Origin of the sequence: Bartonella sp. AP88HLJMH, from assembly GCF_042195605.1 — a bacterium.
Taxonomy (GTDB): domain Bacteria; phylum Pseudomonadota; class Alphaproteobacteria; order Rhizobiales; family Rhizobiaceae; genus Bartonella.
In genome coordinates this window covers 1-48,708 of the sequence record NZ_JBHIOR010000014.1, presented here as the reverse complement: position 1 = coordinate 48,708, position 48,708 = coordinate 1, and the positions used below count along the sequence as shown (strand labels likewise).

Genomic DNA, 48,708 nt, shown 5'->3' with positions numbered 1-48,708 from the left:
GCAAGAAACTTAATTTTGCTATTGGTTTTTTCCTCTCCATGCTGTGCTACAAATGCCTGCTCATCATTGCTCCACAACAAAGCATCCCCTTTGACTTCTTGTGTAATATCATTGATTTGTTGTGTAAAATTATTGACCACATTCGTGAGATGACTATTCACACTCTTCACATTTGCATCGAGACCACTCAAAGCTGAGCCAACATCATGATAATTGGCTTTTGCCACCTGACCATCTTCAACAATAACAGATAAACTATAGTTTGGTCCTTTAAAAGCACCATTTTCGAACGAGGCACCACCACCAAAATAATTTGCTATATCTCCAGATATTTTATTAATTTGGTTCCCATTGATCGCATCATGCGAATCTTCAGCAATTTTCCCATCTTTAACATTATGGAGGGAAACGGGTGCTGTAATCTTATCACCACCCAAAGTTATGCTATTATAATTAACGGTGCCATCTGCATTTTTATCATAAAGAACCGCAAAGTTATTTGCTTCTTTAATGACCTTAATACTGTCCGTGATATCTGCAATTTCACCATCAAGTTGTTTTTTATTAACGGCTTCATCATCCTTAACTGCTTCTTTCACACCGGAAATTGCACGAGCATCACCTGATTTGTTTGCAATATTAATCTCTGTGCCTTCTATTTCCTTACCGATGATGATACGATTTGTCTCTTCTTCTCGCTTAACAAGGCTATTGCTTTTTATAGTGTCAACAACATCTGCAATCTGACCATCGAGCTGTTGTTTATTAACAGCGTCGTTATTGTTTACAGCAGCCTTCACACCGGAAATTATCCTATCTTCACCCGATTTGTTTGCAACATTGATTTCAGAACCACCTGTTTCTATACCAATGGTGATACGACCTTCTTCTCCACCATCTTGCTTAACAAGACTATTTGCTGCTATTTGATTTTTTATCTCTTGTAGCTGCGCAAAATTCACTGCATCATCAGGTTCTTCCCCAGCTGCCACTCCTGTAATCTGCTTATTGCCAGCATCAATACCATCCACAGTTATTTTAGCCCCATCAGCAAACAAAATGCCATCATCACTGATAGAGCTTCTCCCAGCGGTAACTCGTTCCACTGTAATATTATTAGCTAGATCAAATGTTACATTATTGTTTTCCTCACCTTTTGTAATCTTAAGGTTGTCACTTGCAGCCGACAAATCTACAGTATCTTGTACACCAACAGCTTTAGCATTTTTACCTCCAACAGATAGTGTCCAACCTTGGTCTACGTATTTTTGTAATGATTTTAACTGTGCAACATTAACGGCATCAGTGTCGCCACTACCAGCTGCCACTCCTACAATCTGGCGCGTTTTTTTTGATTTAGCATCACCAACACTCACTGCACCTAGCGTACTCGCCCATATCATGTCGTCAGAATCTGAAGGGCCTTTAGTTAAAGAATTATACCCGATAGCGCCAGCAGCAACATCAGCCACAGACTCGCTCCCAAGAGCAACACCCTTATGCTCAGTCGCTCTTGCATCTGAACCAATCGCTATCGAAAGATCTGTTTGAGCTTGAGCACCATAACCTATAGCAATTGCTTGTTGTCCACCTGCAAGTGATTTGTTACCGAATGCAATACTATCAACGCCTTTTGCTTTTGCACGCCCACCAATAGCAATCGTATTGCTTGCTACTGCTTCAGACGCAACCCCTATAGCAATACTTGCTTGTCCACCTGCAAGTGCAGCAATACCAAAAGCTTGTGATCCCCCAAACTTTGCAGTTGCAGCCGCTCCAAATGCTGTTGAATAATGCCCCGTTGCGGAAGATCCACACCCAGTTGCAAAAGAATACACACCATAAGCTTCAGGCAGAACATTTGAAAGACCACCGGTTGCTTTTCCCATATATCCCCCCTTACCGGTCAGACCATCATCAACCCAATTAAGCTGAACCTTCGCCCAGTTAAAAGGACGCTTGCCATTAATCTCTTTATTCATAGAAACTCTTTCATATAGTTCCTCTGCAGTGATTTGGTTATCAGTACCTTGATTGCTTCCACCACGATCAACAACATTAAACACACCACAGTAATCCTTATCGCCAGCTAATACAATACTGCCATGGCTAGCGTATTGATAAGACACGCTAGGACCACTTGTACTTTGAACTTTATCACTTGTTATCGCAAGATTTGCAGCAACCACAGGAGAAACACTCGACAAGAGCGTCGCTATAACTGTTCCCAATGAAACAGCTTTAATCAAATTTGGTGTTGAATATTTTTTCATAATACCCCCTCATAACAATAGATTAAAAACACAAAAAAGGTGTGTTCTAGAGCTTTCTTATTTCCCTTGCGTGTTCCTGCTTTTACAGCGTGTTTTAGGACATAAATAAAATTAAGACGTAAGCTGTTGTTTCTGCAACGCCTTTAGAGGGTAATTAGGGGTAGGTTCGTGAAAGTCAATTTGAGGAAGGTAAAAAAATACTTAATATTAGAATGGATTTCGTTTTTCTATCAAAGGTTGTGTGTCGTTTTTAGCTTTGATCTCTTTGAAAAAGGTATAATTTTTGTGCCTATTGATCATCCGCTTAGGCATCAGTTTATTTTTCGTGAATAAGATTTTTTATTTCATTAGAGGATTTATGAAAGCTTTTTACTAAAATGCCCCATCTATATCCTTACTAATGGTAATGTGTCTCGTTGCTGTATCCTATTTTACAAAAATACTCACTGCTACTTGTTCTTTTATTCCCTTCAGTTGTGAAAAATTCACTGCATCAGTATTGCTAGTTCCTTCTGCAACATTTGTTACTTTTTTACTTGCCGCATTAATATTACCGGTGGTTATTTGCGGGACATCAGTAATTACTAAGCCTGTTGCATCGACTTTTCTTTTCTCTCCTAATGTTATGCTTTTCAATGCTATATCATTAGCCAAACCAAATATGAGCTTATTTTCATCGTCCTTATCTCTTTTAACCCTGAAGTTACTTCCTCCCGATGAAAAATTCATTGTACTATCTAGCACCCATATCTTTAGCTGCCTCACCAGAAATAGACTGTTTCCACTCTTTTTTTCTTACGACTTCTCCTAAATCTTGCAACTGTCTCAGGTTCACCGCATCGGCAGATTTGCTATCAGCTGCTACGCCTATAATTTGTCGCGTTATGTTCTTACTAGGAACACCAATATTTACTGAAACTTTCGTACTTTTCCATTGAGATTAGGTGTTTTTAGCCAGTCCTTGCAGAACAGACGTATCCCCAAAAACGCCAGCAGTCCTACCAGACACAGAGCTGTTCCCGATAGCCCCCCATCAACCATCACTTTAGAATAGGAACCTAAAGCGATACTTCCAACCCCTTTTGCTTTTGAATAGAAGCCCATAGAAATAGCTTCTTGAGCAAATGCTTATGTACGGAGTGACCAAGAGCAATCGAACCATATTCTAAAGCTTTAGAAACAGCTGCTACTACTGTTGAATAATCACTCTTCGAAAGAGTATAATCATTTTCCCCGTGTTCGCTCTTCTTATTATATTCACCACCTACTGCGACACTGCTTTTCTCTAAAACATGAGCCATATTGCCTACAGCAACGCTCCATTCTTTTTCCGTTTGCGCTCCACTACCCTAAAGCAATACTTGTGTTTGGAGTACGTTGCATATCTGTAGAGCGTTGCATTATAAAGCATACGTTTAAAACTATACGAAAATAAAAGCTAAAACTGTCTTCTTTTAATAAAGGGTATATTCGTATTTACATTGCGTGAAGCATTTTAACAAATAAAAATAATAGCAATCAATTTTTTGAATCTTTACCACTAAGCTCTTTTATTCTCAACAAAAGTTGTAATAAGCTTTTTATATTCGGATTTTATATAATTACGGGAGTTTTATACATTTAGAATAGCTTTAGAGAGTTCTGGAAGAAAGTAAAAAATTTGCCCTTTTCTTAAATAAGAAAAAGGCAAATCAATTTTATGGATTTAGTCGTTTATTAGTTGAGTATCACATTAACCCCTGTACTTATACCCCAGTGACCTCCAGAAGTGGTAATTGACAAGTTGGAACCAATATCACCGTTCTCTGAAGTATAACCTGCACCAAAAGCAAAAGCAGATTGACTACGCCATAAACCACTACCAAATGCGATTGTTAATTTTCCAGGAATATCACTATAGCGTAAACCAGCTACTGCTAAACCAACAGCTGCAGCTTGTCTTGCCTCTTTTCGAACATCCTCAACAGCATAACTTAATGTCGAAAACTTCATATCCGTATACGAATTAGCCTCATTAACTCCATCTTTTACAAGATGAGAAATTTTCTCATCCGTATACTTATTGGCACTTTCAAGCACAAAATCTATCTTATCTTTTAATTGACCGCCATTAATCGCTTCTTTCGAATCCTTTTCAATCTTTCCATCGGCTACATTGGCTATTAATACTGGAGAACTTTCATCTCCACCAACTAAGCTAACTTTATTGGTCTTTTTGCCCGTTTTTTTATCTTTATCGTATTGTACAGATCCCTCCGTAACTTTATTTTCAATATCCTTGACCTGATCTGTAATCATTTGCTGAGTTTCCCAAAGCTGTCCTCCATTCACAGCTTCTTTTGAATCTCTGTCTACCTTGCCATCCTCTACATTGATAATCTTACTTGGACTCTTAACACCCTGAGCATCAACATGAGATGCATCATAGCTTCCTTTTTCTTCATTCCAATTCAGACTATTCGAAGAGGTACCTTTTTCAACTTCTTTTATACGATCGTTGATAGTGCTCATGCTGTCATTAACAACATCAAATGCTTCAGAGACATTATTACGCTCCTCTTTATCACCTTTCGTACCATCCTTATTAAAGACCTGAACGGTGAATTTTGGTCCTTGCCAGTTTCCTTCCTTATCATAACCAGCTCCTCCACCAAAATATGAGGCAAATGTCTGTTGAAGAGTATAAATCTGACCACCATTAATCGCATCAGTCGAATCTTCTGATATCTTTCCTTTCGCAAGGAACGTGATCTTGCTGTTTTCCTTTTTACCTTCTTCCCCATGCTGTGCTACAAACGCACCTGCATCATCACTCCACAACAACGCATTTTGCTCAATGTTGTCTGAAATCTCATTATGAAGATTCTTGAAAACCTTATTTACACCGGCAAACGCGGCTGCAATGCTATCATAATCCTCCTCTACAAAGCTTCCATCTTCTTGGAAAGTCATTATCTTGAAACCTGGAAGGACCCAGCCATCACCATCATACTTAGCATCACCACCAAAATACTTTGCTAGCGACTGATTCAGATCATAAATCTGTCCACCATTAACCGCATCACTCGAGCCTGATACTATAGAGCCAGCCGCAAGTGATGTGATCTTGCTTGCTTTTCTGTCTTCACCTTCCCCATGCAGAGCGACAAAAGCTTTGTCACCATCGCTCCAAGATAAAGAATCTTGTGCAACTCCCTCTGAGACCTCCTTAATGCGAGCGTTCACATTCTTGATATTCTCATCAAGCCCTTTAAAGGCAGAACCAACATCGGTATGCGGTTTATCTGTTACTTCACCACCTTTATCAATACTGGATAAATTATAAGTTGGCCCTTTAAAAGCACCATCCTTAAATTCAGCATCTCCACCCAACAATTTTGCTATATCCATTGAAAGAATGTGAACCTGTCCTCCATTGATAACATCCGTTGAGTTTTCCGCAATCGATCCGGCGGCTACATTATGGAGCGCAACAGGTGTAGCATCCTTCCCTTTCCCAAAAGTTACATTTGTATAATCAGTTTGATTATCTGTTGTTTTATCGTAAAGAACAACAGAAGAACTATCCGACAGAAGGGTATCAGAAAGATCCTTCAAACCTTTATCAAATTGTTCTTTGTTCACAGCTTCATTGGCTTTTTCTGCTGCCTTTACACCAGAAAGAGTTCGATCCTTACCACCCTTGTTTGCGATATTGATTTCACTACCTTCTACTCCTTTACCAATGTTGATAATACCTTCATTTTTCGTAACAAGCAAATTACTGATTACATCGCTGATCGCAGTTTGAACCTTTGTGAAAAGTTTACCCACACCTGAAAATGCATCTGATACATTCTTATAGCTTGATTCAGCTTCAGTGCCATCATCATTGATAATTTTTAGCTTAAAATCAGGAACTTTCAATTCCCCATCCTTATATTCAGCATCATCAGAAAAATATTTTGCAACCTTATCGCCCAGTGAATAAAGTTGAGAACCATTTACGGCATCCATCGATTCTTTCGTAATATCTCCTACAGCAAGCGATGTGATTTTACTTGCCTTTCTGTCATCACCTTCCCCATGCTGAGCGACAAAAGCTTTGTCAGCATCGCTCCAAGATAAAGAATCTTGTGCAACTCCTTCTGAGACTTTCTTAATGCGAGCATTCACATTCTTGATATTGTCATCAAGTCCTTTAAAGGCAGAACCAACATCGGTATGCGGTTTATCTGTTACAACACCTTTTTCATCAATATTCGATAATTTATACTCTGGTACTTTAAAGTTTTTTCCATCAAAGGATACATCTCCACCTAAAATTTTTGATAAATCCCCAGTGATTGTATGAAGCTGGCCACCATTAACGGCATCTGTCGAATTTGTGCTAAGATCTCCACCCGCAAGACCTGTTATTTTTTTACCTGCAGCATCAATACCATCCGCTATTACTTTGGGACCATTTTCAATAGTTAAGCCCGTTTTATCTAAAGTGATGTCTTTTAATTTTACACTGTTCAATGTGACATCTTGTGCCAAATCAAATGTTATTTTTTTGTCTTTATTGTCTGTTGTATCACTATTTTTAATCTCAAAGTTTTTGCTTCCAGAAACCAAATTTAATATATCACCCGGCTGAAAGTTTGAAACAGCCTTATCATTAAGAGAAAGTGTCCACCCTTGTGCTACAAATTCTCTTAATTTTTTCAGCTGTGCAATGTTGACGGCATCAGTGTCTGCATAACCCGCTGCCACACCTGTAAGCTGTCGTGTTATCTTATTCGGAGTATCACCAACACTAAAAGCTCCTTGAGTGCTCTTCCATATCACACCATCATCCGTTGACTGGCTCCCTATGGAAGGATCATAGCCAACTGCGGACACTGAGTTACGAGAAACAGATTTATAACCCACAGCAACACCACCCTCAGGAAGTACTTGTACATTTGAACCTAATGCCATACTATTTTTAGCTGTTGCAGCTGAAAGTCCACCTAATGCAATACTATTTTCACCAGATGCATTTGCAAAACCACCTAATGCAATACTATTTTCACCAGATACATTTGCAGAACCACCTAATGCAATACCATTGTTAGCAGTTGCACTTGAAAGCTTACCTATAGCAATACTTTCTTGCCCACCTTTTCCCTCACTGGCAGCAATTGTAATGCTCTCCGTTTCGGCATGCCATTTAAAGACACTATCATCGGCAGCTTTTTTAATCTCATTGTGAAGATTTACATAAGACTTACCCACACCCTCAAAGGCTTTGGCTACATTTGGAAAACTTTCTTCTTCAATCTCATTCGTCTCAGGATTTAAAGTTTTAATTTTGAACTCTGGATTATCCCATTGACCATTCGTAAATTTAACACCACCGCCTAAATATCCAGCTATATGGGTAGCTACAACATTCAACTGACTACCATTTACCGCCTCTTGTGAATCTGCACTAAGATCACCAAATGTAACACCCATTACCTTTTTATTTCCAGCATCAATACCACCGGTGGTTATTTTCGGACCATCAGTAATTACTAAGCCCGTGGCATCGAAGGTATTTGTACCTGCTTTTAAGCTTGTTAACATAATGTCTTGAGCCAGATCAAATTTTACTTTATTGTTATCTTCGCCCTTTGTAATATTTAGGTTGCTACTTCCTGCGGAAAAATCTACCGCGCTATCCATAAAAACGGTTGTAGCATTTTTATCTCCAACAGAGAATTTCCAACCGTTTTGTCTTACAACTTGTTCTAAGTCCTGCAACTGTCTAAGGTTCACTGCATCGGTAACATTAGAACCAGCTGCTACGCCTGTAATTTGTCTGGTTATACCCTTACTATAATCACCAAATGAAACTGTTCTCTCTTTTTCATCAGAACTATCGGTTAGAGAAGAGCCGATTGCAATGCTATTTTTAGTATTTCTACTACTACCAGCTAAAGCAGTTAAGCCGATAGCAATCCCTTGGTCAGCCTTCGTCTGCGCTACCTGCCCGGAAACAATAGCATCATGCGCTTCTCCCTGAGCTCGTTCACCATAAATAAGAGAATTACCCAAATCCTGACTGCTAGTTATCTGATCTCCCTTTACAACTCCTGGAGTTAAAGCTGCTCTTGTTATTTTTTTACTTCCAGCATTCATATCAATTGAACGTATCGAATCGCTGGTTTCTGCCAAAACATTCACTATAGGACTATAATCACTTACACCAGTAAGAGTTTTGGTTAAAAAATTTTCATAGTCATCAGCAGCACTTACCTTGGATGTCAAAGCAACATTCAGCGCTGTTAAATAATTTTCCTGTGATGAACTAGAAGAATCCAAATCATTCGAAAAAACAGGGGAAACACTGGCTAAAAGTGCCGCTATTGAAGTCAAGGATAGGACTTTAATAAAAGGAAAACGAGAAAATTTTAAACTGCTCCCTGCTAATTTTGTATATAATTTTTTCATAATGAACTCCCCAATGAAAGAAATAACTATAAACACAAAAAAGACACATTTAAACGCTATTAGGTCCCCTAAAATTGGTTTTTCTAAACGTATTCAAAAATTTAGTACCTGACTGAAAAGATAGAGAAGTTGTGTTTTAGGTTTTATGGTTAATGCGTTTTGCTCTTTTACATTTCCTAAGAAAGTAATTTTTTTGTGGTGATTGGTTTTTTTTAACCTTTAAACTTATTGGTTGTTTTTTGCAAGGGGTAGAGTTAATTTAGCATATTGTTTTATAGCTTCTTCCAGTAAAGTTGAAATACATTTGAATGGAGATTTTTGTCTTAAAAGCTTTTTAATAGATTTGTAGAGAGCAAAAGGTTTTTTATCTGTAGAGTGCTACAGATTTTTCAGATTTAAAAATTAAAGAAGAAAATAATAAACTTATAATTTATGAAAAAACTCATTATCTTATTTTGAAATAAGAAGTTCATTTTGTTGAAAGCGTCCGGTTTTTCTGTTTTTTAAACCTGTATTTATCGTTAGCGCTTATCAATTTATATATATTTTTTTTACATACGTAACAACAATTCACCCCTGCCTCATGAGACAGGGGTGAAAAGGAATTTTTATGTATTTTGTTTATTATCAATTCAATGTCATATTGAATCCCGCACCTACACCCCAGTGACCTCCAGAAGTTGTTGCGGATATGTTAGAGCGGTATTTTCCATTTTCTGAGGTGTAACCTGCACCAAAGGCAAATGCAGACTGACTACGCCATAAACCAGTACCAAATCCAACGCTTAATTTTCCAGGTGTATCATTGTAGCGTAAGTTAGACACTGCAAGACCAATAGCCGCTGCTTGTCTTGCCTCTTTTTTCACACTCTCAATACTATAGTTTAAAATATCAAACTTCATATCTGTATATTGCTTAGCCCGATCAACAGCATCATCAATCGCATCAATCACAATATTATTAACCCGTTGATCTGTATACTGCTTGGATTCATCAAGAATAATCTTCATCTGTTCTTTAGTATAATCATGAAGTTGACCACCATTTACAGCCTCTTTCGAGCCTTTTTCAATTTTACCATCAGCTACATTATCAATCAGAACAGGTTCACTGGCATCCCCCCCCGCTAATGTGATTTTATTGGTTTTTTTGCCGTTTTCATCTCTATCATAACGAACAGCATCCTCTTCAATGCCGTCAACTCTATTATTGATGTTATCAACTTTGGCATCAATATTGATAACTGTATCACCAATATCAGCAATCGTATTGGAAATGGTATCAACTCTGTTGGTAAGATGCTTCACATCTTTTTCGACACCAGTGACACGTTCATTGGTTTCCCAAAGTTGCCCACCATTGACGGCATCTTTCGAGCCTTTTTCAACTTTACCATCAGCTACATTGATAATTTTATTCGGCTTTCCATCGCGACCAGCATCATAGGCTTTTTCTTTATCATTCCACTTTAAAGCATCTGAATCGACCTTGTTGATGACATCATCAATACGGTTATTAATATTTGACATATTTTTATTGACGTCACCAAAAGCATCAGCGACATTATGATGCTCTGTCTCAACAGTCGTACCATCAGCATTGACTTGAACAATCTTAAAAGTAGGATCTGTCCATTTGCCATTCTCATATTTGGCACCGCCACCGAAATAATTCGCAAGTTGGTTATTCATGGAATAAAGTTGGTTGCCCGTAATGGCATCTGTTGAACCTTGAGCAATCTCACCATCTAAAAGATACTTCAATTTGCTGTTTGTTTTCTTGCCATCTTTTTCATGACGTGCTACAAATGCTTCTTCCTCATCATCCCACAGTAAAGCATCTTTAGAGAAATTTTCAATTTTCTGATTAAACTCATTGGATACATTCGTTAAGCGTTGATTCACATCTTGAACATTTTTATCAAGACCTGTTAAAGCATCACCAACATTGTAAAAATTAGCCTTCCCTACTTCACCACCTACAATAGCGGATAAAGTATATTTCAGCCCTTCAAAAGCACCGTTAATGAACTTTGCACCACCGCCAAAAAACTTTGCAATATCTGCTGATATTTTATTAATCTGACTACCATTGATTGCATCGTTGGAATTTTCAGAAATGCTACCATCTTTTACGTTATGAAGAGCAACTGTTCCGTTGTTCTTATCGCCGCCCAAAGTTACACTACCATAATTAACACTATTATCGTCATTCTTATCATAGAGAACCGCAGCAGCAGTTACTGTCTCAATATCTTTAGAAATCTTATCTATGCTTTTATCAAGTTGGTCTTTGTTAACAGCTTCATCACCATTTTCTGCCTCCCGCACGCCAGAAATTTTACGTCCTGAACCACCAACACCTGCAATATTGATCTCAGTACCAGCGGTATCCTTACCAATAGTAATAATACCTGATGCACCTCCATCTTGCTTAACAAGACTATTTTTTACCACATCGGAAATCTTATTATCAATATTTGTGATAGAAGTATTAACACCTGTAAACGCTTCCGTAACATTATGATAGGTCTTCCCCTGAATAAGGAAAGCTGGTTCTACACCATTCAGTACATCTGTACTACCCCCAAAATATTTCGATGTATTTTGAGCGACTGTTTTAAGATTGTCAGTAACAGTTGTAACCTTCTTATCCGTAGCAAAAAGCTGTGAACCATTTACCGCTTGCGTTGATGTTTGAGAAAGTTCTCCATCTTTCACACCGGAAAGTGTTCTTTCTTGATTATCTTTATTTACAAGGCTGATTTCAGTACCACCAGTTGCTTTACCCACAGTAATAAGACCATCTTCTCCCTCCTGCTTTACAAGGCTATTTTCTGTTACATTGTTAATCTGATTATAGATATCCGTAATAGAATTATTGACACCTTCAAAAGCATCAGCGACATTATGATGCTTTTTCTCAACAATAGTGCCATCCTCATTACGCTGAGAAACTTTGAAAGTAGGATCTATCCACTCTCCATTCTCATAGCGAGCACCACCGCCAAAATAATTCGCAATCTTATCGCCCATCTTATAAAGTTGAGAACCATTTATTGCATCTGTTGAATCTCCTGAAATATCACCATCCGCAAGGAATTTAATCTTACTATCTGTCTTCTGTCCATTTGGTCCACGCAGTGCGACAAACGCTTTTTCCTCTTCACTCCAAAGTAACGCGTCTTGAGAAAATTTATCAAATTTATCATCAAATTTCTTGTCTACATATTGTATATGTTTATTCACATTCTTGACATTTACATCAAGTCCTTCAAGAGCCTCACCAACATTGTCAAATGTTTTCTGTACTACTGTACCATCTGCAGAAACGGTAGATAAATTATACTGTGGTCCAACAAACACACCATTTTCAAATGAAGTACCACCACCAAAGAATTTTGCAATATCTCCAGAGATTGTATTAATTTGACTACCATTTACAGCTTCCATGGAGTCTTTGGAAATTTCACCATTTTTTACACCTGCAATGGTTCGCTCTCCCTCAGTACCTGTAATATCAATTTTCGTACCGCCTTTTTCAGCACCAATAGTGATAAGCTTCTGATCTTCTTTCCATTTAACAAGACTATTTTCTGTTACATTATTAATCTGACTATAAATATCTGTGATAGAAGTATCAACAGCAGCGAAAGCATCCGTTACATTGTCGTGTTTTGTATTCTGAACCATAAAAGTTGGTTTGATACCATTAAGTATATCTGTCTCCTCACCACCAAAAAAATCCACTATATTAGTAATATAATTAAACAGTTGATGGCCATTTATTGCTTCTGTTGAATCGGAACTGACTTTTCCAACTGCAACGCCAGAAATAATTCGATCCTTGCCTTCAGAGTTCGCAATATTGATTTCGATACCTTCTTTTTCAGCACCAATGGTAATATTTTTTTTACTTTTACTCCATTTAACAAGACTATTGTCTTCTATCTCAAACTTCATTTTATATAATTGTGAAAGATTAACAGCATCATGCTCATTGCTACCATCTGCGACTCCTGTAATTTTTGTATTGGCGGCATGAATACCACCCTTGGTCATTCTTGGGCCATCTTTGATCATGAAACCGGCATTACTCATTCTGCTGTCCCCTGTTTCTACACGACCAACTTTAATATATTCGCTTAAATCAAACTTCACTTCATTGTTATCACCTCTGGTAATTTTTATATTTGTGTTCTCACTCTCATTATTATCATCGTCCTTCTGCTTAACTGCAACAAACTTTACTGTACTTCCTGCCCCAACATCTGTAGCATTATCACCATCAACAGAAAGCTTCCAGCCCGTTTCCATCCCCGCTGTAAAGTCTTTCAGCTGTTTATAATTTACTGCATCAGTATCATCAGTACCAGCTTTCACTTTTGTAATCTTTTTGCCACCAGCATCAATACCATTCACAGTTATGCTTGGACCACCATCAACAAACTTAAAGCCATCGTTGCTCATAATGCTGTTGCCTGTCGTGACACTCGTGAGCTTAAGAGTATCATTCAGAGAAAATGTAACTTTATTACTGTCTTTTGCAATTTTTATATTTTTGCTTCCGTCCTCACCCGCATCCGCAACAAGATCTACTGTACTCCCAGCTTTAACATCTGTAGCATTGTTACCATCAACAGAAAGTTTCCAGCCATTTTCTGCAAGTGTCCTTACCTCTTTCAGCTGTTCATAATTTACAGCATCAGTATCGCCTTCTGCCTTAGCTACTCCTGTAATTTTTTTATCACCAGCATTAATACCATTCAAAGTTATGCTTGGTCCATTACCATCAATAAACTTAAAGCCCTCATCACTCATAATGCTGTTGCCTGTCGTGACACTCGTAAGCTTAAGGTTATCATTCAAAGAAAATGTAACTTTATTACTGTCTTTTGCAATTTTTATATTTTTGCTTCCGTCCTCACCCGCATCCGCAACAAGATCTACTGTACTCCCAGCTTTAACATCTGTAGCATTGTTCCCATCAACAGAAAGTTTCCAGCCTGCTTCAGCAAGTGTTCTTACCTCCGTCAACTGCTTATAATTTACAGCATCAGTATCTTCTTCCCCTGCCGCTACCCCTTTAATCGTTTTATTACCAGCATGAATGCCATTAACAGTTATGCTCGGCCCCTCATCACCGTCAAATCTAAAGCCAGCAGCATCCATAATGCTGTCTCCTGCTGTGACAGTCATTACCTGAATATCATCAGCTAGATCAAATGTGACATTGTGATCATTATCTTTTTCGATCTTGATATTTTTTGTACCTTTATTGTCAACTGACTGAAAATTTACTGTACCATTTGGACCAATAGCCGTAGCATTTCCACCGTTAACAGCAAGCTGCCAACTCGTTTTGTTCGCGTTTTTCACCTCTTGCAACTGTTTATAATTCACTGCATCGTTAGGTTCAGACCCATCTGCTACGTTTGTGATCTTTTGCTTGGCTGCATCAATACCATCAATAGTCATGCTTGGACCATCATTACCATTAATAAAAAAGCCGTCTACAGTCATGCGTGAACCGCTTTCACCGTTAACAAAAAAGCCATCATCACTCATCGTGCTTTGGCCTGTGGTGACTTGCGTCAATTTAAGATGATCATTTAAAGTAAATTCAATTTTATGCTTATTATCTGCAGTGTTTTTTGCAATCTTTAAGTTGTCTTTTCCCGCTTCTTTTTCACTTTTCACTGAAAAATCTACGGTATTGCCTGAATTCACATCTGTCGGATCGGTATCGTTAGCAGAAAGTTTCCACCCCCCTCCCCCTGCTATGATATCTTTCATAGCTTTTAGTTGCGCCACGTTTACCGCATCAGTATCTTCACTTCCAGCTGCAACCCCTGTAATTTGTCGTGTTAGCGTACCATTACCACGACCGCCAACTTCACCAACGCTAAAAGCGCCTGTGGTGCTCTTCCATGCTATACTGGTTTTTGTTGTCCCTTTACCTGTTACAGGATCATAACCAGCAACATTCTTGTCTCTATCAGAGATAGCCCCACCACCTACAGCAACACCATCTCTAACAAGCACTTGCGAATTTACACCAATGGCAACCGAATCTTCTTTTTCAGCATAAGCTTGCGTACCTATAGCAATCGCATTTTCAGCATTCGCGATTACTTTTCTGTTAGGATCATTTTCTTCGGTTCTGTCAGAGCGCCTGCCCCCTATTGCAATAGCACCTGAAGCTTTAGCTTCAGCATCTGTACCTATAGCAATCGTATAACTCTTTTCTGCCTTTACCTTTGTACCTAAAGCAATGCTATTTGTACCTAATGCAGTTGCAAGCCCTCCAATAGAAACTGAAGATTTGCCCGATGCTTCTGAGCCTACACCCATAGCAACACTTGCTATACCACTTGCAAGTGCGGAAACACCAAAAGCTTGTGCACCCCCTGCCTTTGCTGTCGCACCTGCACCAAATACGGTTGAATAATTACCCGTCGCTGCAGATCCACAACCCGTTGCAAAAGAATAAACACCATAAGCCTCAGGCATAGCATTAATGATACCACTAGTGTTTGTTCCCATATAAGTAGCATTGTTGGTTAGAATCCCAGCGCCTTGCCAAGTAACCTTTTCAGTGGTCGTGCCGTAAGGACTACGACCTCCAAAAACTTTCTCACCAATAAATCTCTCATATTGTTGCTCTGCGGTTATTCGTTGACTATCAGCAATTCCTTGTTGTTGTTTGCCGCCACGACCAATAACGTTGTCTACACCACAGAAATCATCATCACCAGCAAAAACAACACTCCCATGACTACCGTGTGGATATGCAACACCAGTACCAGGTGTACTTTGACTCGTCCCTCCTACTATCGCAAGATTCGCCGCAAAAACAGGAGAAACACTCGATAAGAGTGTGGCCATTACCGTACTAAGAGAGACAACTTTAATTAAATTTGGTGTGGAATATTTTTTTTTCATAAGAATCTCCTCCTACAGAGTTCAACATCATCACAACGCGCGAAAACACACATGGCAAAACCCTTAGTTTGCGCACTTCAAAAACCAATAAATCAAGACAAAACTCCCCCCTACGATACCGATACTTATCCGGCATCGACCTAAAATCTCTGCAACAACATCGAATCTAGAAAAGTCCCCAACCCTTTTAGCTAGAGGGATTCAAGCTAAAAAATAAATAAAAACACAAAACTTTGAAAATATACTGTTATCTCCATTCAAAAATACTGCGATTTATCTCTTAACAAAAATAGTTTCACTAAAGAGCAATTCTACTTTTCAAATAAAGCGCATCAGAAGAATGGCAAGAGTGTAAAAATTATTTTTTATAAATTTATAAAAATACTTCTCAATAAATTAGCTGTTCTTATAAGCACAAATTTATGATTTTTTAACTTATAGCATAATGTAATAATGACGATTATCATGATAATCTCACTTTTTGTTGCGAGGTAAACTGTTTCAATATATTATACATCTCTTTGAAAGAAATCTGTCTTAAATATAATGATGCACGCTCTGTAAAAAGTTTTAACGTGCTCATCTTATCATCTTCATAAAAAGACAAAAGCGCGCCTATAAATAGTCTTTCGTTCTTCTCTCTTATATATCTGTTACCCTTCTATAGGAACAAAACATCGTCATTGTATTTTCACTGTTGTCCGTATCTTTTCTTCAACCAACAAATATTTCAGGAATGGCACTATATTAGCTTCTTTTTGAAGAAATTTTGTTTGTATCACTACTCGTCATTCTTTTTATGAACCATTTTATCTTTAATCAGAGAAATATATTGATTTATAATGATAGTTTCTCGTTTTTCAGATCGAATAAGAGACTCGAAAATCGTGAGATTTTCACATTCCAAACTTGGTTATACAGCAGAAAATCAAAAAAGTTTTATTTTTTTAAAGGCTGTTCATTCGTATCTTATGAAATTCTAGATGTGCTTTTCAGTTTCGATTTTACGCTTTAAATGTAATTTTAAAAGTGGCAAAGTGGCTTCGACTTCTTCTATATCATTGAGGTTTTGAATAAGCTCTTGCAATCTTCCATAAAGCTCTGCTGCTAATTCCGCAACATCTTCAGGAGAAAGTGTTATTTTTGCATCATGATAGGTCGTATAAACTAAATGTCCCAGCTTTTTCATCAGCCCAGTAGGAATCGCCTGCGGTTTAAAACCAGCTGCTTTCGCCTTTGCCACATCTGAAAACATCTCGCCATTTCCCGTTACTAGCCAATCTAATGAAACACCACAAATTTCTTGATATTTGGAGAGCGCAGAGGCTGTAGGCTCACTTATACCAGTTTCATAAGTTCCTATAGAGCCAGCAGTGATACCAAGATGTTCAGCAAACTGCTTACGCTCTGTAAAACCAAGAGCGTGACGCACTTTACGAAAACGTTTTGCCAACTCAGTTTTAGGTTTTGCTTCCGGACGAGCCAAAAAAAACACTCCAAAATCAATATAATTGTTGACTAAATAATTATATTGATTTACATCTATCATTACTGCCCCTTAAGAAGAGCAGTTATCACATACATAACCCCACAAAAACGGATGTTACAGCATCCATTCAAGCAGGAGCGAAAATTATGACAATTACAAAAATGCAATCGCCGTGGTATTTCTCTGAGCTGCGCCCCTGTAATATAACCTTGGAAAAACTCAAGCCTATCAGAGGCTATTTTCCAGAGTCAAAAACATTTGGACACAGGCCAATGAAAAAACTAAATGCGCCACTGCCAACTCTATCAGTTTGCATGCCAAGCCAATTCTTGCCAACTGCTTTCTCAAAAGTTGCAGTCATATTCTTTCAAAAGCAAAAAGCCTAATACGATTCTCTTCATTTCATGCTGTGTAATATACCACTGAAATCTTATTACAAAAATATGCTAATGCATTTCCCATAGGTTTTTATAAGGTAAAAAGTTTATCAATGTCTAAAAATCAATATAAAATAGGCAAAATAATTGGTATTCTACAAAAAATGAGATTATCACTCGTTATTAAAAAGTTAGACGTTTACAAACCCTGTTTGCTTATTTTATATATTAATAGCACTGATTTAGCTGTAACTGGCAATAGAGATTTCAGGGTGTTTGGTTTATCGTCAGAATACTCTTCCTCTACGCATATTAAAAGCCTTTTGGCAATGTATTTTAAATGCTATAAATTCTATAGTAAACACATTGCCATCCATATTTACAATTGGGCGCTTCAAAATCTTGGAGTAATAAAATCTTTAATAGGCTTTGATTTAAAAGCGCGTATTTTGCAGAAAATTGACAAAACCATGAGGTTCGTATACATGGCAATTTTAAGCGATGATAGTGGAGTGATACTTAAAAAAGCTGCATGGAAACCCGCAACGTTGAGGAATTAAGCATGACCTCTTTATGCGATAAAGAATTATCTGATACACTGGTTGGTCTTTATGACGACTATCAACGCGGTTTCGACATTGGAGAAGAGCTTAAACTGTGCGTGGATTTGGCGTTATCTCTTGAATTGGAACTCAGTATTCACCGTTTAAGTGAAACAGATGCTGTTTTAAAAAAAGAGATTGTGCAAACCTTGCATCGTCGTAGAAATACTCATTCCAATGAAGATGAAATTGATACAATTTTTCATATGGATTTTGAAAAACAAAAATAATACAATACTCTCCCCATATGATACGATATTACCTCATCGCTTTACTTTCTGCTACGCTTAGACAAAAAACTTTCAAGAAGATTTAAAGTGTTACGTTTTCGTCTTCTTAACAACAGTGAGATGAATTAAAGAAACGCATCAATTCTTTTAGATCATTATCAAAAAATAGAGAGTATTCTCTAGCATACATCAATTTATGCTTTGTTCATTAAGCACCAACTTTTACATTTTCTCAACTCTCCTTTAAAAGCAAAATGTGAAATGTACTGCAGCGTAAATATTTATAAAATAGCGTATGTTGTCCACACTTAAATGTAATTTATTGTTTTTCATGTTTATAAAACAGCACTATGAGTATTCCAACAAACGCAACAATGCTTTGAAAAAAATATATCGATTGAGGTGATATTCTACTGTTATCGCTTGCCATAATGAGATAGACTCCGAGGATCAAGCATCCAGAGATACCATTAAAACTTGCCTGCAATCTTCCTTGGTATTCAGGATCACAAGAGAGTTGTGATAAAGAAATCGAAAGAGCCCAACTCGAAAGTCCAAATCCAATCATAAAGTAAACAGGAAAAACAACAAAATTGTGTGTATTAACAGATAGAATAGCAAGGCCAATAGCCATAAAAGCTAATAAAATGGCTAATGTTTTCCTTATGGATAAAACTTTACAAAGAAGTGGTGAAAAAAACGCACCTGTCAATACACCCATAGAATAAAGCACCTCAAATATTGCAAAGGTCCTGTTATCCGCATGTAAAACCTCTTGTATATAAGGAACGAGAATAACAGGAACGGTCATCAAAAGAGTCATAATAATCATCTGGCTTATATAAGGTACAACAAGAGCTGGATTCTGTTTAAAATAATGAAGGGATGCTGTATAATTTTCCCACCAATTTTGCTGGTTTTGTTTTTTAGATCTTCGGTTTTTAGGTACCTTCATTGCAAAATTAAATAAACCAGCAATGATAAAGAATATACCACCTATTAGAAGAGTTCCTTTTGTTCCTGCATAGGACAGTATAAATCCACTTAAGCCCATACCTACGATAGTGCCAAGTTCATAAACCATATCGATGGTTGCATTTGCATTGATGAGCTGTTCCTTCAGCACAATACTTTGAATTAAAGAAATAGCTGATGGCATATAAAAAGGGATAAAAATACCCAAAAGAGCAGATAAGACCATCAATTCAATTTCTATACCAAAATGCCAAAGCATTACCCAGCTTACAATTACCAAACCTCTCACAAGATTTGAAATAATAATCTGCGTTTTACGGTTATATTTATCTGCCAATATGCCAAAAATAGGCGCAAAAATAATGCCAGGCGTCCAAAGAAAAAGCATCATCAACGCTACACCACGGATTGAGCCCGTCTGATTGTAAGCGAGCCATGACAATGTAATATAATTTAGTCCACTTCCAAATGTAGCAAATAAGCCGCTCAAAGTAAAATAGAGAAAAGTTCTATTTTCAAATAAAGCAATGCGTTCCTTCAAATTTGAAGTGAACATAAATTATCCTCTAAAATGAATACCAGTCGATATGCATGATACATCCTGTTTAAAAACAGGCATTCTTACAATTTTTATTTTAGATCATTAAATTTAAGAAAGCAAAATTTCTTTTTTGAGGCTTTTACAATCTTTGTGCTGTTTTATGATTAATTCTTCTATGAAAACGGAACATTTATGGACAAAAACAAAATTAATATTTTATGTGCGTTTTATTCAGAAGCTACACCTTTATACATATGTGAAACAATTTTACGGTATGGAAGCTTCACTCACATTATTGTCCTTATTATTCTTTGCACTAAAATATGCTCGAGTATATTCCTCCATGTCGTTCTTCTATCACCACACTTCGTCTCTAAAAGAATAAACATACTATTATCCTCACAATAAATATTGCTAACTTTTCTACTCCCCTTCTCTAAATCTTTTAAAACAAGCCCATTACAGTTAGTTTTCTAATTAAAATATATAACGTGATATTTTTCCTGAGCAGTTAAATTATTGCAATCACATCTCTAAAGTTTCAGATTTAGAGTAAGAATACATAAAGGAGGATTTATCGTGGATAAATTGATTAATAAATGATTTTATTCATAATCAAAAAAACTTATCTATATGATGTCGTATTTGATGATGAATTAAAGAAACAGGAGTAGTTCCATCAATTGTTATAAACCGCTCATCTATTTCCGATAAAACTTTGTATACTTTGTAAATTTTTTCAATAAAAGAGAGTTTTTCTTCATATTTTAAGTTTAAACCATCCCTTTTCTGCAACCGTTCCAGTATAGTAATGGGCGGTAAATGAAGATAAAATGTAATATGAGGTCTTGGAATAGATTGATTTAATTTAACGACACTTTCAACAGAAAGCTCTCGAGCATAAAAATAAGCAAGACTAGAATAAACATATCGATCGCTAATTAATAAATTTTGCGATGACGTTAAGGAAGGTTCAATAATTTCAAGCGTATGTTTGCGTCTATCTGTCGCTGCTAAAAGTGCTAAAAGTAACGGATCAATTGCTTTTCCAGTATCTAAGTAATCTCTAATTTCTGGATTATTTCTATACCAATAACTGGGTTGAGAAGTTCTTATTATATGTTTTTCTGTTGAGTAATGGCGAGCAATTTCTTTGAAGACCACATGGAGTTATAAACTTTTTTATCAAGATACATTTTGTCTATATACTTTCCATAAGTTAAATTGTTTTATATCTGAAATCTCTTAATGTTTAATAAGGTGTTTTTTAACTCGTCTCTAAATAGAAAAACACAATACTCCCGCATTTTGTATAACTTATTAACTTTATGATAAATGGCGGTATATAGACTTAGTTTTAAGATAAGGTTATATTTTAGACAACTTAAAATGAGATTAAGTATTTGTAAAAAATATATTTTTTGATCACACTCCATAACCTGCCATTTTTTAACGAATTCTAGTAGAGTTTCTGAGGATTACTCCTATAGCGTCGTGTAAATGTATAGAAATGAGTTCGATCTCAGTATATTATTGTCCCTTAAGAGCTGGTACTGGATTGCACTACATAGAAATCTAATGAAATCAACTCTATCTTTTCTCAAACCACTGCCCTCGCTATAAGCATTTGATATTCAATTCCGTCAAAAAGCAGCAGAGCAATTCTTGGAAAACATCGCTGAGATATTGAAATATGCCTTGCAAAAGCGTTTAAATCAAATGTTTCACTATATTTTTCGGTATATTCATAAACTGAAATTAAGAATATTATAATAAGACCTCAAACAACGACGACGCCCAAATCAGCCGTAATAAAGCCTCCTAAAACTGAACCAATAATACCTCTCTATCAGACAGACTACCATGTAAAGGTTTTAATACAATACCTTAGCGCTAATGCCATAAATGTTTCTGATAGATAACGAAGTTTATTGTCACAACAACATCTAACAACGGTCAATAGAAAAACCTAAACCTTGAGTATAAATGGAGGAAATCTTAAGAGTGCAAACACAGCCCTCCCAAGAACATAGCTATACTGGTCATTTAGCGAAGAAACTCCTCATTGGAAAAGCACCTCACAAGAGATACAGTAAAAATACCAACCGCCTCCGCTCTCAGTTTCTCCAAAATTAGCTATCCCTATGATAAACGTTATCGTTCAAATCTGTATCATGCTTCTATCGAAAAAACTTGACATGCCTAACAACACATATATTAGCTTTTTGTAAAAATGTATAATGTATAGCATGTGTATTTAACATGGGGGGATAATGTGCACAAACAACTGATGTTTCGGTTTTATGGGCTTGTTGTCCTGCTGTATCTTTCTGATATGGTTTTATTTTTAAGTAATCTTTGGAATGCTTATCGCATAACATCCTCATCGGTTTTCCTGGGCGTAACCATGGCTTTGGGCACCCTTATGCCCTATCTTTTGAAAAAAAGCGGTCTTGTGCGCATTAAAGCCTCACTGCGGTTGGTCGATTTATACAAAAGGCGGATCATTATCTATAGCCTTCTTTTATTGATTGCTCTTTTCCATTACGCTGATTCCCCCTTTGGTTTTATCGCTGTCTCTATCTCTATCGGCTATCTCTCTTTGATTACCTTAAGCACACTCGAGACTTATAATACTAAACTAGCACTTAGTGGTTATATTAGCGCCCAAAAGGCTTCCCGCATTATGCAAACAGTGGTGCAAATTGGCGCATTTTTGGGAGCAGCACTAAGTGGTTATCTCTTAGAAGCGACCAGCCCTCGAGGGGCAGCGGCTGAAATCGGTTATAATGGTTTGATTGTGACACTTTGTGTGTTTGACATCATTATAAGCCTTATAGCCGGATATATTATATTTTGCGATGAATACAACGCTACAGATACCACAGCACTTGCAACTGGTAAGAAGCCAGCACCTACACCGCAAGCGGATGGACTCTCCCGTGAGCTTAAACTTTTATGCGTCTGCATAGGACTTATTGGCTTTCATATTTGCGCTTATAATACGCTGGCAACCATTCTTTTTCAGAGTGTGAAAAATTTTGGCTCTGAATACTATGGGCTTTGCAGTGCGGTTGCGGGCATGGGCGCTTTTTTGGCTGCTTTTATCAAAATCCCTCGTTTTGAATTTATTCTCCCAGCCCTTATATTGAGCGTAGCTGATCTTATTTTTAGCACCACACAATCGCCCTATTTGGCTGTGGTCTTTTGCTTTTTTATTGGCTTTTCAATGAATACCATGCGAATTAATGCCCGCAAACATACGATTGAAGCGACCAAAACAGAGGCTCAAGCAGAGCTGGTGGGAAGCTATAGCGGCATGCTTTATACTCTCTCCCAGTCGGCAGGTTATGTCATTCTTGGTCTTCTTACAAGCTCTGCCCTTATGGGTCCTCAAGCAGCTGTTTATCTTCTACCCCTTATAGGGCTAATAATCTTTATTTATGTTCTTTTCCTTTTATCACAGCGGAACAAAGTATGAGAAAACCTATTCTTATTGTCGACCCTTTCTCCACGGGTGCCCTCTATGGCCCTGCTTTGCAAAAATTAGGCTATGCTTGTTATGGTGTTGTCTCTCAACAAGCTCCTTTTTCACACTTTATGCTTTCTTATCAGGGAAAGGGCATGGCAGAAGCGAAGCTTCATAGTGTAGATGAGATAAAGAAACGCTTTCCTATCGGCACGATAGAGGCTGTAATAGCGGGTGCCGAAAGAGGTATCTATTGTGCAGAGCAATTGGCGGCTTATTATGGTTGTCTTGGGAATAACCCCTTGACTACCGATTGGCGACGGAAAAAAGCAGCGATGCAAAAACGTCTTTGTGAAAATGGTTTATCTTACATCCGATCAAAGATTCTTACAAAAAACGATTGTACTCTCGATGGTTTTGAAAGCCACAGCGGCTATGTGGTAAAGCCAAATGATTCTGCAGGGAGTGATGGTGTTTTGTTTTTCTCTAATCTTGAGGAAGTGGCGGCATGGTCCTCTAGAATCGACTGGACACAAAAAAATATTTTTGGCGCACCTAACGATGCTTATTTGCTCCAAGAAAGATTGGAGGGAGAGGAATACATCGTCGACGCCGTTGTAAATGGAGAGGCTATAAAGATATGTGCTTTATCGCGATATAAAAAAGGTATTCATAATGGAAGTGCTTTTGTTTATGAATCGCTTGATGTGCTTGATGCTCAAGATCCCTCTTATGCCCCTCTTATCTCTTATGCAAAACAATGCATTCGCGCACTGGGGATTGAATATGGACCTGCGCATATGGAAATCATGCAAACAGCTCGTGGTCCAGTAATGATCGAAGTAGGAGCCCGTCTCCACGGAGGAATTGCACCCACCTTGTTCGCGCATTGCTATGAAGATAATTTACTTGAAAGCTCCGTTAACCTTATTGCAGGCGTGTTTTCGCAAACCCCAAGTCGCTTTAAGAAAAAAGGGCGTATTATCTTCCTTATCAACGAGATCGACGGTCATATTATAAAAGATGTTAACGTATGGCGGCAAAAGCTTCATTCTTGGGAAAATGTGGTTCATTTTACGCTTTTTTTTAAAGAAAACGAGCCCCTCCCCCTAACCATCGATTTAAATACCTGCCCAGCTATTATAGCAATTTGGGGACACAATGATGATGAATTATCAGCTTTGGAGAGGATCATTCGTAGCAATTTCTTATAAAATACAACAATTGGGAGGAAAACATGGATTCAGCAGCGCAAATAATTGAAAATATAGACAAATATGAAAAATGGAAGCAGGTCGTTTTTAAAGAATTCGATGCAACCATGAATAACACAATTAGACCTTTTCCCTGCCTATTCGGTGTAAATGGATACTCAAAAAATATGCTTAGATTTGGGTTCTACAATAAGTTGACCGCAAAAAATATGATGGAAGACCTGATAACTTATTGCGATAACTATAAAAGTTTTGGAAAGAACACATCTTTTGTTGCATTCGAGAAGCCTGCCCCCGTACAAAGTATCGAAGTTTATAGAGAAAAATTCTGATCTATGCTTAAAAATTTGCGAGATTTTGACAACCGAGAATGACCTAAGTATATACAAAAAATATGTACAATCGTCTATGGGAGTTCTGCTTTCATGGCGAACCTATGTTTATAGTTTGCAATATCCCGTCTCATATAAACAGAATTAAGTAAGTTCTATATTTATGTTAACTTTCCAGCTTAAGTGTTTTTTCTAAGTCTTCTCTCTACAGAACAAAATGTATTCTCGTTGTAGGAAAAAGGCCTGAACCTTTTGATATTATCACAAAATCTCCTTTTTTAAGAAAATATAGCAAACTCCAAAATAGAGAATGGACGCAATATTTTCTGCAAGGCAACACTATTGAATCCCTACCTTGCTCATATCATCTAATGAAACACGATAATGACTAAGTTTTCTAAAATTAAATTAAATAAAAATATTTATGATATATTAAAAATGATACTGCCAAAACAAGGCTCGATAGAGATTCAAAGGGATTTTCCAAAAAATACATAGCACTCCGTATAATGCAGTGTGTATGTATAAAACTTCTCAGGATGATCGTGTTAATAGCAATGTTTAGGGGGGCCTTTTTGGGAAAGATTGTACAGAAATTATGAGTATCTCTAGGAGAAAAAACGCTGATTTTTAGAACAGAGAGAAACATTGATTATAACAGTTTATTAGGCTAAACGCAGAATATTCTCCTAATAATGGATGGTTAAATTATAACGGGATAGGTTTTTGATAATCATAAAGAAAAAGGTAGAGAGCGTGTTTCTTTTAGTTAAGAAAGAGTGTTGCTCATTTTTTTTCTAAAAGTAAGTAAATTCAAAGATAATTTTTTGTTCTTGTAGTGGTGAGAAAATAATTGTCGAAGTCAATGAAGGGGAGATTCCAATAGATTGTTACAAAGTTTAATAAAAGTTGGAATACTTAAAAATTCTTAGTTCCTATGACGATTTAAGAATACCAGATTAGGATACGGAGAATTCAAGAGCTCAAAACTTTGTGATAATATTGGTTTAGAATTACATCTTGTTCATTCAGACGAGATGAGCCAATTATTATATGTCACAGAGACATATGGGTGGAAAATTTTAAAAAAGCTTATCCAGAATCTGACTTAAAGGTTATTGGAACTTTAGTAGTAAGATTGGCTTGGTCTCATGTTTCTCAAAAATTAGCAACCAATCTTGTTGTGACTAGACTAAATTTGGAAGATCTGCTCACTGAGCGTTTTTATAATATTATGAAATGATAAAATATTAATATTTCTTCTTGTCCCAGACATGAAGCCGGTGCTATTTGTATTTATTATCCGTTGCACCATTGTCCGAAATATATTTTAAGTAGTTGTCACTTGAAATATGCCTTGGAAAATTATTTGGCAAGAGAGCGTACCTATATGTATTGGAAAGTAATTTCCTATTATTTGTCTCAATCTATGGGTACAACGTTGCCAAGTATAGAATTCATGCTGACAGATGACTTTCAAAAAATAAGTGCCTATAACGCATTTGAACTAAACTTTTATGAAAAACTGGAATTTAGTACCGAACCATATTCGACAATGGAGAAAATCATAAAATGGCTTGAGTCTCTGTTTAAGAGGGAGGAGGCTATTGCGTAATTCTGTTTTTCTTATGATTGTGATTGGTTGTTTGACGAGTTTTTGTGCTAGTGGTGTATTATCTATTGGCCTTTCTTTGTTACAATTCCAAGATACAACGGGAGAAGCGTCTGCTACTTTAAATGTCGTTAATTTAATCGCAATTGGAATTGCTGGCTTATGTTTGGGAAACGTGTTGGCGCACTATCAAGGCTTTATAATTGGGTTTTATAGTCAAATTACTTGCGCTTGTTTATTGTCTTTCTTATTATTTATGAACAATCCAGTACTTATTTTATTTGTATTTTTTTTACTTGCTCTCTTGATGGGGGCTGATAATCCAAATAACAATAGTGCCTTGAATCTGCTGGTTCCAGCTCCCAAACAAAAAGCTGGAATTTTTGCATTTTATACTAGTTGCTGTCAGTTTTTTGTTATTATATCCCCGTTGCTTATATATTTTATAATTGCGCATTTGGGGCACAAAATAGCCATAGCCTTTATTGTATTTATCTATCTTTTGAATGCCAGCTTATGGTTTCGTATAAAGTCTATACAACACCTAAACAGAGTAAAAGAGCTATTAAAAAAGCCATCTCAAAAGGCTTATGGAATTGGTTTTAGATGCCTTTGGCGGATTTCTGCGTTGCGGTTTTTAACGATTAATCGTATTTTGAATAATTCTCTCTATACGGGGCCTATTGTTTTATTGCCACTTGTTCTTGCTTCTATAACATCAGATAATATAAAATTTACAGCTATTCAAAATTCTATTTTTGCTTTGTCAGCACTGGGTTTTGTGATCAATGGTCTTATCTCATCTTATTATTTACGGAAATTTCCATCTTTAATTCGTTTTTTTGTATGGGGGGCACCGGCTTTTGCCGTGATCGCAATCTCTTTTGTTTTATATTTAAGTTTTACTCAATATTCCCTTTATATTATGGGATTTTTATTAGGTATTGGGCAATTTTATTTTAGGGTATCGGGAATAACAATTGGACAAGCTATCACACCTAGTGAAAATTTAGCCGAGGTGATTTTGGCAGGCGATGCCAGTGTACGCATCATAACAGCTTTATTCTCTATTGTACTTTTATATGCAGGAAAATTTTTTTCATTTTCTATATTATACGTCCTGTGTGTATTTATAGGCTTTTGCGCCCCTTTATTTATTTTGCACGGACTATCTATTTACATACAAAGCTTAGAGATAAAAGAAAGCGCCGTATGAATGATGTTCAATTATTATATTACGTCAGCCTTTTTTTGATTATCGTATGGATAAAAATTTTGTACAAATATTCATGACATTAATTTTAAATGAGCACATTGCGTGAGAAAAGCTGAGGTGTTCGTTACCTCTCATGTGGATAAAACGCATTTAGCCCGTTAATCAACGAAATTGCAAATAGCACTATGATCACCATTAATTCTAAAAGCTCTACCAGAAGTTAGTGATAATGGCAAAAATCCTGTGATGATATTTGAAGAGATCGTTTATGCTAGATCAGGTTATCTCAAGATCGAGAGGAGAGGAGCTTAAAAAGTATAAAATTCATGGAAATTCCACAGCAATTTCTAGGTGTACATAATGATAGGCATAGATCGACGCGAACTGGTCAATTTCAAACAATAAAAAATCCTGTAAATGCTGAGCTTTTTAAACTATGTCATATCAAGCATATGAAAGTTCGTTTTAAATTAATGGCGGGGTATTGACCCCCTTTGGGTTCGAATCCTCTACACCTACCATTGAGTTGCAACAATAATCGTCCTGAAAGATAACAAAATCAAGGTTTTTGTTGCTACGGTACTGAGGGTTTGCATTTCAAATACTGGGTAGCATGAACCCTTTAATGCAGATTACTACGGTACTATACCGAGGGTTCGAATCCTGCCTTGCCCTTCATTGGAAACGGATAATCGCCGCAAAATATACGGTGATTAAGCCAGTTATTCACCGCAACGTGCTGTAGCTATTGCTGTCTTAATAATCGGAGCAACAGAATCTTTAGATATATTTCTGTCAGAGCAATATTTAGAATTAAGCCATTCAAGCAAAGGCTTTTGTCCCTTGCTTGAATTACATCCACAACAACAGAGCGCTATATTTTCCCGTGTGATTATGGATGCGTCATTAATGATATGCTCCCAACTTGCCGCCGTTTTTCTGGAAACGTTTACTGGCGTAAATTCTGACCTGCAATAGACGCAAATCTTATCACGATCCCGCACTTCTTTTTCCAACCAATCAGGAATGTTCTAGTTATTAGCCAAGGTTACTTCTCCTCGGAATTTGTTGCGTATCTCCAGAGGCTGCATACTCATCCAGCCAGCAGAATGTGTTGACCAGTTTCATCTGCTCTACAGAGTCGCATGGGATTTCCAGCAATTTTGGATTAGCGATCACGACCGCCAAACACTGTGCGCGTGACACGGCAACATTCAAACGGTTATTGCTGTAGAGAAACTCAATGTTGCGCGGCAGATCTTCGGCGCTGGATGTCACCATAGAAATCAGCACGATCGGCGCTTCTTGGCCTTGGAACTTATCAACGGTGCCGATCTTAGCATTGTCCGGCAGGATGGAGCGCAGATAATTGACCTGCACATTATATGGCGTGACCACAAGAATATCGTCCTCGGTGGATCGGGCGGATGCCATTACGGTCGGTAAACTCTTGGCCAAGCAAGGCATCATATTTGGTTTTGATGATCTCGCCTTCCTCAACGCTTTTTTGTGAGCAGCCTTCATGCTCTGCCAGGATCATGACAATCCCTGCATTGGGCAGATCAACGCCTTGCAGATTCAGGCCGCGCTCAGCAGTGCTTTCATGAGCAGTCAGGCGACCATCATAAAAGGCATCAGAAATAAACTGGCAGATGCTTGGACGCATATGGCGTGTCTGGCCAAGGAAGATGCCGCGCTCAGCCGGAATAGTGGAATAATTGCCCAACAAGAATTCCAGCACTGACAATCCAGCCTCGCCCGGATGAGTGCCTTGGATAGGCTGACCAAGCTGCATTTGATCTCCTACCAGAATGATATTCTTGGTCGCCGTGGCCATCGCCACCACATTGGCGGTCGCAACTTGTCTGGCCTCATCAATAAACAGGTAATCCAGCTAACCATCAAAGTGCGGGCTGGCAAATGTCCATGCGGTATCCGCAAACAGATCAGTGCCAAGGCTCATATTCTCGATCTTGGTTTCTGAGCGGATGAATTGCCCATCAAAGACGGTTTCATCATTACCGCTGCTGGTTTTTTTGATGCCATGGAAGTTCCCGCCTTTTTCAGCGGCAACGCTTTCCACTTTTTCCAGCAAGTTGTGAATGGCCTTGTACGAGTTGGAGGTAACGCCGATTTTCTTGCCGCGTTTGATCAGGTCCACAATGATATGGCTGCTGGTATAAGTCTTACCTGCGCCCGGTGGACCTTGGATAAAGAGATAGCTATTATCTAATGCCGCGATGGCTTCCAGCGCATCGCCTTGCAGATCATCAGAGATGATAACCGCTTCGCCCGACTGCTTACCCTGAATGCGTGGTACATTTCGCGCCAGTAGTTCTGTCGCGGCATGAGTGCCTTCTGGCGCTTCCAGCACATGGTCGGCATAGCGGTAAATAGCGGAGCGGATGATCTTGCTGTCAATCGGTCCCGGTGGGCCAATTGATAGGCTTTCCGGCAATGGTTCTTTGCTGACCCCGCGCTTGATTTTGACAATGCAGGCATCTTCATCGATTTCAACAATCGTGCCTGCATTTTCCATGACAGCAATATCAACGGCCTGAGCGCCGACCTTCAGCTTGTATTCCTGTGAAGGAAAGCGATAGCTGTATATCAGGGAACGCTTTTCAGGCTCGGGGCTGCCAACTTGCCGCAGGCCACCAAGGCACTCCGTATCGTCAACCAGCTCATCTTCAAATTTGTTCTGCCGTTCAAAGCTGCTCCACCATTGCGGCTTGGCTTCCCGATTATGAAACTCCAGCAGATGCGATAGCCGCTCATTGATCGGCGGTGGGTTATCCTCGATCACGCCAAGGCGGGTTTGGTAATCCTCATATTCGATTTCCCAGTCCTTGCGCTGTAGCTTTTCTTCCTCGGCATATTCCGGAAGGCCCTTAAACCACGGCGCATCTTCCGGCTTAAGTGTCAGCAGCCAATCACGCAGCAAATGCGTGGAAACGCAATCCACCTCGTTATAATCAGAAATCTCTTGCAGCAATTCATCAGCACCTGTTTCACGCCATTCGTTGTAGACGATGATGCTATCGGCGGCGGGTCGCCACAGCATTGGCACGCTTGTCCATATAGAAGGTTTCCATGTTTTTGATGGAATAGCCGGATTCAGAGGTGCGGATGCTTTCACGCACCACCAGATACAGATCAATGAATTTCTGGTTGCGAAGCAGATTATCCAGCTGCTCTTCGCAGACCGCATAACGGCACGCCAATCGTTTCAGGGCTGTGGTTTCATAGTGGTTGTAATGATAGATATGGGCATGTGGGTGTTTAGCAAGATGATCAGCCAGAAAGCCCATGAAGCGCTTAAAGGTCTCTTTTTCTTCTTCATGGTCATGCGCCCAGAACGGAAGGAACAGCTCCTTGCCATCTTTGAAATAATACACCCCAAACAAATACTCCAAGCCATTCGGGTAAAGCGGATCGCCTTTCATATCAAAGAACAGGTCACCATTATCCGGCACTGGCATACGGGTAAAGCCCTTGCCCGGAGGAAACGGAATGATCTCGCATTTATTCTCGCCAGTGGTGGCTTTGTGGTGTTGCAGGACAGCTTGGGAGCGCAGGCGTAAAAATACATCACGGCTCAAATCAGGGATTTTGGTGTCAGGTGCAGTGGCGGCAAGCTCTGCAACGGTGCGGATACCAGCCTTCCGTAGCTTGTCCATCTGTGAGCGCTGAATGTTGGCTACAAGGCTTAAATGGTCATCTTGCTCCCACTGCGCTTTGCAGCCATCACGCCACGGGCAGAAATTGCAATGGCCACAAGGCTCAGGATATGAGTCCGCAGGCAGGTTTTGCAGATAGCTTTCAAAGCGGCCTTTGGCGCGGGTGTAGTAATAGAAAAAGTCAGCCACGCGGAAGCTGTGTTTTTCATGGTCGCCCAGAAACAGATGCATATCAGCCGGGCGCAATCCTTGCAGGTCAGTCAGCAGCTCAGAATAGACGCAAAGCTGCATGATATGCTTGGGCTCAGCCGTTCGCGCCAGTTTGGTATCCAGCACCTCATAGCTGAAATCCCCTAAGTCTGACGACGTATCGCACTTAATCAGAAAGTCAGCATCACCCCGCCAAGGCGGCACAAAGAAAACGACCTGATAAATGACATCCGCACCGGACTGCATGGCCTCCAGTGTTAGCTGGGCACGATCTTGCAGATTGCAGTCTTTAGGGATTTCAACGACGGATTTACCTTCGTCTTTAAGCTGCTGGAGATACACCGCCTCATGTTCCAAGCCTTTTTGCTGCAGTAGCTGAGCTGTAGTGCTGGCTTCGGCCTTATCCATGCTCTCGCTCAGCGCCTTCACATCAAGGAAGCTCGCATGGTGACACCCCAAAAAGGTGACCAAGTCCGATGGTGAGTAGAGAATCTGATCGTTACCGTATTGCTGCACTTACATCCCTGCCATTTTTTATCATTGCCCTTGTGCTTATGAACATTTTAGAATATTTTACATCTTAATGACCAAATTATAAGTGAGAAGGCATGTCTGACGAGCACGATATTCTGACAGTTGAGGAAGTGGCCCGATACTTAAAAGTAACAGAACGGCACGTCTATAAACTCCTGTCAGACAGGAAGATACCCGCGTTCAAAGTTGGTGGAGCTTGGCGTTTCAAACGAGAGCAGCTCGAAAAGTGGATAGAAGAAGGCGTTAACGAACAATCAAAAGAAAAAAGAACCAACAAAGATGATTGATATTTTTAAGACAAAATACAGCGATTGGAATTCTCTTGAGAGAACGCTTGAGGCTATTGGTGACAACAAAGCTAAAGGCGATGCGTTTGAATATTTCTGTTATTTTTATTTGAAGTTCTTATCTGACTTACATCAGATTAAAGAGATATATTGCCCAATTGTTGATAACCGTCCGTTTCCAAAGCATGTTGTTGATAAGCTTCGTCTGGAGAAAACAGACTATGGCGTAGATGGAGTTTTTATCAACAACGCAGGAGATTATATCGCTTGGCAAGCCAAGTTCCGGTCTGGGCGAGCAGCACTTACATCACGCGAACTTTCAACATTTTGGGCTGAAGCAGAGTACGCTGATTACAGGTTGATTATTTCTAACACTCACATTCTGCCGAATGTAGCTCATAAAAAAACCGGGCATCTAAGTGCATTAGTTGACCGATTTACCTCTTTGGACGAAGACTTCTTTTCTTCTTTATATCAGTCTGCCATTTCTCAAAATATTCAAATTGAAAGAGATAAGAAGAGTCCTCGACCATATCAATCTGGGATACTTCAAGACATTATTTCTGGATTTTCATCAAGTGATCGAGGAAAGCTCATTGCGGCTTGTGGAATAGGAAAGACTCTCATCGCACTGTGGACCCTTGAGCATCTTCAAGCTGACAACGTAATATTTTTTGCCCCAAGCCTGCAACTTGTTAGGCAAGCACTCGAGGAGTGGTCCGCTGAATCTTCATCGCCATTTCAGTATTTGTGCGTTTGCAGTGATCAAACAGTTGATGCAGAAGTTGATAGCAATAACATTGATATAGGCGATATTGATATACCTGTGACTACCTCAGCAGAAGCTGTACGTAATTTTATTGCCCAGCCTTCTAATAAAAAGAAGTTTATTTTTAGTACATATCAGTCTGCGGAAGTAATAAAGAATGCGCTATCCGAGAATGAAAATAGCTTTTCATTCGATATCGCTTTTTATGACGAAGCGCACAGAACTGCGGGAGTTTCAAACTCTCAGTTTAATATTGCTCTTGACGATGCTGCCATTAAAACAAAGAAAAAACTTTTTCTTACCGCTACAGAGCGCCTCGTTAGACCAAAACTAAGCTCAAAACTCGAAGAACATAATCTCTCTGTTTTTTCTATGAATGATAAAAGTATCTATGGTGATGTTTTTCACCGGCTTACTTTTGGTGAAGCAATAGAGAAAAATATTATCTCAGATTATCGCATTGTATTTACGGGAATTAGCAGTTCTGAATATAATCAACTTATAAAAAACAATGTTTATGTGACTGATGATGATAGTCATACAGAAACTGTTCAAAATATTTATAAAATAGCTTTGCTAAAGAAATCCATACAAGAGCTTGGATTAACAAAGGTTATATCATTTCACTCCAAGATTTCTGAATCTCGTGATTTTGCAAATCGCTTGTCTGCTGAGAGCTCTTTTGGTGATAAAAAGACTGCTATTGCACACATCAACGGAGCCATGACTGCTCAAGATCGTGCTGAGATAATACAAAATTTTGAAGACTCAGAACTGGGCGTGATCACAAATGTTCGTTGCTTGACTGAAGGAATAGATATTCCTCTAATTGATGCTGTCTTCTTTGCTGACCCTAAAGGTTCAATGATTGACATTGTGCAGGCTGTCGGTCGTGCTGTAAGACAGAAATTTGGAGAAACAGGCAGGCTTTCGTATATAATCGTTCCTGTGTTACTCGATCAAGAAGGTAAAGATGTACTTTCTGGAGCTGGATTTGAAGCTTTATTTAATCTCATTCAAGCTATGCGAGATCAAGATGAAGCTCTTGCAGAATGGATCGATTCAATCAATTTGTCTGCTGCAAAAGGTCGAATAAAAGGTAGTAGTTCTGTTCCGGGAAAAGTAGTTATAAATCTGCCAACGGAATTGAACACTTCGGACTTTGAAGATGCGCTTTTGCTACGAATTGCAAACGTAAACAAAAACCCAACGGGTAGCATAGGTGTCGGTAGTAAACTTGGAAAAAATGAAAGAAAAGGCGACTTCACACGTATTTTTAAGACACTTTGTGACTATACACCAATAAAATTAGAAGAAAGCTTAATAGCTCCTACATTTGAAATTATCACTGATAACCCTGATGCAATATACACGTCAAAAGAGATCAGAATAAACAATAACAATGTATCTCACTGTAAAAGGGTCGGCTTCCTTCATGAAGTAGAGAGAAACAAATACCAATTAAGTAAACTAGGCCTTTTGTACAAGCAAGGCCATATAAGCTTTTTAGACGCTCTTAGAAACCAGTTTCTTTTGTACAGGGAAGAACATAAAGACAGTATTCTCTTTCCATATAGGGAGGCGATTAGCTTCATGCTTGAAATAAAGAGCCTGAACTACATCCAGTTTTTGTATAGCTTATTTTCAATTCAATTCAATGATGGAAAGCCTGATTTAGAACTTGCAATATCGGTTGCCAAGGAAATAGAAGCTGCATACCCTAATATTTTGCTTACAAACGAAGCAAATAAAAATGAGATACTTAAAGACTTAAATTCAAGATATGAAAAGGCTTTTTCGTACAATAATGTATGGACAGATCGTACTACAGCTGGAAACCAGTATCGGTACCTTATGCGGCACCTAGAAATCTTTGATGAGTGCTTTACCTCAAATAAAAATATCTTCTTGATAATAAAGGAAAAAGAAGCGTTCCTAGCGTCACTCCTTGCGGAGTCAGAAAAACACATACATAAAGATTATGGAGATACGTTATGGGTGAAATAAATCAAAAAAAATATTTTAGCAAACATTTAAAGTCACTTGGTCACACTCCGATTTATAAAATGCATAAATATTTCGCGAGAAGACCTCACAATGTATTTCGTGAACTCATCGACTTTTATACGAAGGAAGGTCAAATAATTTTTGATCCATTTGGTGGAGGGGGCGTCACCTTAATTGAAGGGTTAACTCTTAATCGAAAAATTGTTTCGACCGATGTTAATCCGGTAGCCTCTTTCATCCAGTATTGCCAAATTTGTGACGTTGATGCCGCTAAAATTCTTTCTTATGCACTTGACCTTAAGAAAATGGTTAAAGGTCATTTTGAAGATTCTTTTACAACAGAATGCGGAGACTGCAAAAACGACAAGGCACATGTTCGTTGGATAGAGCATGCATATTTAATAAAGTGTCCACATTGTAGCAAAAACACGTCCTTTCGTAATGACAATAAAGCGCTTAACGATGCTGGAAAACCAAAGAATGGCATATATGTCTGCGACCATTGCAGCTCAAATATTAAAGCAGCAGACGCTCCCAGAATTTCCAGTGAAATAATTAGCTTAAGATATCGATGCAAGAAATGCGGAGCACATGATGCAAAGGAACCGTCTAGAGACGATATTGAGAAACATAAACAATATAGCGAAAACCTAGAGAAATTAAAAACTAGTTTAGGACTTCATTTTCCTGATTTTGAAATTCCGGCTGAATGGGACCGACAACAGGAAGATTGTCTTCATAGAAAAGGCTTTGTGAAATTTACGGATTTTTTCACCCCAAGAAACCTTTTGATTTCGGCGAGCTTTTTTGAAATGGCCAAGAAGCTTAAAATTCAAAAAGATATGAGTGATCCCGAGTATGATTTTTTAATATTTATATTGAGTTCATTAATCAGGTACACCAACAACATGAACTTCTCAACTTCATCTTGGATGGATGGAAGACCTGTTGCGTGGGCAAAGCATGCGTTTTGGATACCAAATCAATTTATTGAAGCCAATCCATTTGAATATTTTGACAATAGATTAAAGGCGATCAAGTCTGGCCTAAAAGATCGAGATTCTAGATTTAATTCAAAGAAAAATACTCTAAACTTCTCAGACCTTGAAAAGGGCTCTGCGGACTTCATGGTGCAATGCGTGGATTCAAAACAGGTCGATATCCCAGATGGTTCTGTCGACATGATTATAACTGATCCACCATATGGAAGTAATGTCCAATATGGTGAATTGTGTGCTTTTTGGCAGGTCTGGTTAGAAGGCAGAACTAAGTTTCCATTTCCAGAGCATAAGCTTGCCTCTGAAGCCGTTGTTCACAGAAAAACAAAAGATAAAACCTACCAGAAAGATTTTTCCGATTACTATGAACTTTTACTCGGCGTTTTTCAAAAATGTAACAGAGTATTAAAATCAGACGGTTGCTTGGTTTACACCTTTAACAATAAAGATATTAGAGCATGGTATGCCGTTATCAAAGCAACCTTGGATGCAGGATTTCATATTGAACCGGAAGGGATTTTTTACCAAGAAGCCATTCATGCTTATCGAGATACGGCGCACCTCCGTCACGATGGAACTCCACAGGGTGATTTTATTTATACATTCAGCAAGAAAAGTCTGCCTAATGAGAAAGACTATAATGGCAGTTTCAATGAATGTCTCAATGATACGATGTTAAAGCTTCAAGAAAAAGACTGCAGTGTGTCATTCGGGGAATTTTTAGTTGAGCTTTATGCTAACTCGGCCCTTTGCCTAATACGTCAGATTAAAGATGGAGCAAATATTGAGGATATCGAAAACGAATTTAATTCGATGTCGCTAGAAAAAGCCTATGCGCGGATAGATCTAAGAACTAATCAAGAAACGGAGGGCTTAGCGGATGTTGCAGCTTGCTAAATCAGAAAATCAACCACGTTTGATATGGTCGGATTTGGAAGATACATTTTCGTCTACAGAACTCTGTAAATCTTTAGAATATCTAGAAGAAAAATATAATGTTTCAAATGAAGAATCTTTCTTTAAAAAACTAGTTAACACTTCTGTTTCAAAATTACAGCCATACCACAGGTGGGTTAGATACCGCGAAGGTTATGCAGGAGATCTTGTTAAAGAAATTTTATCCAGATACCCAAACGTTTCTGGCGGTATTGTTCTTGATCCCATGTGCGGCTCAGGTTCAACCTCTGTAGCAGCGTCAGAGCTAGGCATTTCGTCTGTCGGCCTAGACGTTAATCCTTTCGCAATATTATCTACAGAAGTCAAATCTTACGCTTTATCTACAGGTGAACTGCAGAAACTTCATAAGATAATAAATAATTGGAATAAATGTACTGACCATGAAAAATATGAATACAACGAGTATGAGGATCAAATTAGTAAATATTTTGATCAAGGCAACTTTACTGAACTTGTTAAAATAAAGCGTCGCATTCACGAAGAATCAAATAAACGCATATTCAACATTTTGAATTTTTGTTTATTAGCAATTTTGGAGGACTGTTCTAATCGAAAACGTGATGGTAATGGGCTGGCAACAAGACCTTCACCTGTAGGCGACGTTAAAAAGCGTTTCTTGGACCAGCTGCAACTAATACTGATTGATTATGAAGAGAACCCACACAATGAGGACAGTTTAGCACGTGGCGTAGAATTTGATGCAAGAAAGTTGAGTTTAAGTGCTATATCTGGCGATCACGCTGGCTCTATTATATTTTCTCCGCCCTATGCAAATTCATTCGATTATTTTGAATCATATAAGCTGGAAATTGTTTTTGGAGAATATTCTCTACTAAGCAAACTTGGCAAATACAGGGAAAGGCTTGTACGAAACTATAGAATTAAAAAGTCTGCTGAAAAAACAACTGAAATTGATTTAGTTGATACGCTGTGTGTTGAAATCGAAAAAAAGATTCCTGAAAAAGAGAGAATGACTGGCAAGCGTGACAGTCGTACACGTCTCGTGCCGGGTATGCTTCGATCATATTTTTATGATATGCGAACAATTATTGAAAACTGCTACGATGTTTTATTAAAAGGCGGATTTATGCACATCGTTGTCGACCAAAGTGCTTATGTAGGAATACCCATACCCACAGATACACTCCTAGCTAAGATAGCAGAAGATACAGGTTTCAAAGTAAGGGAAATGATTGTTTGCCGAGGAGCTAGCACATCTGGCCAGCAGCTGAAAATGAACCCAAGACTCAAAGAGCTGCTTAGAGAAACAATAATTGTACTAGAAAAACCACTCTAGTGTATTTGATAAAGCAAGCATTCGGCATACCTACGCCGAACTAGCCCTTTGAGCTTACGTCTGCCCGCCCAAACCCAGCGCATGAACTGTTCTGGTACTTCGGCGTATTCCTCACGATTGATTTTACGGCGCAGTGTTGAACGCTGGAGTGCTCCGCCGCCAAGATTGTAGGTGAATGACACTAGCGCATCGAATTGGCCATCTGTCAGCGGCACATTGATTAGGCGCAGGACGGCACGCTCTGCGATCTGGGCATCTTGGCGCAAAAGTTCTTCAGCCTGTGTTTCATCAATGCCTGCCGAAAAGTCCTCGTCGTTTTTCACAACATGGCCATAACCGATTGTGGGATAGCCAGCCGGGCAAAAATAAACGGTTCGAGAGAAGCCCTAGAACCGTTTGATCAGGTCCAATTCGTTTTGTGTGATATGTCTCATTTTTCCAGTGTTCCTATAACTTTAAGGTTCTTGCTCCCATATTCAAAAACGCCATGCCATTGCTCTTGCCCGAGGACTTCTTTGCGCTCAATCATCAGCGTAAAGCAGTCAATGCCGTATTGCTTGGCGGTGGCGTAATCTTCCAGTGCGTACCAAGCTTTACGGGCCAGTGTGATGGCCATTTTCTTGACCGTGTATTCAAAAGCATCGAGCAGTGCTTCGAGCTCTGCATCGGTACACTTCTCATTTTGAACATCTTCAATCACGGCCTTGTAAAATAGTTTGCTCATGGTGTTATCTCCCTGTTTTCAATTACTTTTTACACTTACAGTAACGCTTCATTCCGGGCGCTTATCAAGTGAATAAGATCTTGTTTTTCAAGGATTTGAGCGGAACTTGGCTAAGGCACGTTGATCAAACCAGAAGGACATGACAGCGGCAAATAATGTCTGTGTTTCAGCATCCCACAGGGCGATCAGTCCGTCGGTAATTCCGACACCCTGATCCAATAACTTGAACAGTGCAGCGGTTTTGACGGTGGCGAACAGAATGAAAAACGCATAGGTGATAATCGGGCGAACAGATGCACGCAGAGCCTCAACCCATTTCACCCCACTGGGCTGGCTGGCATGAGCATAGAGCGCTTTGCTTTCTGCCACATCGGCCTGCACCTGTATTTCTTCAAGACGCTGCGTATGGCCTTGACGTTGCGCTTCCGTATAAAGCTCACGGATGACAGACAGGTGCTTGTAAATGGCGCTTTGTTCTTTATCCAAAGCCTGTGCGGCAAAGGCCAGATCATCCAGAGTGGCCTCATGGATAGGTTTGGTGGTGTCTTCTTCTATGACACCAAGTGCCGGGATTTGAATAAATGCCGAAACATATTTGGCGTAAAGGCTGTCTTTAATCAGCTTTTGTAACGATGGTTTAAACATGAAACCTCCTTGATTTCGTAGGTTAAAATTTGCTCTTTGGTCATGTCGTTTCGGCTGCCGGGTTCTGACGCCGCCCAAAGAGCAAAGCGGTCGCGGTATTTCCTGCTTCAGGTCTTGTATTTCCGCGAGAACCCGGCATGTTTTCTTGCCTTCAAGGAGTTACTTACCGAGAGGGCTCAAAAACTGTCGGCGGCTCAGTGCAGATATTCCGCAAAGCCACGCTCCTTCAGCGATCCGCGAAGTTCGGACAGCGTCCCGTAGAGGGTTGAGCGTGGGGTTTTGGTTTTGCGTGAGATTTCACTGATGCTGAGCGTTCGCAGATCAACCAGCAGAAACACCAGATGCGGCGGCATCTGCTGAACAGCTTGTTCAAGGTCAATTTGAAGGTCGCGGTTGGTCAGGTCTTCGGTTGCAGGGTCAGGCAGAGCGTTGTCGTCGCCGTCCTTATCCTCAAGCCACGCATCAAGTGAAAAATCACTGATGCCGGACCCACGTTTTTGGGCGCGGGCGGCCTCAATGAGGCTGGCACATTTGTGGTTGAGGATGCGGTCAACAAAGGTCGACCATTTTGCTTTTTCAGGAACATAAGCCTGCTTGCGGAATAAATAATCCAGCATCAACTCTTGCTCGAGGTCCTCGACTTCTACGCCATGAATGGCGGAGTGCCGCATCAGGCTGCGTGCGTGATAACGGACTTGGTTTACGACATAAGGATAGATGCCTTCATAGTTGTTTTTGCTCATGGTTTTCGTCTCCAGTTGCGGTTAGCCGCCACGCGGGCGGGTCAACTGGGACTGGCGAAAACTCACTGGAGACCCTAAAAATCGGTGAGTTACTCAAGGCGCAAAAACAAAAAAGCCCCGCATGCCGGGGCTTTGGTGGGTGTAAATTTTTTTGAAAAAAATTTCAGGGTGGTCGGTGAAATTTCACCGAAGGGAGATTAGGCAAATCCAAAATGCTTTAATTGCTCATCCCAAATATCGGGAAATGGGGTTTGTATATCCTGAATTGCTCATCCCAAATATCGGGAAATGGGGTTTGTATATCCTGCAGGCTTAACTGGCGCGGCTGCGTGCCATCCAAGATGGCCTTTTTGATCTGGGGAGCAAGTTGATTGAGGCGCAGTATCCGCGACATATAAGAGGTGTTGATCTGGCGTTGGCGTGACATGTCATCAATGGATTTATAGCGCCCCGTATCAAGCAGGTTTTGCCAGTAATAGGCTTTGGCCAAGGCCGTTACGAATGTTTCGTCTTGCTTGGGTGCTTCTTGTGGCGGGGTCATTTGGTAGCCTTCGGGCAAAATAATCATTTTCTTGCCACCATATTTCTTGATCCGCATTGGCACCCGGATTGAAATGCTGTTGTTCGCCATCATATTTACGCATTTATCCATGCTTTCTCCTCCAGTTTTTTTGTTGAAATGCCTTGCAGCCGCTTGTCTTGCTCGTCCAATTCCCGAGCCAAACTATCCATGCCTGCAGCCCTGATCCGGATATCGACAAATTCATAATTGACGATGACTTTTTCAATCATCAGCTCAAGGATGCGTTGTTTTCAGCAGGATAAAGTTCTTTCCAGATCGGGACGATGTCATTCAGGTTGCTGTAAACCTCATGCTCCGTGATGGTCTCATCCTCTTTTTGTGCTTCGCGCCACGTTTCCATGATCATCTCCGGCGAGGCAAAAACAGCTTGAAGCTGATTCAATATCAATGCCTCCGTTTCATTGGCGCTGACATTGCGAACCTTGCAATCCGGGTTGATACCTTTGCGGTAATGTTCACAGGTGTAATAGCGATAAAGCCTGCCACCTTTTTTACGGGTATGACTTGCCACCAATCCACATTCGCATTCACCGCACTTCAAAAGCCCCATCAAAATGGCCTTGGTTTTCTTCCGCGTGATTGCGCCTCGGTTGATGGTATTTTCTTTCATGGTGGCGCGGACTTTATTCCACGTGTCTATATCGATGATGGCTGGATGGCGGCCTTCGTAGATTTTATCTTTATGTTTGATTTTTCCGATATAGATGGGGTTTTGCAGAATCTTATAAAGGCCGTCTTTATCCAGTGCTTTACCACCGATAACACGTCCGTTTTTGGTTGTGCGCTTTTTGCTTAATACCCCCATGCGCGGCAACATCTTTGCCATTTCCGTGGGCGACTCTGGTCATCAAAAATAGATCGAATATTTTGCGGATACCCTCAGCCTCATCGGGCTCAATCACAAGCTCACGGTTTTTGACCACATAGCCCATAGGTGTGACACCCCCATCCACATGCCTTTGCGTTTGGAGGCTGCCAATTTATCGCGGATACGTTCGCCGATCACTTCACGTTCAAATTGGGCAAAGCTGAACAGGATGTTCAGCGTCAATCGGCCCATTGATGTGGTGGTGTTGAATTGCTGAGTAACGGAAACGAAGGACACTTTGTGCTCGTCAAACAGATCAATCAGTTTGGCAAAATTAGCCAAGGAGCGTGACAAGCGGTCAACCTTGTACACGACAACTGTATCAATCAGGCTGCTTTTGATGTCGTCCATAAGGCGTTTTAAAGCTGGGCGATCTATATTGCCGCCTGTAAAGCCGCCATCATCGTAATTATCGGGAAGCTGGAACTAGAGCCTTCATGCTTTTGTGAGGCGATGTAGGATTCACAAGCTTCTCGCTGAGCATCAAGGCTGTTGAACCCCATGTCTAAGCCTTCCTCGGTGGATTTGCGCGTATAAATCGCGCAGCGTTTTTTCGGTGTGGTTGTGCTCAATGTTTGTCTCTTTGTGCTTTGTTGTTTAATCCGAAGAAGGCAGGTCCAGACCAGCTGCTGCCTGTAATGGCCAGTGCAACCTTGGACAGGCTTTTGTATAGGCAGCCTGCATATTCATAACCTTCCTCTAAAATGGTGACCTGATGCCCTTATATTCCCGCACCAGTTTGATACCGGGGATGGGCCGCTGATATTGTGTCTTGCGTTTCGGCTTGGCTTTTTTGCCAGAGCCGAATAAATCATTGGCCTGCTGTTCGATCCGGTTCTCAATCTGTGGATCAACGCCGTAAGCAAGCTCCTGCAGGCGATAAGCCAGTCTGCGGACAATGTGGCTTTTATGGCCACCGGGTGGTTCGTCCTGATACACATCCCGCCATAAAGCCTTTAAGTCGGATAACGGCATATTTGGGAGCGCCGCCACACGCGCCAGAAGTGTTTTATCCATTCTTCACTTCCTACGATTCTGCTTTTTTCTTTTGCTTCAAGCGGAGGCGTTGCCAGCCCAAGCCGACAATATGGGCGACTTCCTTTTGCCGATCTGCATCGGACACAAGTCCGGCAGGAAGTTGGCCCAGCTTGATTTGTAATCGCTCCCGTTCGGTGAGCTCTTTGTTTTCATGACTCATCAGGAACTCCTTGGTTTTTTGGTTCTTCGTCATGGACATGAATGCTTGGAAAAAACCTGAAGTCCAATGAATTAGAGGGATGTGTTGGCTCGAACTGACGGTTCAGGCGTATCTTGCGACGCAGGATGCCAAGTGTCAGCAAATGCACTACCTCATTGCGGCAATCTCGTTCATTTATTAGGTTTGGAGAAAGTGAAGACATGGCGAACCTCCTTGAGAATTATTGCGTCGTTCAAGGAGTTACTTACTGAAATGACTTGAAAACTGTCGGTTCAGTCAATGCTGTGCATTGAATCAAATTAGGCTTGTGAAAATCATAAGCCTAATTTATATTAGGTTGTTAATTAAGATATAGTTGAAGTTTGAAAATGTCAATTTTGCTCAAAGATATATGGCCGATTGAAAATTTGGCCGACTATAAAATTCACTTTGCGAGATACAACCAGCACTCGCAGCCGCTAGAAGTATGGGGAAGAAGCAAAGACGAATGGCAAGGCTGGCAGGAATACTGGCCGGGCCGCAATGATTTTAACAGGCCGCTTATTTTCTCACTCATGCAATTTCACTACGAAACCGACATCTGGCTGTTCGGTGGTGTGTTCAGAGTATTGGAGAAACATGCAGACCGCTATGAGGTTGAGCTTACTGATTTGGGCAAAGAGTTTATTGGGCGTCTGAAAATCCGATCATCTTATCGCAACCGCACGACTAGGACCAATATGGAGCCACATTACCATAAGTTTGAAGTGCAAGAGATTTTGCGTGAGCCATATTCCGGTAGAGCATTCTGCGGATACGATAAAATAGACTTATCATTTGAAGAGCTCGAAGTCTTGATCAAGAATGACAGGCCAGATTGGAAAACAGCACTAGAATGCGTTAAGGGTATTTACCCGATTACCGATACGCATACGGGAAAACGCTACATCGGCTCTGCTTATGGTGATCAAGGCATATGGTCACAATGGAAGTGTTACATTGAAACGGGTCATGGGGGAAACAAAGGCATTCATGATATGATAAACAAAGCGGGAATTGATTACTGCCGTTCTCATTTCCGTTTTGCGTTGCTTGAGCAGCGGCTTAGCACCCCCCCCCCGATGAAAAAATACTGGAAAGAGAAGTCTTCTGGAAACGCATTTTGCTCACAAGAGGCGAGCAAGGGCTTAACCATAACTGAGTGTAAGATGGATAGATTAACACAAGCACAACAGAGTTTATTACAGGCCATTGAGCGCCTGAAACGTGCCATGGAGATGTCGCCCACGGTACAAGAGCTTGCTGTGGAATTGGGGGTGAAAGCACCCAGTGTGTTTGAAGGGCTCAAGCGACTGGAAGATAAAGGCTATATTCGCAGACAGGCGCGAAAAGCGCGGTCCATCGAAATCCTCCATGCACAAACACCGGATAAGACCAACTTGACGGCTGTTCCTGTTTTGGGGATGATTGCGGCTGGCCAACCGATTCTTGCTCTTGAAAACAAGATTGGTCAGGTCATGGTGCCGAATAATGTTCTACGCGGGAAGTGCTTTGCGCTCAAAGTGCACGGCGACAGCATGATCGATGCTGATATTTTCGAAGGAGATTACGTTGTTGTGCGCCAGCAATCTATTGCTGAAAACAGCGATATTGTGGTGGCCATGGTTGGCGAAGAGGCCACTGTAAAGCGGCTGAGTATTGAAGGGGAGCATATTGAGCTGCGCCCTGAAAATCAGAAACGAAAACCCATCATCATAGGACAACAGGATGAACTTAAAATAATTGGGAAGGTCTTACACGTCTGCTCGGGTGTTGACACCGAGGCCCTCCTAGACGAACCCCAAGGAAGATAACTACATGAGCACCTATAATTTACGACGTTTTGCCCAACCTGACGTTTTGAAACACATCGAACAAGATAATCTGATTACTTTTCTTAAACGGTATGAAAGCTACCTGACCGGACGCGGGTTCAGCTTTGAACTGAATGAAGATAATGAGCTGGATTTTGAAACGCTCTGCCAAGTTCTGATGAATCCATCAGAGGATATGGACATTGAATTCGTTGAATCCTTGTTTTTCATTCAAGAAATGTCCGATGATGAACATTTTGAAGAGTTGAGTGAACAGGCTGAAGCCAATAATATTGACACGCATGAAGATTCAACAGCAGCTGATTTGGCCTTAGCATTATGGCTGCACGATCCCGAGCTTTTAAAGCGTCCTCACGCAGAGGCGATGATCCTCAAGCCAAAATCATTCATGTATTTCCAGTCTGATCAAAAGTCCCCTGATACGTTTACTCTTCCAAAATCAGAAACCATGCGAACGCTGGAAGCTGATATGGACGCTTGGTTTTTGAAAAATAAACGCGGCACTGACTGTCGAATTTTGCCTGTCAGCGCAGAGGACGAAGACAAGACATACTTCTTGATCCGTCATGGCATGCCGTTTAAGCGTGAGGGCAAGATTGAATCTGGACAATCCAAGACCATTTTTTACCGCCCAGAGTTTCATGACGTGATTGTCTATGATCGTGCCAATAATGAACTAGCCGTCTTTAATAAGTCCGGTGCCAAGAAAGAGCGCACCATGTATTTAGATTTGTTCAGCCAACATCTCTTCGGTCAGGCTGAATATTTCCCCGGCGCAGAAAAATATACATTGCAGCCACTGATCGATAACGGCGTTGATGCTTTGGCTTGTGCCGATATTGATGGGCTGGAAGATATAAAGCTGGTAGAAATCCAGCACCAGTTTCTTGGACCGTATAATGACAAGCAGACGCTACGCTCAAATGATGTGTTTGCGTCCTTAGCCTCAAGAGATCGTGAATTCCCGAACTTTGGCAGACTAGTCTCAGCCAGTTTTTCGGTGAAATTTGAAAATGCCAAACGTCCACGCATGGTCAAGGTGCGAACACCGAATATGGCCAACTTTGATCGCAAGGAAGATTCTCACCTGATTGAAACATGGCTGCGGAAACGTGGCTTTGTAAATGAGCAGAAAGAGGAAGAAGACAGCAAACAACCCGTAGCACATCAGGAGAGTCATGACGCCGTATCAATCGCCGCCATGGCATAAACTCACAGAGCTTTCTGGTGGCAAGGGTGTAAAAGCTGAATGGCTAGACTTTCCAGAAGAATTGCTTGCCATCACCAATGAGCAGGCATCTGCCATTCCCTGTAATGGCCGAGCTGGGTGCTACATGAATGTCGTGCAACATGGGTCTAGCGATATTGTTGGCATCTGCACATCAGATACCAAGCAGTGCGACCGACGCACGCTCAAAAAATCAGAACTGGCGCTGTATCGCATAGATCATAAAAAGCTGGCGACCAAAATTGCTGAGGCCATTGGTTTTACTGAGGAAAATGAAAAGATCACGGGCCAAACGGCTCTTTGGAAATTTGGTGTGCTCAATCCACAAGCCGAGCATAGCTTTCCTGTCTATTGCTTTTTGGGCCAGACATCCTCGCAGTTGGATAAAATTGTCAATCAGCTTTGCATGGCTGATCAGACGTTTCTGTTAATTGCCTCCACCAGCAGTCTTATCAGCACTGCCAGCTCTGACGCAAGCATCAGGCATAAATCCAAGCTCATCGGCATAAATGATGTGCTCGTCGTTGATGCTGCAGGCAAGGTCACGGCGAGAGACAGCGCTCAAACCATCATCTCCAATTGGTTGGAAACGGTGTTGCCGAAATCAGCTAAACCGGGATCTGAGTACCAATTCCCGACACCAGCAGGCGCAACATGGGAGCAGTTTGTGTTCGAATTTACCGCAACAGAGATGTTGTCAGTGACATGCGGACAAACTCAGAAACGTCTGGAACCTGAGCATCTGAAGATGAAAGATCAGAGATCTGGAAAAAGAACGAACCAGTGGACACTCCTATTGGTTCTTGCAAGAACCGGAGGAAGCCTCTCGTGGCAGGATAGCGATGCAAATGATAAGCTAAAAAAGCAGAAGCAGGAATTAGCAAACAAACTCAAACAGACCTTCGGCCTTTCTGAAAACCCGCTTCGATGGTCGCGTAAAGAGGAGTGCTATAAAGCCCGCTTCATCATTCGCGCAGATGATAATGTCCTGCGTCAGCTCACTGGTTGAAAATGCTAGGCATAGACTGCTGCGAACTGGTCAATTGCCAAACCCTTGATTTCCCATGACTAAAAGCTCCGTACTTCGTTTTTCCAAGTACGGTGTTTTTCAGGAAAGGGGCATATATAGGAGAAAAATTAGAGAAAAACGGGGTGTTTTTATAGAGAGGAAGTCAATTGCAAATAGCGAAAAAGCCCGCAAATGCTGAGCTTTTGAGGCTATGCCATATAAGGCATATGAAAGTTCGTTTTAAATTAATGGCGGAGAGAGAGGGAATGCTACATTTATATGCAATCAATAACTTATATAAAGGTAAGGGAATTTTAATTCCATTGATTTTATTAACTTATTTTTATGTCTATCCCGAACTTTTTTATAGCTTATTCTCAATCATTTTATCCAAATATGTAATCAGATTTTCCAGTATCTTACTTGACTCTTATTTTTATTAATCGTATAGTGCTGATATACAATAAGGGGCGTTAATGGCAATTGTGAGTTTTAAACATAAGGGCTTAAAGTTATTTTATACAACAGGTTCCACAAAAGCTATTCGACCAGATCACGTAAAAAAATTACGCGTTATCTTGACAGCTTTAACAAGTGCTACGACGCCTGAAATGTTGAGAGCGCCTGCCTTTAAAATGCATCCTCTTAAAGGTGAACTTACAGGATACTATTCTATATGGGTGAATGGAAATTGGCGTGTTACTTTTCGCTTTATAGGAACAGATGTGGAGCTTGTTGATTATCAAGATTACCATTGATGAAAGGAACGAAAACAAATGATGCATAACCCCGCACATCCGGGCGAAGTTCTAAAAGTAGCTTTCTTAGAAGAAATGGGGATAACAATACAAAAGTTAGCTGATCATCTCCATATGACAAGAGCTTCTCTATCAAGAGTGATTAACGGACATGCCTCTATGAGTACCGAACTTGCAGTGAAATTAGAACTAGCTGGTTTTAGTAAAGCGAAATTTTGGCTGGATATGCAAACGAATTATAATTTATGGCAAACAATGCAACAGACACAACCACCTATTTCTCCTCTGGTTTCTGATGCACCTCAAACGCCGCATTAATTTCATTCATAATTTTGATGGGGCTTTGGTTTGTTTTCTTACTGTCAACTATGCTTCTAACTTTTTTGAAGTTTTTTGATTGCTTCTATTGCAAGGCGTTTTCTATCGGCTGTTTTGGTATAAAGAGATGCCATTTTATCTTCTGTCCAGCCAAAAAGCGCTTTCATTTGCGAAACTGTCGCACCAGCATTGGCTGCACGTGTTGCTGCTAATTTTCGCAATCCGTGCGCTGATTTTTTAATACCCGCCGCATTACATGCTTCACGAAAGAGGTTGCCAAAACTTTCTTTGACAAGCTTATTTCCACCTTTACCACAAATGAATGT

39 protein-coding genes and 3 pseudogenes are annotated in these 48,708 nt (G+C 39.9%); 18 read left to right on the top strand and 24 right to left on the bottom strand.

The window, feature by feature from the left end; translation table 11 throughout:
- From ACFIMA_RS07235 to ACFIMA_RS07210, 6 genes and pseudogenes are all read right to left on the bottom strand, one after another.
- Positions 1-2,273: pseudogene (locus ACFIMA_RS07235) on the bottom strand (hypothetical protein); the annotation flags it as partial.
- Positions 2,274-2,699: 426 nt separating this feature from the next.
- The gene (locus ACFIMA_RS07230; RefSeq protein ID WP_375611461.1) at positions 2,700-3,002 is read right to left on the bottom strand and encodes a hypothetical protein; all 303 of its coding nucleotides are present in this window, start codon (positions 3,000-3,002) and stop codon (positions 2,700-2,702) included.
- 329 nt (positions 3,003-3,331) lie between these two features.
- Positions 3,332-3,574: a hypothetical protein gene (locus ACFIMA_RS07225; RefSeq protein WP_375612878.1), complete on the bottom strand. Its 243-nt coding sequence runs from the start codon at positions 3,572-3,574 to the stop codon at positions 3,332-3,334.
- Between the two features lie 415 nt (positions 3,575-3,989).
- On the bottom strand, positions 3,990-8,714 hold the full coding sequence (locus ACFIMA_RS07220) for a YadA-like family protein (RefSeq protein ID WP_375693264.1): 4,725 nt from the start codon (positions 8,712-8,714) through the stop codon (positions 3,990-3,992).
- Between the two features lie 627 nt (positions 8,715-9,341).
- Positions 9,342-15,659 (bottom strand): Vomp family autotransporter, encoded by a 6,318-nt coding sequence (locus ACFIMA_RS07215; protein WP_375693265.1) that lies wholly within the window; start codon positions 15,657-15,659, stop codon positions 9,342-9,344.
- A 979-nt stretch (positions 15,660-16,638) separates the two neighbouring features.
- Complete coding sequence (locus tag ACFIMA_RS07210) at positions 16,639-17,145, bottom strand: helix-turn-helix domain-containing protein (protein ID WP_375610047.1); 507 nt, start codon at positions 17,143-17,145, stop codon at positions 16,639-16,641.
- Positions 17,146-17,294: 149 nt separating this feature from the next.
- On the opposite strand from ACFIMA_RS07210, the gene ACFIMA_RS07205 reads away from it, so the two are divergent.
- The 3 genes from ACFIMA_RS07205 (at position 17,295) to ACFIMA_RS07195 (ending at position 18,357) form a co-directional block, all read left to right on the top strand.
- Positions 17,295-17,534 carry a hypothetical protein gene (locus tag ACFIMA_RS07205; RefSeq protein WP_375612875.1) on the top strand — a complete coding sequence of 80 codons (240 nt, stop codon included), beginning with the start codon at positions 17,295-17,297 and terminating at the stop codon, positions 17,532-17,534.
- A 104-nt stretch (positions 17,535-17,638) separates the two neighbouring features.
- A complete protein-coding gene (locus ACFIMA_RS07200) occupies positions 17,639-18,085 on the top strand; it encodes a hypothetical protein (protein WP_375612874.1) in 447 nt (148 codons plus the stop codon).
- Between the two features lie 2 nt (positions 18,086-18,087).
- On the top strand, positions 18,088-18,357 hold the full coding sequence (locus ACFIMA_RS07195; RefSeq protein ID WP_012754562.1) for a hypothetical protein: 270 nt from the start codon (positions 18,088-18,090) through the stop codon (positions 18,355-18,357).
- 319 nt (positions 18,358-18,676) lie between these two features.
- Here the strand turns inward: ACFIMA_RS07195 and ACFIMA_RS07190 are convergent, their stop codons facing one another.
- Positions 18,677-19,888 (bottom strand): MFS transporter, encoded by a 1,212-nt coding sequence (locus tag ACFIMA_RS07190; RefSeq protein WP_375672092.1) that lies wholly within the window; start codon positions 19,886-19,888, stop codon positions 18,677-18,679.
- Between the two features lie 600 nt (positions 19,889-20,488).
- On the bottom strand, positions 20,489-21,037 hold the full coding sequence (gene tmk / locus ACFIMA_RS07185) for a dTMP kinase (RefSeq protein ID WP_375612872.1): 549 nt from the start codon (positions 21,035-21,037) through the stop codon (positions 20,489-20,491).
- A gap of 1,126 nt (positions 21,038-22,163) precedes the next feature.
- Here tmk and ACFIMA_RS07180 point away from each other — a divergent pair.
- The 6 genes from ACFIMA_RS07180 (at position 22,164) to ACFIMA_RS07155 (ending at position 27,716) form a co-directional block, all read left to right on the top strand.
- Positions 22,164-23,354, top strand: coding sequence for a hypothetical protein (locus ACFIMA_RS07180; RefSeq protein ID WP_375629323.1), 1,191 nt, complete (start codon positions 22,164-22,166; stop codon positions 23,352-23,354).
- Positions 23,351-24,556, top strand: coding sequence for an ATP-grasp domain-containing protein (locus ACFIMA_RS07175; protein WP_375677671.1), 1,206 nt, complete (start codon positions 23,351-23,353; stop codon positions 24,554-24,556). Before ACFIMA_RS07180 ends, ACFIMA_RS07175 begins: the two co-directional genes overlap by 4 nt.
- A gap of 23 nt (positions 24,557-24,579) precedes the next feature.
- On the top strand, positions 24,580-24,888 hold the full coding sequence (locus ACFIMA_RS07170) for a YqcI/YcgG family protein (RefSeq protein WP_375632537.1): 309 nt from the start codon (positions 24,580-24,582) through the stop codon (positions 24,886-24,888).
- A gap of 62 nt (positions 24,889-24,950) precedes the next feature.
- On the top strand, positions 24,951-25,040 hold the full coding sequence (locus ACFIMA_RS07165) for a YqcI/YcgG family protein (RefSeq protein ID WP_375612870.1): 90 nt from the start codon (positions 24,951-24,953) through the stop codon (positions 25,038-25,040).
- Positions 25,041-25,960: 920 nt separating this feature from the next.
- Positions 25,961-26,131, top strand: coding sequence for a hypothetical protein (locus tag ACFIMA_RS07160; RefSeq protein ID WP_375632536.1), 171 nt, complete (start codon positions 25,961-25,963; stop codon positions 26,129-26,131).
- Positions 26,132-26,495: 364 nt separating this feature from the next.
- The gene (locus ACFIMA_RS07155; RefSeq protein ID WP_375693266.1) at positions 26,496-27,716 is read left to right on the top strand and encodes an MFS transporter; all 1,221 of its coding nucleotides are present in this window, start codon (positions 26,496-26,498) and stop codon (positions 27,714-27,716) included.
- 1,038 nt (positions 27,717-28,754) lie between these two features.
- Here the strand turns inward: ACFIMA_RS07155 and ACFIMA_RS07150 are convergent.
- Genes ACFIMA_RS07150 through ACFIMA_RS07135 form a run of 4 tightly spaced genes read right to left on the bottom strand, consistent with a single transcriptional unit; the run spans position 28,755 to position 32,122 of the window.
- Positions 28,755-29,114: an AAA domain-containing protein gene (locus ACFIMA_RS07150; RefSeq protein WP_375693267.1), complete on the bottom strand. Its 360-nt coding sequence runs from the start codon at positions 29,112-29,114 to the stop codon at positions 28,755-28,757.
- Positions 29,098-29,553, bottom strand: coding sequence for a hypothetical protein (locus ACFIMA_RS07145; protein WP_375612863.1), 456 nt, complete (start codon positions 29,551-29,553; stop codon positions 29,098-29,100). The genes ACFIMA_RS07150 and ACFIMA_RS07145 overlap by 17 nt, the downstream gene beginning before the upstream one ends.
- A 57-nt stretch (positions 29,554-29,610) precedes the next feature.
- On the bottom strand, positions 29,611-30,780 hold the full coding sequence (locus ACFIMA_RS07140; protein WP_375693268.1) for a ribonuclease H-like domain-containing protein: 1,170 nt from the start codon (positions 30,778-30,780) through the stop codon (positions 29,611-29,613).
- The gene (locus ACFIMA_RS07135) at positions 30,755-32,122 is read right to left on the bottom strand and encodes a TM0106 family RecB-like putative nuclease (protein WP_375693269.1); all 1,368 of its coding nucleotides are present in this window, start codon (positions 32,120-32,122) and stop codon (positions 30,755-30,757) included. Before ACFIMA_RS07135 ends, ACFIMA_RS07140 begins: the two co-directional genes overlap by 26 nt.
- A 92-nt stretch (positions 32,123-32,214) precedes the next feature.
- Here ACFIMA_RS07135 and ACFIMA_RS07130 point away from each other — a divergent pair, with 92 nt between their 5' ends.
- The 4 genes from ACFIMA_RS07130 to ACFIMA_RS07115 are packed head-to-tail and all read left to right on the top strand — an operon-like array spanning position 32,215 to position 38,455.
- Positions 32,215-32,427, top strand: a complete 213-nt coding sequence (locus tag ACFIMA_RS07130; RefSeq protein ID WP_375612860.1) for a helix-turn-helix domain-containing protein — start codon at positions 32,215-32,217, stop codon at positions 32,425-32,427.
- Complete coding sequence (locus tag ACFIMA_RS07125) at positions 32,420-35,203, top strand: DEAD/DEAH box helicase family protein (protein ID WP_375693270.1); 2,784 nt, start codon at positions 32,420-32,422, stop codon at positions 35,201-35,203. The genes ACFIMA_RS07130 and ACFIMA_RS07125 overlap by 8 nt, the downstream gene beginning before the upstream one ends.
- Entirely contained in the window at positions 35,191-37,098 is a 1,908-nt protein-coding gene (locus ACFIMA_RS07120) for a DNA methyltransferase (RefSeq protein ID WP_375693271.1), read from the top strand. The genes ACFIMA_RS07125 and ACFIMA_RS07120 overlap by 13 nt, the downstream gene beginning before the upstream one ends.
- A complete protein-coding gene (locus ACFIMA_RS07115; RefSeq protein ID WP_375693272.1) occupies positions 37,082-38,455 on the top strand; it encodes a DNA methyltransferase in 1,374 nt (457 codons plus the stop codon). The genes ACFIMA_RS07120 and ACFIMA_RS07115 overlap by 17 nt, the downstream gene beginning before the upstream one ends.
- On the opposite strand, the pseudogene ACFIMA_RS07110 reads toward ACFIMA_RS07115, so the two are convergent.
- The 11 genes and pseudogenes from ACFIMA_RS07110 to ACFIMA_RS07060 form a co-directional block, all read right to left on the bottom strand.
- Positions 38,452-38,829, bottom strand: a pseudogene (locus ACFIMA_RS07110) (lysozyme); the annotation flags it as partial. The gene ACFIMA_RS07115 and the pseudogene ACFIMA_RS07110 sit on opposite strands and share 4 nt — an antisense overlap.
- Positions 38,830-38,885: 56 nt before the next feature.
- Entirely contained in the window at positions 38,886-39,179 is a 294-nt protein-coding gene (locus tag ACFIMA_RS07105; protein ID WP_375693273.1) for a hypothetical protein, read from the bottom strand.
- An 87-nt stretch (positions 39,180-39,266) separates the two neighbouring features.
- Positions 39,267-39,824: a hypothetical protein gene (locus tag ACFIMA_RS07100; RefSeq protein ID WP_375693274.1), complete on the bottom strand. Its 558-nt coding sequence runs from the start codon at positions 39,822-39,824 to the stop codon at positions 39,267-39,269.
- A 194-nt stretch (positions 39,825-40,018) separates the two neighbouring features.
- Positions 40,019-40,567, bottom strand: a complete 549-nt coding sequence (locus ACFIMA_RS07095; protein WP_375693275.1) for an RNA polymerase sigma factor — start codon at positions 40,565-40,567, stop codon at positions 40,019-40,021.
- Between the two features lie 217 nt (positions 40,568-40,784).
- Positions 40,785-41,219, bottom strand: coding sequence for a hypothetical protein (locus tag ACFIMA_RS07090; protein WP_375693742.1), 435 nt, complete (start codon positions 41,217-41,219; stop codon positions 40,785-40,787).
- Entirely contained in the window at positions 41,204-41,359 is a 156-nt protein-coding gene (locus ACFIMA_RS07085) for a hypothetical protein (RefSeq protein ID WP_375612851.1), read from the bottom strand. Before ACFIMA_RS07085 ends, ACFIMA_RS07090 begins: the two co-directional genes overlap by 16 nt.
- Positions 41,359-41,967 (bottom strand): recombinase zinc beta ribbon domain-containing protein, encoded by a 609-nt coding sequence (locus ACFIMA_RS07080; RefSeq protein ID WP_375681857.1) that lies wholly within the window; start codon positions 41,965-41,967, stop codon positions 41,359-41,361. The genes ACFIMA_RS07085 and ACFIMA_RS07080 overlap by 1 nt, the downstream gene beginning before the upstream one ends.
- An 81-nt stretch (positions 41,968-42,048) precedes the next feature.
- Positions 42,049-42,396, bottom strand: coding sequence for a recombinase family protein (locus ACFIMA_RS07075; RefSeq protein WP_375629542.1), 348 nt, complete (start codon positions 42,394-42,396; stop codon positions 42,049-42,051).
- Complete coding sequence (locus ACFIMA_RS07070) at positions 42,393-42,521, bottom strand: hypothetical protein (RefSeq protein WP_375693741.1); 129 nt, start codon at positions 42,519-42,521, stop codon at positions 42,393-42,395. The genes ACFIMA_RS07075 and ACFIMA_RS07070 overlap by 4 nt, the downstream gene beginning before the upstream one ends.
- Positions 42,522-42,586: 65 nt before the next feature.
- Positions 42,587-42,993, bottom strand: a pseudogene (locus ACFIMA_RS07065) (DUF2924 domain-containing protein).
- 52 nt (positions 42,994-43,045) lie between these two features.
- Positions 43,046-43,216, bottom strand: a complete 171-nt coding sequence (locus tag ACFIMA_RS07060) for a hypothetical protein (RefSeq protein WP_375629536.1) — start codon at positions 43,214-43,216, stop codon at positions 43,046-43,048.
- 368 nt (positions 43,217-43,584) lie between these two features.
- Between ACFIMA_RS07060 and lexA the strand changes: the two genes are divergently transcribed.
- The 5 genes from lexA (at position 43,585) to ACFIMA_RS07035 (ending at position 48,382) form a co-directional block, all read left to right on the top strand.
- On the top strand, positions 43,585-45,048 hold the full coding sequence (gene lexA, locus ACFIMA_RS07055) for a transcriptional repressor LexA (protein ID WP_375612846.1): 1,464 nt from the start codon (positions 43,585-43,587) through the stop codon (positions 45,046-45,048).
- A 4-nt stretch (positions 45,049-45,052) separates the two neighbouring features.
- Positions 45,053-46,279 (top strand): hypothetical protein, encoded by a 1,227-nt coding sequence (locus ACFIMA_RS07050; RefSeq protein WP_375612845.1) that lies wholly within the window; start codon positions 45,053-45,055, stop codon positions 46,277-46,279.
- Positions 46,248-47,306, top strand: coding sequence for a hypothetical protein (locus tag ACFIMA_RS07045; RefSeq protein ID WP_375693277.1), 1,059 nt, complete (start codon positions 46,248-46,250; stop codon positions 47,304-47,306). The genes ACFIMA_RS07050 and ACFIMA_RS07045 overlap by 32 nt, the downstream gene beginning before the upstream one ends.
- 476 nt (positions 47,307-47,782) lie before the next feature.
- Positions 47,783-48,064, top strand: coding sequence for a type II toxin-antitoxin system RelE/ParE family toxin (locus tag ACFIMA_RS07040; RefSeq protein WP_252619480.1), 282 nt, complete (start codon positions 47,783-47,785; stop codon positions 48,062-48,064).
- A gap of 18 nt (positions 48,065-48,082) precedes the next feature.
- Positions 48,083-48,382 (top strand): HigA family addiction module antitoxin, encoded by a 300-nt coding sequence (locus ACFIMA_RS07035; protein WP_330168901.1) that lies wholly within the window; start codon positions 48,083-48,085, stop codon positions 48,380-48,382.
- A 56-nt stretch (positions 48,383-48,438) separates the two neighbouring features.
- Here the strand turns inward: ACFIMA_RS07035 and ACFIMA_RS07030 are convergent.
- The coding region (locus ACFIMA_RS07030) for a tyrosine-type recombinase/integrase (RefSeq protein WP_375693278.1) at positions 48,439-48,708 on the bottom strand (270 nt) is incomplete at its 5' end.

Excerpts from the sequence above, each read along its gene's own strand:
- ACFIMA_RS07230 (WP_375611461.1), bottom strand. The coding sequence starts at position 3,002 with ATGAATTTTTCATCGGGAGGAAGTAACTTCAGGGTTAAAAGAGATAAG.
- ACFIMA_RS07225 (WP_375612878.1), bottom strand. The coding sequence starts at position 3,574 with ATGGCTCATGTTTTAGAGAAAAGCAGTGTCGCAGTAGGTGGTGAATAT.
- ACFIMA_RS07220 (WP_375693264.1), bottom strand. The coding sequence starts at position 8,714 with ATGAAAAAATTATATACAAAATTAGCAGGGAGCAGTTTAAAATTTTCT.
- ACFIMA_RS07215 (WP_375693265.1), bottom strand. The coding sequence starts at position 15,659 with ATGAAAAAAAAATATTCCACACCAAATTTAATTAAAGTTGTCTCTCTT.
- ACFIMA_RS07205 (WP_375612875.1), top strand. The coding sequence starts at position 17,295 with ATGACAATTACAAAAATGCAATCGCCGTGGTATTTCTCTGAGCTGCGC.
- ACFIMA_RS07200 (WP_375612874.1), top strand. The coding sequence starts at position 17,639 with ATGTCTAAAAATCAATATAAAATAGGCAAAATAATTGGTATTCTACAA.
- ACFIMA_RS07195 (WP_012754562.1), top strand. The coding sequence starts at position 18,088 with ATGACCTCTTTATGCGATAAAGAATTATCTGATACACTGGTTGGTCTT.
- ACFIMA_RS07190 (WP_375672092.1), bottom strand. The coding sequence starts at position 19,888 with ATGTTCACTTCAAATTTGAAGGAACGCATTGCTTTATTTGAAAATAGA.
- ACFIMA_RS07180 (WP_375629323.1), top strand. The coding sequence starts at position 22,164 with ATGTTTCGGTTTTATGGGCTTGTTGTCCTGCTGTATCTTTCTGATATG.
- ACFIMA_RS07175 (WP_375677671.1), top strand. The coding sequence starts at position 23,351 with ATGAGAAAACCTATTCTTATTGTCGACCCTTTCTCCACGGGTGCCCTC.
- ACFIMA_RS07170 (WP_375632537.1), top strand. The coding sequence starts at position 24,580 with ATGGATTCAGCAGCGCAAATAATTGAAAATATAGACAAATATGAAAAA.
- ACFIMA_RS07165 (WP_375612870.1), top strand. The coding sequence starts at position 24,951 with ATGTACAATCGTCTATGGGAGTTCTGCTTTCATGGCGAACCTATGTTT.
- ACFIMA_RS07145 (WP_375612863.1), bottom strand. The coding sequence starts at position 29,553 with ATGGCCACGGCGACCAAGAATATCATTCTGGTAGGAGATCAAATGCAG.
- ACFIMA_RS07140 (WP_375693268.1), bottom strand. The coding sequence starts at position 30,780 with ATGCTGTGGCGACCCGCCGCCGATAGCATCATCGTCTACAACGAATGG.
- ACFIMA_RS07130 (WP_375612860.1), top strand. The coding sequence starts at position 32,215 with ATGTCTGACGAGCACGATATTCTGACAGTTGAGGAAGTGGCCCGATAC.
- ACFIMA_RS07125 (WP_375693270.1), top strand. The coding sequence starts at position 32,420 with ATGATTGATATTTTTAAGACAAAATACAGCGATTGGAATTCTCTTGAG.
- ACFIMA_RS07120 (WP_375693271.1), top strand. The coding sequence starts at position 35,191 with ATGGGTGAAATAAATCAAAAAAAATATTTTAGCAAACATTTAAAGTCA.
- ACFIMA_RS07115 (WP_375693272.1), top strand. The coding sequence starts at position 37,082 with ATGTTGCAGCTTGCTAAATCAGAAAATCAACCACGTTTGATATGGTCG.
- ACFIMA_RS07105 (WP_375693273.1), bottom strand. The coding sequence starts at position 39,179 with ATGAGCAAACTATTTTACAAGGCCGTGATTGAAGATGTTCAAAATGAG.
- ACFIMA_RS07100 (WP_375693274.1), bottom strand. The coding sequence starts at position 39,824 with ATGTTTAAACCATCGTTACAAAAGCTGATTAAAGACAGCCTTTACGCC.
- ACFIMA_RS07095 (WP_375693275.1), bottom strand. The coding sequence starts at position 40,567 with ATGAGCAAAAACAACTATGAAGGCATCTATCCTTATGTCGTAAACCAA.
- ACFIMA_RS07090 (WP_375693742.1), bottom strand. The coding sequence starts at position 41,219 with ATGGATAAATGCGTAAATATGATGGCGAACAACAGCATTTCAATCCGG.
- ACFIMA_RS07085 (WP_375612851.1), bottom strand. The coding sequence starts at position 41,359 with ATGATTGAAAAAGTCATCGTCAATTATGAATTTGTCGATATCCGGATC.
- ACFIMA_RS07080 (WP_375681857.1), bottom strand. The coding sequence starts at position 41,967 with ATGTTGCCGCGCATGGGGGTATTAAGCAAAAAGCGCACAACCAAAAAC.
- ACFIMA_RS07070 (WP_375693741.1), bottom strand. The coding sequence starts at position 42,521 with ATGGGGTTCAACAGCCTTGATGCTCAGCGAGAAGCTTGTGAATCCTAC.
- ACFIMA_RS07060 (WP_375629536.1), bottom strand. The coding sequence starts at position 43,216 with ATGAGTCATGAAAACAAAGAGCTCACCGAACGGGAGCGATTACAAATC.
- lexA (WP_375612846.1), top strand. The coding sequence starts at position 43,585 with ATGTCAATTTTGCTCAAAGATATATGGCCGATTGAAAATTTGGCCGAC.
- ACFIMA_RS07050 (WP_375612845.1), top strand. The coding sequence starts at position 45,053 with ATGAGCACCTATAATTTACGACGTTTTGCCCAACCTGACGTTTTGAAA.
- ACFIMA_RS07045 (WP_375693277.1), top strand. The coding sequence starts at position 46,248 with ATGACGCCGTATCAATCGCCGCCATGGCATAAACTCACAGAGCTTTCT.
- ACFIMA_RS07040 (WP_252619480.1), top strand. The coding sequence starts at position 47,783 with ATGGCAATTGTGAGTTTTAAACATAAGGGCTTAAAGTTATTTTATACA.
- ACFIMA_RS07035 (WP_330168901.1), top strand. The coding sequence starts at position 48,083 with ATGATGCATAACCCCGCACATCCGGGCGAAGTTCTAAAAGTAGCTTTC.